Origin of the sequence: Brevundimonas terrae (assembly GCF_011761985.1) — a bacterium.
Lineage (GTDB): Bacteria > Pseudomonadota > Alphaproteobacteria > Caulobacterales > Caulobacteraceae > Brevundimonas > Brevundimonas terrae.
On the sequence record NZ_JAASQT010000002.1, the window covers coordinates 560415 to 616187 of the forward strand.

A 55773-nucleotide genomic window follows, 5' to 3' on the forward strand; every position below is an offset into this window, starting at 1 on the left:
GGTCAGGGCGTTGAAATACAGGCCGGTGCCGCCCACCAGAATGGCGTTCTTGCCGTCGGCATGGGCGCGGCAGATTTCATCCAGCGCCGCGCGGGACCATTTGCCGACCGACCAGGCTTCGCCCGCATCGGCCACGCCATAGAGGCGGTGAGGGGCCTTGGCTTCGTCTTCAGCGGGAGGGCGGGCGCTAAGGACATCCATATCGGCATAAAGCTGCTGGCTGTCGGCATTGATAATGACCGCGCCCGTTTCCATCGCCAAATCCAGCGCCAGCCGCGATTTGCCGGAGGCCGTCGGGCCACCGATCAGGGTAATGGAGGGCTGTGGATTCGAATTAGACAAGGGTGAGGCTCGCGGTTCTTGTCCGCAGGCGATAGAAGGCGCGGACCGATGCGGCAAGACCCGTCGGCAGGATTGGAGTTATCACCTTGATCGACCGCGCCACTGTCACCGCTGTTCTGGACACTGTTATCGACCCGAAATCCGGCAAGGGACTGGTTCAGGCTGGACTGGTTCAAGGACTGGTCGTGGAGAATGGCCGCGCGGGCTTTGTGGTCGAGGTGCCGTCAGCGGACACCGCCCTTTATGCGCCGGTGCGTGATCAGGCCGAGGCGGCGCTTAAGGCTATCGAGGGCATGGAGCGTGTCTCGGTGATCCTGACGGCAGAGACTGTGGTCAAACCCCAGCGCCGCACGGCCAGCCTGTCGCCGCAAGCCGTGGACCAGAACCGGCCCAAGGCACCTGTCCCGACCGACCGTCCGGCCCATGTGAAGCGCGTACTGGCGGTGGCCAGCGGCAAGGGCGGCGTGGGCAAGTCCACGGTTTCGGTTAATCTGGCGGTCGCTCTGGCTAAGCGCGGCCTGTCGGTCGGTATTCTGGATGCCGATGTCTATGGTCCGTCCATGCCGACCATGCTGGGGATTTCCGGCAAGCCTGCCTATGAAGACGGCCAGATGGTGCCGCACGAGGCGCATGGTCTGAAAGCTATGTCGGTCGGCCTGTTGACCGCTGGCAATGACGCCATGGTGTGGCGCGGGCCGATGGCCTCGCAGGCCATTACCCAGATGCTGACCCAGACCCGTTGGGGAACGGCGGAAAAGCCGCTGGATGTGCTGGTGGTGGACCTGCCGCCGGGTACGGGTGACGTGCAACTGACCCTGATCCAGAAAACGCCGCTGGATGGCGCTGTGATAGTCTCGACGCCGCAAGAAGTGGCGCTGGCCGATGCCCGACGCGCCCATACGCTGTTCGAGAAGGTGGGCGTTCCGACGCTGGGCCTGATCGAAAATATGAGCGGTGATGTCTTTGGCAGAGGTGGTGCAGAAGCCGAGGCAGCTCGTTTGGGCGTGGCCTATCTGGGCGATCTTCCGCTGTCGGCATCGGTGCGTGAGGGTGGCGATGCCGGTGTTCCGGTCACTGTGGCGGTGCCGTTCGGAGAGGCTGCCGAGCGTTTCGATGCCGTGGCTGCGGCTATGATCGAGGCGCTGTCCCTATAGGGCCGCGCGGCGCGCACTGTAACTTTTATTGAGCTTTACCGTTACAGTTGGGCCGAACCTTGCCACTTTTGGTTGTCACCATAGCTTCGTGCCCCCATCTCATCGGGGTGTAGAGTAGCGTTGGAGAAAACCGATGAGCGAGTTTGCGCCCGTACGGGGTTTTGCTTTGCGAGAGTCGCTGAAAGACAGCGGCGCGGCACCGAAAGTCAGGGGCGAGATACCTGAGCGCAATTTGCGTGATGATTTCGCCATGTCGGCACTGGATCACGCGACCACCATCTATTCCAAGATGGCGGTGGCTGAACTGGACCGTTTGATGGGCCGTAAGAACTATTCCAAGGACGAGGCTGTGGCGCGACTGGCCTATAATATGGCTGATGCGATGCTGGCCGCGCGCGAAATTTAGGCTGACAAAGTTTAAAATCGCAACGGACCCTTTAAACCCGCGTCAAGGTGAACCATCTTCGGAATAACCAAACTCCGGAGAATGCTGCGTGAGCCTTGATCTTCTTTTCCAGCCTTTCAAAATCAAGAACCTGACCCTGCCGAACAGGGTGGTTATGGCCCCGATGACGCGGATGTTCTCGCCGGGCGGTATTCCGACCGATGACGTCGCGGCCTATTACCGCCGTCGCGCCGAGGGCGAGGTGGGCTTGATCGTCACCGAAGGCACGACGATTGAACGCCCCGCAGCCCGTAATGACGCCAACATCCCCTATTTCTACGGCGATGCCATGCCGGCGTGGAAGAAGGTGGTGGACGAGGTTCACGCTGCCGGTGGCCTGATCGCGCCGCAAATCTGGCATGTGGGATCGGCGCGCGGGGCATCACCGGACTGGCAGCCGCTGGGCAAGGTGGATGCGCCGTCGGGTCTGGTGATGCCGGACAAGGCCAAATACGAGCCGATGACCGACGAGGACATTGCCGACACGATTGCTGGTTTCGAGGCCTCGGCCCGACATGCCCGCGAAGTCGGCTTTGATGCTGTCGAAATCCATGCCGCGCACGGCTATCTGATCGACCAGTTCTTCTGGGATGGTTTGAACCGCCGTGAAGACCAGTGGGGCGGACAAACCCTGGCCGAGCGCAGCAAGCTGGGCATCGAGATCATCAAGGCGGTCCGTCGCGGTATCGGTGAGGATATCCCGCTGATCATCCGCCTGTCACAGTGGAAGCAGCAGGATTACAGCGTCCAGATGGCGACTACGCCGGATGAAATGTCCGACTGGCTGCTGCCGATGGCTGAGGCGGGCGTGGATGTGTTCCACTGTTCGCAGCGCCGCTTCTGGGAGCCGGAATTTGAAGGCTCGGACCTGAACTTTGCCGGTTGGGCCAAGAAGCTGACGGGCAAGCCGACCATCACTGTGGGTTCGGTGGGCCTGAACGGCGAGTTTTTGGCCAGCCTGTCCAAGGGCGCGGGTGCCGATCGTGCAGATCTGAACGAGTTGCTGCGCCGTCTTGAGCGCGAAGAGTTTGATCTGGTTGGCGTCGGTCGTGCGCTTCTGTCGGACCCGAACTGGGTCAAGAAGGTCAAGGAAGGCCGGTCAGACGATATGGTCGATTTCGACCGCTCGCACATGATGCAGCTGACCTAAGAGAAAAGGCCGGAGCAGATCGCTCCGGTCTTTTTTATACGGGTTCGACCACCACGGCGGTGCCGTAACACAGGACCTCGGTGGTGCCGGGCATGATCTCGGTGGCGTCATAGCGCACAGCGATTACCGCATTGGCTCCGAGGCTCTGGGCGTGATTGATCAGTTCGCTATAGGCCTCTGCACGGCCCATCTCGGCCAGCTTTACATAGGCGGTGATACGCCCGCCGATCATGGCGTGGATGCCACCGACAAAGTCGGAAACGGCATTGCGGGACCGGACAGTCACGCCGCGCGCCATGCCCAGATGTTTGACGATGCGGTATCCGGCCAGATCATTTGTAGTCGCAACAAGCATTGGACTGGTTCCTGTTAGCGGCGTTCCAGAGTGCGGAACGTAAAGGCGTGGTCGTCTTTCTCGCCCGCAGGATGCGCTTCGTTCAGGGTTTCCGTCCAGTCCGCTTCGTTAAAGGCGGGGAACAGAACATCGCCGTCGGGGGCAGCGTCAACCTCGGTGATGTAGAGGCGCTTGGCGCGCGGCAGGGCGGCTTCGAAAATGGCGGCACCACCAATGACGCAGATTTCGTTCACGTCGTCGTCGGCGGCCTGTTCACGGGCCATGGACAGGGCTTCATCGAGGCTGGTGACAACCACACAGCCCTTGGCCTTTTCGCTCTCGTGATAGGATTCGTCCTTGGTCAGCACCAGATTCAGGCGACCGGGCAGGGGGCGAAGCGGCAGGCTTTCCCATGTCTTGCGGCCCATGATGCAGGGCTTGCCGATGGTGACGGCCTTGAAGCGTTGCAGGTCCGAGCGAATGCGCCACGGAAGATTACCGTCGCGTCCGATCACACCATTAGAGCCACGGGCGACGACAAGGGCGATCTGGGCGAGGGGCAAGGGCAGTCTCCGAAAGGGAATCGGGGGCAGCGGTGCCGCCCCCTTTGTCCCTAGGTTAGGCTTCCGGTTCCAGCAGTTTCAAGCGGAACAGGAGACCACCCAGCACAGCGCCGACCAGCGGGGCTACGATGAACACCCAAAGCTGTGACAGTGCTTGGCCACCGGCCAGAATGGCAGGGCCGAAGCTGCGGGCCGGATTGACCGACACGCCGGTCACCTGAATGCCGACAATGTGGATGACAGCCAACGTGATACCGATGGAAACACCGGCAAATGCGCCATGACCCTTGGCACCCGTCACGCCCAGAATGGCGATCACGAAGATGGCGGTGGCGACGATCTCGAAGATCAGAGCGGCGTGTAGGCCATAACCGCCGGGCGATCCGGCATCAAAGCCGTTCTGGCCCAGATGAGCAAAGCCGGTCTTGGCAATCGCACCAAGGATCATGGCCCCGATAACGGCACCGATGAACTGGGCGACCCAATAGACGACCATGTCCTTGGCGCTCATACGACCGGCGATAAAGGCACCGAGGCTGACCGCGGGATTAACATGACAGCCCGAAACCGGACCGATTCCATAGGCCATGGCGATAATGGCAAAACCGAAGGCCAGAGCGATGCCCAACTGGCCGACAACGTCAAAACCGGCCAGTACGGCGGCACCGCACCCAAAGAATACAAGAACAGCCGTGCCGATCAGTTCGGCCGCAAACTTCTTAATCATGGAAGTCCTCCCTCTCATTTTCGGGCCTGAAAGACTCAGGCTCTCGAGAAGGAGTGTGGCTTTAAAAACCGATGTTGTATGTAAATTTAGGTTTTCGGCTTAAGCCATTGAAGCCATTTGCGTTCCATGGCCGATTCAATGTCGATACCGGCACGCTCGCAATAGATCAGCAACATGCCCAGCACATCGGCGGCCTCGTCGGCCTGTGCCTGCGGATTGGCTTCGCCACGCGCACGGCCGCTGAGGTTCAGGTGTTCCTTGGTCAGTTCGCCAAGCTCTTCCTGAAGCTTCAGGAGCGCCCAGTCGCGGTCACGGTCGATATTATGCTCGGCCGCATAGATGTCCGAAATGCGCAGCACATCGGCTTGAAGATCTTTGAGATTCATTTGGGGGCTTTGGGAGTGGATCAGACCGAAACGGCGGCCTTGATGTGGGGCCATGCCTCATAGCCGGTGAGGGTGAAATCCTCGGGGGCAAAGGCGAACAGGTCGGTATGCGGCGCGATCTGCATTTGGGGGAAGGCCAGCGGCGTGCGGGTCAGTTGCTCGCGGGCCTGATCCAGATGGTTCAGATACAGGTGGGCATCACCAAACGAATGGACGAATTCGCCCGGTTCCAGTCCCACAACCTGTGCCACCATCATGGTCAGCAAGGCATAGGAAGCGATGTTGAACGGCACACCGAGGAAGACATCGGCCGAGCGTTGATACAGTTGGCAGCTCAGCTTTCCGTCGGCGACAAAGAACTGGAACAGGCAGTGGCAGGGCGGCAGCGCCATGTCATCGACATCGGCGGGGTTCCATGCCGAAACGATGTGGCGGCGGCTGTTCGGGTTGTTCTTCAGGCCATCAACCAGCTTTTCGATCTGGTCGATCACGCGGCCATCAGGGGCCGCCCACGAACGCCATTGCTTGCCGTAAACCGGACCAAGCTCGCCATCGGCATCGGCCCATTCATTCCAGATGCTGACCTTGTTTTCCTGAAGCCATGCGATGTTGGTTTCGCCACGCAGGAACCACAAAAGCTCGACGATGATCGAGCGGGTATGCAGCTTCTTGGTGGTCAGAAGCGGAAAGCCCTTGGACAGGTCAAAGCGCATCTGGCGGCCAAATACGCCCAGCGTGCCGGTGCCGGTGCGATCGCCGCGTTCGGAACCGTTTTCCAGAATATCGCGCAACAGGTTCAGGTACTGCCATTCGGGATGGTCAGCAGGGGCCGCGTGAATGCGGTTTTCCAGATCGGCGAGGGCAGCATGGGCGTTCATGAGCCACAGGATGCACTCGAATCACTGTGCTTGTCAGGACGGGTGGTGTCGCAAACTGTGGACCGGTTGTTCACAAAATAGTACGCCCGCCGGAGGTATCCGACGGGCGCTGAAACAAGCGTTTGTTTCCTATCAGGTTCCGGGCGCGAGGCGCTCGTTTTGGACCCAACCGATATTGTCGTTGTCGTCCATAACTTCCCACCATGCACCATCACGGTTGCCGGTCGGATACAGGCGCAGACCTGTCGGCAGGGCGCGAACAACGGAGCCGCCATTCGGGCTGGAACGCAGGGTCGAAGCTTGCTGGACCGTATAGGTCTGGATCGGTGCTTCGGCTGCAGCATTGCCGCTCAGGCCGCCCAGCTGGGTTACCAGATCCGTATAGGCCTGAATGAACGATGCAGCGACGATGCGGCCGATCTCGGTGTTTTCATAAGAACCGCCGCCCAGCGCACCGGCACCGAATCCTGCGGCACCGACGCCCCACGACATGTTGCTACGCGAGGCATAACCTTCGGTAACGGCACGCGTTTCCGAGGTGCGGACATCCGTCAGAGATAGAACCGTGTTGGCTTCCATATTGCGGGTGCGCAGGCCGCCGATCAGGGCACCGGCGCGGCCCCCCAGAGCGGCCCCTGCCAGACCGGCAAGGGCACTGCCGCCGGTGTTGTCGTTCTGGCTGGCGATTTCGCCGATCAGAACATAGTCCGCCGCGCGAACCTGACCGCCGCCAACGTTCGAACCGCGTTGCAGATCGCCGCCACGGGCGCGCTCGCGCTCGCGCTCGGCGATGTTCATGCCGGTGCCACGGTCAACGAGGGTGAAGCAACCGGAACGCTGAATCACAACGCGCAACAGGGATTGCGGCGGCGACAGTTGAAGCTCGCGCCAGTAGTCGGACTGGCCGTCTGCAATCGTGACGCTGCCGAGATTGGTCGTGCAGCGTGGAATATTCGCCATCTGTTGGTCTTGGGTACGTTGTGCACCCGAACGACGGTTTTGCGCTTCGGCCAGTCCGGGCATGGACAGGCTCAGGATTGTAGCGGCAACAGCCACGTTTCTCGGCGATAGTTTCACGACATATTCCTGTAGGCTTAGAGATTGGCCTTAAAACATTGGGTGGCTATATTTTGCCACGACTTAACCCAATAGATGACTTGATTGAGAAATCAAAACGCTGCCGAAACGTGTCCGGCAGCGTTTGTTTTTGTCTGTAGATTCAGCGTTAGCCGCCGACACGGTCTTCTTGTACCCAGCCAAGGCTGCCATCGGTCAGTTCGACTTCCAGCCACTGGCCCTGAGTACGGCCGGTGGCCAAAAGCTTGTCACCGGCACGAACGGCTTGCAGAGGCTCGCCGCTGGGGCTGTCACGCAGTACCGAGCTACGGCTGACCGTGATTTGCTTTACGGTCGAGGACGAACGCGAGGCCGTTTCAACAGTGTCGCTGCGGTCATTATCGCGGCGGTTTGCGATGCGCTCGTTTTCGGCGCGGTCTGCTTCGTAGCGGGCGCGCTCTTCGCGACGGATTTCATCGCGCATGCGATCTTCTTCGTCGCGGCGGCGTTGCTCGGCACGACTACGGTCGGCCTGTTCGGCGCGTTGTGCGCGGTTTTCTTCATTGCGGCGTTCGGTTTCGGCCGCAGCCACAGCTTCACGATTGGCGATGACAACCTCTGGCGTATCGGGGCCAGTTCCGCCCAGCGAGGTCACCAGATCGGCATAGGCGCGCACCATTGCCAGGGCGATAACCTTGCCTTCGTCTTTGTTTTCGTAGCCAGCGCCCACACGGCCACCGAAATGGTTGTCGCGGATACGCAGGCGGCGCAGTTCATTTTCATTGGCGATGGAACGGGTCGAGCCGACAGTCTCGGCCATAGGCACACTGGCGATGGACATGATGATCTGGGCGTCTTCCTTGCCCTTGCCGATGTCCTTCTTGAGGTCGTTCAGCGAATCTACGGTTCGGCGGTTGAGGGCCGGCGCTGCCTGTTGGCCTTGAAGCATGGAGGCTCCACGGCTCAGCATCTGGCCCATCTGGGCATCGTTCATGCCGCCGCCGCCGAAACCGGGGATGCCGCCTTCGCCCTGCGTCAGGGCGCTGACGCCCGCTTGTAGCAGCATACGTCCGCCCGTGGATGCCAGTGCACCCATGAGGCCGCGGCTGCGGTCTTCGCCATCGGCATCAATGGAGTTGCCCAGCTCTGCAATCAGAACAAAGTCGGCAGTACGAATACGACCCGCAGCACCCAGACCGCGCTCGCGTTCGATAACATCCATGCCGGGACCGCGCTCAATCAGGCGGAAACAACCGGATTCACGAATCAAATGGCGCAGAACTTCACTGGGCGCGCCCAGATCCATTTGGCTGAACAACTGGTTTTGAGTGTCCGCGATGGTGATGGTGCCCAGATTCTGGGTGCACCGGGGCACTTCGTTAATCGCAGTCTGAGAGCCCTGACGTCCACGACCGAAAAGCATCTGGGCTTCGGCGGGAACGGGTAGGGCCATAGCAAGCGCGACCGCAGCGACAGCGCTATAACGTGAGAATTGCATGAGGAAGCTCTGCTGTAATTGTTGGGCGTTTTATAGCAGAGCTTTGGATGAACTGGGGCTTAACGAACCATATTTTCTAACCTGAAAAACCGCCCTCTTTCAGGAAAGCGGATTCGTCAGCAGTCGTATCTCTACCCAAGGCTGCGTTTCGATGAGGAAAGCGACCAAAGCGAGCAATCACATCGCGATGGATCACTGCATAATCATAAGTGTTTTTGTGCGTATTCTCGTCGAGGAGATCGATAAGGTCATTTTGATCTTGAAGAATTTCCGAATGCATTAGCGGCATCAGGACAAAGGGTAACAGTTCACTGTCAACGTCGTGCTGATAGTTTCGGCTGATGGCCTGACGGGTGAAATGCAGGGCCAGAGGATCGGTCGCGAACATATGGCCGGTATTGCGGAAACAGTTGCGCGGGAGCTGGTCCAGCAGAATCAAAAGGGCCAGTGCACCGTCAGCGGTGTCCATCCAGAAATCCAGTTCGCGGCGCGCAGCGGCATAGTGCGCGTCCAGAAAACTGGACTTGAATTCGCGATCGAAAGAATCGTCTTTCGCGAACCACTTTTCGGGACCGGCCTTGATCCAGAAAGAAATGACGTCGGAGGGGTTGGGGAGGTGCGCTTGGGTCATGTGTGAAACATAGGCGCAAAAACAGAGAAGGCCACCCGTTGGGGTGGCCTCTGTAACTTCCAGATTTAACAGGAAGATGGTCGGAGTGATAGGATTCGAACCTACGACCCCCGCGTCCCGAACGCGGTGCTCTACCAGACTGAGCCACACTCCGACATTCGATCCGGTTGGCAACGTGTCCGTCCGGCGTCGAGGAGGCGGCTTATAACCAGCACATCATGGTGCTGCAAGTCAGAAAATGCACTTTTGAAAAAAGACGCTGATCGATGAAATTTTCTACAAAATCAGCAAGAAAGGCGTTGCGTTCCGGAAAAGCTTGGCATATCTAACCGACCTCGCCGGGGCGCAACGCTCTAGCGGGCCACCGAAGCGGTGGGGAATGGTGTAATGGTAACACTACGGTTTTTGGTACCGTCATTCTAGGTTCGAGTCCTAGTTCCCCAGCCATCGGATTTCAAAAGGCCACCCTAACAGGTGGCCTTTTTGCTTTGTGGTCTATGCGTGTGAAACCATGACAGTGCGAGCCGGTTTGGCCAAGTTTTGCGGGCTGGCACCGATAACGACCTGATGCCTCATTCGTCGCGCTGGAGAGGGCGTTACCGCCATTGTGAGGGTCAAGGGCAAACCATTGCCGGTTTCCATAGCCTGTGGCACCGGATTACAGCGACAGGGCCGATGAGAGGGCTTGGCGAGGCAAGAAAAAAGGCCGGTGGATTGCTCCACCGGCCTTTCTTGTCAGGCGAATAGCCCGATTAGAACTTGAAGCTGGCGCGCAGCAGCAGGGTATAGCGCACATAGTCTTTCAGCAGCTCGGCATCGCCCGTGACGGACAGCATGCCCAGCGCATTGCCGACATTCAGGCGGAAGCCGACGATCGGACCGCCACCTTCGATGCCCTGGCTCTTCAGCAGGAAGGAATCGCCACCCGAAGCAAAGCGGGCAATCGTGTCGCCGGTATCAACCGAGAAGTTGTGGCGATAGCCGACGCGGACCTCCGGACGAATCCAGCCGTCCTGACCGAAGCCGTAGCCGATGTTCACAGCGGCCACGCCCGAGAAGATGTGGCTGTCACGATCCTGGATTTCCAGATCGAATCCGTCGCCACCGCCCACTTCGGTACGGGCATCTTCGCTGAGCGAGAAGTACTCGGCATAGACTTCAGGACGGATGTTCAGGCGGCCGTAGTTCTTCTCGTAGGAAGCACCGGCAGCCGCCGACAGGGTAAAGCCGTTCCAGTCGGATTCGTTCTTCAGATTGATACCGTCAGCGACCAGACGACGGGTTGCGTCCATCCATGCATAGCCACCAGCCGCGCGGGCCCATGTGGTCCATGCCTGGCCCTGAGCGCGCCAATAGACGCCCAGTTCCAGCAGGTTGGCCGACAGGACTTCTTCAGCAGCCGATTCGGGATCTTCGATGTCCGAAGAGGTGAAGGCCACCGACATACCCAGTGCGCCAGCCTTGGTGCCGCGTTCAATACCGCCAGCGACGCCGAAGCCTTCGGAGCGGAAGCCGTAGGAATCGGTCTTGTCCTTGTCGGCGTAGAAGTTGATTTCCTGCACCCAGGCGCTGGTTTCACCCTGTGCGGCCGAGGCGTTGCGACCGGTCAGGGCGCGCGTAACGGCATCCACACCGGCAGCCAGAGACATCAGCGGGCCACCCGAATGGTCCGGCAGCATCTGCTCGTACAGATCGAAGAAGCCTTCACGCGAGGTTTGGCCCAGCAGGGCGTTACGGATCGCGTCGTTTTGCTCAAGGCCGTTATAGAGCACGTCATAGGCATCGGCCTCGACGGCAATCATGTTCATTTCGTCGGCGGACTTGCGACGCGCAGTGATGTCCAGCTTGCCGTTGGCGGCATTGCTGTCATCCAGATCGATTTCATAAACGTATGGCGAGTTTTCTTTGAGCGAAAGCTCGTCAACATTGCCGAGGTTCAGGTTGTCGGCATCAATGATGGTGAAGCTGGACGGTTCTTTGATCAGGCTGTCGAACCGCACACCGATACCGGCACCGTCGGCCAGGGTGGCATCGCCATTGACCTTGAAGCCGCCATTACCCGTGTTGGTGGGATCCAGAGTGACGATCAGGGTGCCTTCGGAGCCGACATTCAGCGAGGTCAGGTCCGTCACGCCGCTTTGACGTGCGTCCAGAGTGCCCTTGCTGATGTCGATCGACAGCAGGCCGTCGCCAGAATCGAGTTTGCCCGTCACCACAGCGCCGCCCGAGATCAGCAGGCTGTCTGCGCCGGTACCGAACGAGATGTCGCCATTCACGGTACCGTTGCGGATATCGATCGTATCGGCACCCGATCCCAGTTTGATGTCGCCGGTGAGCGACGGTTCCTTGGTATCGGGAACACCATCACCATCGGAATCGACTACGCCATCGACAACGCCGCCGACGATACCGTCCTGAATGAACGAGAAGCCGGTTGTGTTGTTGGAGGCATTGATCGCCGTCGCCGAACCGGTAACGGTATCTTTGCTGTCAGTCGGTGCGACAACGGCCAGAACGGTGCCGTTGTTCACAAAGCTGCTTAGAGTGCCGGACGCATCATTGATGGCCGTCACCGAGGCCTTGCCTCCGGTGACATCGGCGACAATCGAACCGGTGTTGGTGATGCTGCCCAGATTGGCACCGGCATCGATATTGATGGCCGTCAGTTGGCTGTTTGTATTGGAAACGCCGGTTGCGCGGATCGTGCCCGAGTTATTGATGGTCGGGGTATTGGCACCCGCGCCCATCTGGATAGCGGTTGCATTGCCATGCAGGCTGGTGGCGACAATCTCGCCGGAGTTGCGAATACCGCCCGCAATATTGACGGCATGGCCACCATCGACGCCAATCTTGAGCGCGGTCGAATGAACGCCGTCATAGACGCCGATGCCCGCAATCGATCCACGGTTGACGATGCCATAAGCATTGTCGCCGGTGCCGGTTACACCCAGATCAATGTCACGGGTGGCCGATCCGACTTGAACAGCAGGCGCGCCGCCATAGGAGGTGACCGACGCGCGACCCTCGTTGGCGTCGGTCAGGCCATCACCATCGCGGTCAGGGTCTTCGCGGTTCTTGATGCCGTCGCCGTCATCGTCTTCGTCGCCATTCTTGACGCCGTCGCCGTCCTCGTCACCGTCGATACCGCCGGCACCATAGGCCGGGCCGCTGTCCAGCAGCAGGCCCTGGGTCAGATTCGCAGAGACATTAAGCGCCGGACCGCCTTGCAGCAGGTCATCGGCATCGAGGTTCTCGTAATAGATGTAACCGTCGATACCACCGCTTTCAGGCTTGTTGCCCGGGCGGGTCGTGTAACGGTAGCCCGTCGAAATGACGGTGCCCTGTACGTTAAAACGTCCATCGACATCACCTTGGACGTCAATGCCCATTGCGCCTTCGCCGGTGGCCTTGATCGAGCCCAGCAGGTTCACATCACCTGTGGTGCTGCCACCAAGATGCACAGCGGTCGAACGATCACCGACAACATTGATGCTGCCATAGCTGGTCAGATTGCCAACGCGGTCGCTTTCAACCGAAATGCCGCGAGAATCATTACCTTCGACATTGATGACACTGGTCGATTCGATCAGCAGGTTGCCCGTGGATACACCCGGTCCTGCAAAGCGCAGACCCATGCGGTCGCTGCCTGCGGCCCACGGGCCATCCGGCACGCCGTCCTTGTTGTCATCCGGATAGGTTTCGATCGAATCCGTGATGTTGATAGTGCCGCCGATGGTGATGTTGCTGGTGTGACCGGGCTGTACAAGCACGCCAGTCGAACCGTCAGCAGACTTGTCCATCTTGATGGTCGAACCCGCATCCATCTTGAAATCGTGCGAGGAATCGATGGTGACAGCGTTGCCGCTAGCGACTGTGATCGAACCTTTACTGTCGATGCGGACGCTGTCCGGCCCTGTACCCGTAGCGGTCGAGGTCAGAATCGGGGTGGTACGGGCTGTGGAGACTACAGTCTCTGCAAAGGCGCCAGAAGCGACGACAAGAGGCGCAATCGCTGCTGCTGTGGCCAGTAGTGCACGCATTCGAAACAAATCCCTCAAGGCAATCAGTCGTCAGTGAAGCAAGCAGACCGTCTAGCAGGTCATTTGCCCGTTGACTCCAAGTTTCTCAGTTTTAAGGCGAATGCAAGGCTTTAGGCGCGGTTTGGCACCAATCAACCGCTGTCATATTACTACGGTGTAACTGTGCTGTGTGATTAGGCTTTGCGCGACGATGCCGGTTGATTCGTTTGTGTCCACACGCATCCCCGATGCGTTTGGGGCGTTGTGAAATTCCCTAGCGACGGATTTGAGAGATAGATGAGTCAGATCGATATCCAGGAAGCGGAATTCAGTCTTCTTCCCGCGCTAGACGAGCAGATTGGCAATACGCTCAGCCGCCTGAAAACCATGGCGCAGTCGGGCACCCAGTCAGGACGTCCGCGACTTGTCGATACGACCATGTTGTTTGCGCCGCGTTCCGGCGGGGTAAAGCGCTATCTACAGGCCAAGGGGGCGTGGCTGGCTGCGAACCGTCCGGGCGTTGACCATACACTCGTCGTGCCGGGAGCAAGGCATCACATTGATGCCGACGGGATCTTGCGAATCCGTTCGCCCAAACTGCCTTTCGGTGACGGCTACCGCTGGCCCAGTTCCGCCCGTAAATGGGGTGCCTGGGTTTCCGCACTGAATCCTGCGGTTATCGAGGCAGGTGACCCATATAGTGCGGGCCAAGGGGCGCTGGAGGCGGGGCAGAGAGTCGGTGCGCCCGTCGTCGGATTCTGTCACTCGGACCCTGCGGCGCTGGCGGCGCTGCATTTCGGTGAATGGGCCAAGAAGCCGGTTGAAAAACGCTGGGCCAAGGTGTTCTCGCAATTTGACCGCGTTGTTTCGCCCAGCCGCTTTATTGCGCGTCGTCTCGAAGAGGCGGGAATCGACAATATCGTCATCAGGCCTCTGGGGGTCGAGGTGGACACCTTCCATCCTGACCGGCGTGATCGTGACTGGCTGCTGAAGCGCACAGGACTGCCCAAGGATGCGCGTCTTCTTTGTTTTGCGGGGCGTCCTGCAAAAGAAAAGAATGTCGATATCCTGATTGATGCGGTCCAGAAGCTGGGCGACCCCTATCATCTGATACTGGTCGGGGCGGGGCAGGGTATGCCGGCCGAAGAGCGTGTTATTGCGCTCGACTATGAAAAAGATCCCAAGGCGGTGGCCCGTATTGTGGCCAGTGCCGATGCCTTTGTTCATGCCAATGATAAGGAGCCGTTCGGTCTGATCGTACTGGAGGCCATGGCCTGCGGGCGACCTGTGGTGGGCGTCAATTCGGGTGGCGTAGCCGAAACGGTCGATGACAGCGTGGGGCAGTTGGCGAGAAGCGCCAATGCCGATGACTATGCCGAGGCGATTGCGGCCCTATTCGAGCGCGATATCGAAGCCTTGGGAGCTGCCGCGCGTGTGAAGACCGTCGAGCAGTTTGCGTGGCCTCGCGTGTTCGAGGAACTGAGCATGCTTTATGGCGAGGTCAGCGGCTGTGCGGAATTCGCGATGCCTGCGCCAGACATGCGCCTGAACGGCTGAATCAGCGTGGCCGAGGTAAACGCTCGAAATGTTTGGAAAGGGAAAAGGGCGGCTGCGCCACTCTTGCTTCGATAAGATTATAAAGAAGAAGAGTGGCGCGAGTGACGGGGCTCGAACCCGCGACCTCCGGCGTGACAGGCCGGCACTCTAACCAACTGAGCTACACCCGCGTTTCCCGGCCGGAGCGACAGTGCGCTGCGGCGAGAGCGGTCGTTTATGCGGGGCTGAGCCCTGCGTCAAGCGACGGCCTGTGGATAAATGCGTTTTTGCGAAATTTATCGAAAATTTCCGCAACTTGCCCCGCTTTGGCAGGGGGATTGAGGATTCCAGACGATCGAGGTGCGGCATTTCGGCCCGCAATGCGCTTAAAGCAGGGGTAGGGCGCGGAACATAAATGTGGTTCAAGCGTCACCAATACAGTCGTTTTCTTGGCGTAACATAGGCCTCTGAAAACGCCAGTGTTTTGAGAACCATTCTCAATGTGCGCTTATTGGCCTCATGGGTTTGAACACTGGCGAAGTTGGGTCTAAGAAGCGCCGAATCCGCCCCCTCCAACTGGCGGGCGAGGCAGCTCGAATGAATGAATTTCTTCTAGATTACCTACCGATCGTCGTTTTCCTCGGGATCGCAATAGTTTTGGGTTGCGCCTTCATGCTCGCAGCATGGGTGCTGGCTCCCAAAAACCCGGACACTGAAAAGCTGTCGGCTTATGAGTGCGGCTTTAATGCCTTTGATGACGCACGGATGAAGTTCGACGTGCGTTTCTATCTGGTGTCGATCCTGTTCATTATCTTCGACCTCGAGATCGCATTCCTGTTCCCGTGGGCAGTGTCGCTGTTTGACCTGTCGCACAGTGAAATGGTGTTTGCGTTCTGGTCGATGATGGCCTTCCTCGGCGTCCTGACCGTGGGCTTCATCTACGAATGGAAGAAGGGAGCACTGGAATGGCAGTGATCACGCCTTCGTCGTCGGTTATTGCGCCGTCGTCGCCATTGGTGCCTGCTGGCACCGCCGCTCGTTCGACCGTCGAGGGATATGATCCCAAGGTCCACGACAAGTTTTTCGAGGCCGTGAACACCGAACTGGGTGAGCAGGGCTTCCTGACGACCTCGCTGGACGACGTCATCACCTGGGCCCGTACGGGTTCGCTGATGTGGATGTCGTTCGGTCTGGCCTGCTGCGCCGTGGAAATGATCCACCTGTCGATGCCGCGCTTCGACCTGGAGCGTTTCGGTACGGCACCGCGTGGTTCGCCGCGCCAGTCCGACCTGATGATCGTTGCCGGTACCCTGACCAACAAGATGGCTCCGGCTCTGCGCAAGGTCTATGACCAAATGCCCGAGCCGCGCTACGTCATCTCGATGGGCTCGTGCGCCAATGGCGGTGGCTATTACCACTACAGCTACAGCGTTGTTCGCGGTTGCGACCGTGTGGTTCCGGTTGATGTTTACGTCCCGGGCTGCCCGCCGACTGCCGAAGCCCTGCTGTACGGTATCCTGCAACTGCAGAAGAAGATCCGTCGTACCGGGAGCATTGAACGATGAGCGAACTCGTCCGCGTGGCCGAGCGTGAATCGGCCCTGACCCCTCTGGGTACGGAAATGGTCGCGGCACTGGGTGTCGAGGCTGTTGTTGCTTTTGGTGAACTGACCCTGATCGCCCCGCGCGAAAAGATTGTCGAAGTCATGCAGTCGCTGCGTGACACCTTTGGCTTCCAGCAACTGATGGATGTCTGTGGTGCCGACTATCCGGATCGCGAAGAGCGTTTCGAGGTTGTCTATCACCTGCTTTCGCTGACCCGCGCGGCGCGTCTGCGCGTCAAGGTCCAGACCGACGAAGTGAAGCCGGTTCCCAGCGTGGTTTCGGTTTATCCGTCGGCGGGCTGGTTCGAGCGTGAAGCGTTCGACATGTACGGCATGATCTTCTCGGATCACCCCGACATGCGCCGCATCCTGACCGACTACGGTTTCCAGGGGCACCCGTTGCGTAAAGACTTCCCGATGACGGGCTATGTCGAGGTTCGTTACGACGAAGAGCAGAAGCGTGTGGTCTATGAGCCGGTGAAACTGGCTCAGGAATACCGTTCGTTTGATTTCCTCTCGCCGTGGGAAGGTGCGGAATATCCGCTGCCCGGCGACGAGAAGGCAGGAGCCTGAGTCTATGGCTGACGGACACAACACCCCCGCGCGTCCTCTGGGCGTCACTGTCGATCCTTTCGAGGATTACGAAGACGGCCTGACCCCGCACGCCCGTGCGATGGACGATCGTAAATTCACCATCAACTTCGGTCCGCAACACCCGGCCGCGCACGGTGTGCTGCGTCTGGTGCTGGAGCTGGACGGCGAGTTGGTGACCCGCGTTGATCCGCATATCGGCCTGCTGCACCGCGGCACCGAAAAGCTGATGGAAGCGCGCACCTATCTGCAGAACATCCCGTATCTGGATCGTCTGGACTATGTGTCCCCGATGAACCAAGAGCACGCCTTCTGTCTGGCTATCGAGCGCCTTCTGGGCGTTGATGTGCCTTACCGTGGCCAGCTCATCCGTGTTCTGTATTCGGAAATCGGCCGCATCCTGAACCACCTGCTGAACTCGACCATGCAAGCCATGGACGTGGGCGCTCTGACCCCGCCGCTTTGGGGCCACGAAGAGCGTGAAAAGCTGATGGTGTTCTACGAGCGTGCCTGTGGTGCGCGTTTGCACGCCAACTATTTCCGTCCGGGTGGCGTCCATCAGGACCTGACGCCCGAGCTGATCGACGACATCGACCGTTGGTGCAAGGAATTCCCGCGCGCCCTCGACGACATCGAAAAGCTGGTTACGGAAAACCGTATCTTCAAACAGCGTAACGTCGACATCGGCGTGGTCTCGAAAGAGAACGCGCTGGCATGGGGCTTCTCGGGCGTCATGCTGCGCGGCTCGGACATTGCGTGGGATATCCGCAAGGCCCAGCCGTACGACTGCTACGAGGACATGGAATTCGACATCGTCGTCGGCAAGAACGGCGACTGCTGGGACCGTTACCTGTGCCGCGTCGAAGAGATGCGCCAGTCGGTCCGCATCATGGAACAGTGCGTACACAAGCTGCGTAACTGCCCGGGTGAGCCGGTTCTGGCCGAAGACAACAAAATCACCCCACCGCGTCGTGGCGAGATGAAGCGTTCGATGGAAGCGCTGATCCACCACTTCAAACTCTACACCGAAGGCTTCAAGACGCCTGAAGGTGAAGTGTATGCGGTTGTCGAAGCGCCGAAGGGCGAGTTCGGCGTGTATCTGGTGTCGGACGGCACCAACAAACCTTACCGCGTCAAGCTGTCTGCACCGGGCTTCCGCCACCTGCAGGCAATGGACTGGATGAACCGTGGCCACATGCTGGCCGACGTGTCCGCCATTCTCGGCTCGCTCGACATGGTGTTCGGAGAAGTTGACCGATGAGCGCTCGTCGTCTGGCCAAGGTCCAGCCGGCTTCCTTCGAGTTTTCGAAGGAAACCATGGAAAAGGCCCAGTGGTGGATCAAGAAGTATCCGGAATCGCGCCGCCAGTCGGCTGTGATCCCGGTCTTGTGGCTGGTGCAGAAGCAGGAAGGCTGGGTTTCCGAACCGGCTATCCGCGCAATCGCCGAGCTGTTGGGTATGGCCTATATCCGCGTTCTGGAAGTGGCCACCTTCTACACCATGTTCATGCTGGAGCCGGTCGGCAAGGTCGCCCTGATCCAGGTCTGCGGCACCACCCAGTGCATGCTACGCGGGTCGCAAGACCTGATGCGCGTCTGCAAGGAAAAGATCGGTCCCAAGGACAAGCTGTCCGCCGACGGTCGCTTCACATGGCAGGAAGTCGAGTGCATCGGGGCTTGCTCCAATGCGCCGGTCGCCCAGATCAACGACCTGTATTACGAAGACCTGACGCCGGAAAACATGGCCCAGATCATCGACGATTTTGCCGCTGGCAAGACGCCGAAGGCTGGCAGCTATTGCGGTCGCCACAATGCGGCACCGGTTGGCGGGGCCAAGGTGTTGCTCGATCCGGCACTGTATGACGGCTCGGCAGCCAAGAAGATCAAGAAGCTGCCGAACTCCGAACCGAAAAAGGCAGACGCCTGATGGCACGGCCGAACCTCGACACTCCAGAAGGCAGAACGGCCTATCGCGCTGAATTGAAGCGGGTAGGGTGGAAACTGCGCCTTGGCGGCTTTGTGCTGATCGTGGTCGCGGCCCTGCTTGTTGTATTCGCTCAGGAAGGCCGTTTTGGCCTAACCCAGGATGCGGTGAAGGTTGCGTACGGCATGCTATTTGCCGGTTGGGTCTTGGTCATTGCGGCCATTTTCCAACGCACCCGCCACCACAAACGCCGCATGGCGGAAGGACTTTAAGGAACCATGATCGGAATCCTCGAAGACAAGGATCGGATCTTCACCAACCTTTACGGTCTCCATGACTGGGGCCTTGAGGGCGCGAAGAAACGCGGCGCGTGGAACGCCACCAAGGACATGCTGGACCTTGGCCGCGACTGGATCATCGACAACGTGAAGGCCTCGGGCCTGCGCGGTCGTGGTGGTGCGGGTTTCTCGACCGGCCTGAAATGGTCGTTCATGCCCAAGGAAGTGACGGACCGTCCTCACTACCTCGTCATCAACGCCGATGAATCCGAGCCCGCGACCTGTAAAGACCGCGAGATCATGCGCCATGATCCGCAACTGCTGATCGAGGGTGCGCTGATCGCGTCCTTCGCCATGCAGGCCCATGCTTGCTATATTTATCTGCGCGGCGAGTACATTCTCGAGCGCGAGCGCATGGAAGCTGCCGTCAAGCAGGCTTATGAAGCCAAGCTGATCGGCGACAACAACGTCCATGGCTGGGACTTCCACGTCTATATCCACCACGGTGCCGGCGCTTATATCTGCGGCGAAGAAACCGCTCTGCTGGAATCGCTGGAAGGCAAGAAGGGCCAACCGCGCCTGAAGCCGCCGTTCCCGGCTGGCGCTGGCCTGTACGGCTGCCCGACGACCGTGAACAACGTGGAATCGATCGCTGTGGTCGGCACCATCCTGCGTCGTGGCGCAGACTGGTTCGCCAGCTTCGGTCGCCCGAACAACACCGGCACCAAGCTGATGTCGCTGGCCGGTCACGTGAACACGCCTTGCGTCGTCGAAGAAGCCATGTCGATCCCGCTGCGCCAACTGATCGAAGATCACGGCGGCGGCGTGCGTGGCGGCTGGGGCAACCTGAAAGCCATTATTCCGGGCGGTGCCTCGTGCCCCGTTATCACCCGTGAACAGGCCGAAGTCGCTCTGATGGACTTCGATTCCATGCGCGAGCATCGCTCGTCGCTGGGCACTGCCGGTGTGACCGTCATGGACGAAAGCACCGACATCGTTCGTGCGATTGCCCGCATCAGCTACTTCTTCAAGCACGAGAGCTGTGGCCAGTGCACGCCGTGCCGCGAAGGCACCGGCTGGATGTGGCGCGTGCTGGAACGTATGGCGATCGGCGATGCCGACCCGTCGGAAATCGACCTGTTGCTGGACGTTGCCGGTCAGGTTGAAGGCCACACCATCTGCGCTCTCGGCGACGCCGCGGCCTGGCCTGTTCAAGGCCTGATCCGCCACTTCCGTCACGAGATCGAAGACCGCATCAACACCTACCGTAATAGCCGTGCGAACTTCGCCGGCCATACGATCGCGGCGGAGTAATCGTAATGCCTATCGCCAAGGTAAATGGTGTCGAGGTTGAGTTCGAGCAGGGCATGACCGTGCTGCAGGTCGCGGAACGCGCCGGGCAGGAAATCCCGCGCTTCTGCTACCACGAACGCCTGTCCATCGCCGGCAACTGCCGTATGTGCCTCGTCGAGGTGAAGCCCGGACCGCCGAAGCCGCAAGCTTCGTGCGCCCTGCCTGCTGCTGCCGGTCAGGAAATCTTCACCGACACCCCGATGGTCAAAAAGGCCCGCGAAGGTGTGATGGAGTTCCTGCTGATCAACCACCCGCTGGATTGCCCGATCTGCGATCAGGGCGGCGAGTGCGATCTGCAAGACCAGGCCATGGGCTATGGCCGCGACGGCTCGCGTTACAGCGAGAACAAGCGCGCGGTTGAAGAAAAGAACATGGGCCCGACGGTCAAGACGTTCATGACGCGCTGCATCCAGTGCACGCGTTGCGTTCGCTTCATCACCGAAGTGGCCGGCGTTCCGGACATCGGCATGATCTCGCGCGGCGAAGGTGCCGAGATCACGACCTATCTGGAAAAGAACATCGACAGCGAACTGTCGGGCAACGTCAATGACCTGTGCCCTGTGGGCGCGCTGACGCACCGTCCGTGGCAGTACCACTATCGTCCGTGGGAACTGAAGAAGACCGAAACCATCGACGTGATGGACGCTCTGGGTTCCAACATCCGTGCCGACTACCGTGGTTCGGAAGTGATGCGTGTGCTGCCGCGTGTGAACGAGGGCATCAACGAAGAGTGGCTGGCCGACCGTTCGCGTTACGCGGTTGACGGTCTGCAAACCCGTCGCCTCGACCGTCCGTGGATCCGTGAAAACGGCAAGCTGCGCGCCGCATCGTGGGATGAGGCTCTGAACGCTGTCGCTGCCAAGCTGAAGTCGGCTTCGGCTGATCGCATCGGTGCTATCGCTGGCGACCTGCAAGACGCTGAATCGATGAAGGCTGTGCTGGACCTGTTCCGCGCGCTGGGTTCAAACAATACGGATTGCCGCCAAGACGGCGCGGCTCTGAGCGGCGATATCCGCGAGAGCTATCTGTTTAACTCTGGCCTTCAAGGCATTGAAAATGCAGACGCTATTTTGATCGTGGGTGCAAACCCGCGTACCGAAGCGCCGCTGCTCAATGCCCGTATTCGCAAGGCTTGGCTGAACGGTAAGGCCGAAGTGGCTGTCATCGGCCAACAAGCCGACCTGACCTATGACTACGCCTATCTGGGCGAAGGCTCGAAGCTGGTTGGCAAGCCGACCAAGGCTGTCACCGACTTCCTGTCCAAGGCTGAACGTCCGGCGATCATCGTCGGTATGGGCGCTCTGGTCGGTGAAACCGGTCCGGCTGTACTGAACGCTCTGGGCGCGCTGGCCAAGAAGACTGGCGTGGTTAAGGACGGCTGGAACGGCTTTAACGTACTGCACACCGCTGCATCGCGCGTTGCCGGTCTGGACATGGGCTTCCTGCCGCAAGACGGTGGCCTGTCGGTTGCTGACATGTTGAAGCCGGGCGCTCTGGACGTTCTGTTCCTGCTGGGTGCCGACGAAGTGAACGCTTCGGGTTCGGACGCCTTCCGCGTTTACCTCGGCTCGCATGGTGATCGTGGCGCTCATGGCGCTGACGTGATCCTGCCGGGTGCCGCATACACCGAGAAGTCGGGCCTGTATGTGAACACCGAAGGCCGCGTACAGATGGCAGAACGCGCTGTATTCCCGAAGGGCGAGGCCAAGGAAGACTGGGCCATCGTTCGCGCTCTGTCGGAACGCGTGGGTCAAACCCTGCCGTATGACAATCTGAACCAACTGCGCGCCAAGCTGATGGCCGATGTGCCGTCGTTCGGCCGTATCGACTATCTGGCACCGTCGGCTTCGTTCGACGTGGCATCGCTGGGTGTTAAAGGTGATGCGGGCGATATCGCCTTCGTCTCCACGATCACCGATCCTTATCTGACCAACCCGATTGCGCGCGCCAGCGAAACCATGGCCGAACTGTCCCGTGAACGGGTCGCGCCGGTCGCACTGGCGGCGGAGTAAGACATGGAAGCTGCGACTTCATTCTGGGCTACGCCGCTCGGCTGGACCCTCATCACTGTCGGCGGGATCCTGCTGGTTACCGTTGGTATCCTGATCTCGCTGGCCTTCCTGCTGCTGGCCGACCGTAAGGTCTGGGCAGGTGTTCAGCTGCGTAAAGGCCCGAACGTGGTTGGCCCGTTCGGCCTGCTGCAATCGTTTGCGGACTTCTTCAAATTCGTTCTGAAGGAGATCGTGATTCCGGCTGGTTCGGACAAGGTGGTCTTCATTCTGGCTCCGCTGATCAGCTTTGTGCTGGCCTTCGTGGCTTGGGCGGCCATTCCGTTCGCACCGGGCTGGGTCATTGCCGATCTGAACGTGGGTATCCTGTACATTCTGGCGATTTCGTCGCTGGGTGTTTACGGCATCATCATGGGCGGCTGGGCTTCGAACTCGAAGTATCCGTTCCTTGGCGCACTGCGTTCGGCGGCACAGATGGTGTCGTACGAAGTGTCGATGGGTCTGATCCTGATCACTGTGATCCTGATGTCGGGTTCGATGAACCTGACCAAGATCGTCACCGACCAGGCCGGTTTCTTCTGGAACTGGAACGTTTTCGGTGGCGGGGCAGGGACCTGGCCGCTGATCGTCATCATGCTGCCGATCACCATTGTCTTCTTCATTTCGGCACTGGCTGAAACTAACCGTCCGCCGTTCGACCTTCCGGAAGCGGAATCGGAACTGGTTGCCGGTTATCAGGTCGAATATTCGTCGACGCCGTATCTGCTGTTCATGATCGGTGAGTACGCGAACATCGTCTTCATGTGCGCCATGCTGACCCTGATGTTCACGGGCGGTTGGAACCCGGGCTTCCTGTCGGAAGACTTTATGGCCAGCCTGCCGGCATTTGTGGCTTACACCATCTATCTGCTGACCTTCATCGTGAAGACGGTGTTCTGGTTCTTCATGATTGCTTTGGTGAAGGCATTCGTCCCGCGTTACCGCTATGACCAACTGATGCGTCTGGGCTGGAAAATCTTCCTGCCGTTCTCGCTGGTTGCCGTTATCGCTGTGGCAGCGTGGCGCGTGTTCGCCGTCGGAGCCTGATGTAATGCGTCTGTCGCTCCCGCTATTGGCTGTTTTGCTCGGCATGACAGCCTGTAGTGCGCCCTATGAGGCCGACCCTGTGTCGGTTTATCAATGGGAAGAGCGGCAGAATGAAATCATGCGGCAGGGCGCTGAAAAACAGCGTCTCTGTCAGACTTTGGATAAGGATAGCGCACGCTATAAACGCGAGTGCGCTGGAGTGAGATCGTAATGCTGACCCGTATCGTTCAGGCGGCCAAGGGCGCGATGCTGACCGACGTGTTCGGCGCCGTCGGCCTGTCGATGAAGTACATGCTGAAGCCGAAAGCGACGGTGAACTATCCGTTCGAGCGCAACCCGCAATCGCCGCGTTTCCGTGGCGAGCACGCGCTGCGTCGCTATCCGAACGGTGAAGAACGCTGCATCGCCTGCAAACTCTGCGAGGCGATCTGTCCGGCTCAAGCCATCACCATCGAGGCAGAACCTCGTGCCGATGGCTCGCGTCGTACCACCCGTTATGACATCGATATGGTGAAGTGCATCTACTGCGGTCTGTGCCAAGAGGCCTGCCCGGTGGACGCGATCGTCGAAGGTCCGAACTCCGAGTTCGCGACCGAAACGCGTGAAGAACTGCTCTACGACAAGGAACGCCTGCTCGATAATGGCGACCGTTGGGAGCGTTTGATCGCAAAGAATCTGGAACTGGACGCGCCGTACCGTTAAACGGGGCGTCTATTTCTGTCGTACTGACCCCGTTCATCCGGATCGGGGCCACAATTCTGGAAGGGTTCGGACCGTCGTCTGAACCATTGGTTTTGAAGGGGGCGTCGTCCCGCACATGCTGCAAGGCCTGGCCTTCTATATTTTGGCAACGATTGCTGTGGTGTCCGGCCTGTTGGTCGTGACCGCGCGTAGTCCTGTCCATTCCGTTCTCTGGCTGATCCTGACCTTCTTCTCGGCAGCCGGTCTTTTTGTTCTGCTCGGTGCCGAATTCCTCGCCATGTTGTTGGTGGTGGTTTACGTCGGCGCGGTCGCGGTTCTGTTCCTGTTCGTCGTGATGATGCTGGATGTTGACTTCGTGCGCCTGCGCGAAGGCTATGCGCGCTATCTGCCTCTGGCCGGTATCGTGGCGATTATCCTGCTGGCCGAGATGATCATGGTTTCGCTGGCTGTTGTGCAGGGCGGCGCTGCCAGTGCTGCACTGGCTCCGGCGGCACTGCCGGAAGGCGTCAGCAACACCCAGAGCATCGGTCGTGTTCTGTACACCGACTACATCTATTTCTTCCAGGCTGCGGGTATCGTCCTGCTGGTGGCCATGATCGGCGCGATCGTTCTGACGCTGCGCAAGCGTGACGGTGTTCTGCGTCAGGATCTGGCTGCTCAGGCAAACCGTCGCCGCGTGGATGCCGTTGAAATCAAGTCGGCCACTACGGGTGCTGGCGTGAAACCCGAGGAGCTTCTGTGATGGAAATCGCTCTGGCGCACTATTTGGCCGTAGGAGCCATGCTGTTCACCATTGGCGTGTTCGGCATCTTCGTGAACCGCAAGAACATCATCGTCATCCTGATGTCGATCGAGATGATCCTGCTGGCCGTGAATATCAACTTCGTCGCTTTCTCGCGCTACCTCGGCAATGTCGAAGGTCAGCTGATGGCGATCTTTGTACTGACTGTTGCGGCTGCTGAAGCGGCTGTCGGTCTGGCTATTCTCGTGACCTTCTTCCGTAACCGCGGCGATATCGCTGTGGACGACGCCTCTGTGATGAAGGGTTGATTGGAACCGTGACTATCCAAACTCTCGTCACTATCGGTATTTTCGCCCCGCTGGTCGGCGCGGCGATTGCCGGCTTCTTCGGACGCCGGATCGGCGACATTGCCTCTCAGGCAGTGACGACCGGCCTGCTGTTCGTTTCGTGCATTATCTCGTGGATCGTGTTCAGCCAGTGGACGTGGGGCGGGCTGGAAGCCTTCACCATCAAGCTGCTGCCGTTCATCCATGTTGGTGACTTTGTTTCTAACTGGTCGATCCGTATCGATGCCATGTCGGCGACCATGCTGATCGTGGTGACCAGCGTCTCGGCGCTCGTTCACCTCTACAGCTGGGGCTATATGAAGGAGGACGACAGCCGTCCGCGCTTCTTTGCCTATCTGTCGCTGTTCACCTTCATGATGCTGTCTCTGGTGACGGCCGCTGACTTCCTGCAGATGTTCTTCGGCTGGGAAGGCGTGGGTCTGGCCTCGTATCTGCTGATCGGCTTCTGGTACAAGAAGGACACCGCATCGGCGGCCGCCATCAAGGCGTTCGTCGTCAACCGCGTGGGTGACTTCGGTTTCCTGCTCGGCATGATGACCGTCTTCTGGATGTTCGGCACGATCGAGTTTGCCAAATTCTTCCCGCTGATCGCGGACAAGGCTGGCACCGGTTGGGAATTCCTCGGCTATACGTGGTCGGCTCTGGACCTTGCGGGTCTGCTGCTGTTCATCGGCGCGATGGGCAAGTCGGCCCAGTTCTTCCTGCACACCTGGCTGCCGGACGCGATGGAAGGCCCGACCCCTGTGTCGGCTCTGATCCACGCGGCAACCATGGTGACCGCAGGCGTCTATATGGTCTGCCTGCTGTCGCCGCTCTATGAGCATGCTCCGGTTGCAAGCCAGTTCATCACTGTCATCGGTGGCATTACGGCGATCTTCGCTGCGACCGTCGGCATGATGCAGAACGACATCAAGCGCGTGATCGCGTACTCGACCTGCTCGCAGCTCGGCTACATGTTCTTCGCTGCTGGCGTCGGTGCCTATCAGTCGGCCATGTTCCACCTGTTCACGCACGCCTTCTTCAAGGCTCTGCTGTTCCTCGGTGCCGGTTCGGTCATCCACGGCATGCACCACGAGCAGGACATGCGTAAGATGGGCGGTCTGTGGAAGCTGCTTCCGGTGACCTATGCCACCATGATGATCGGCACGATTGCCATCACGGGTCTGGGCATTCCGGGTATCGGCGGCTTTGCGGGCTTCTACTCCAAGGACTCGATCCTCGAGAGCGCCTTCGCTTCGGCCTCTTCGGGCCACGCCGTCTTCGGTATGTTCGCCTTCGTGATCGGTCTGTCGGCCGCTCTGCTGACGGCCTACTATTCGTGGCGTCTGGTCTTCATGACCTTCCACAACAAAGCACAGTGGAAGGAAGAGGAGGGCGCTGCCCACCACGACGCCCACGCTCATGATGACCACGCTCACGACGACCACCACCACGGCCCGCTGCAACCGCACGAAAGCCCGTGGATCATGGTTGTGCCGCTGCTGCTGCTGTCGATTGGTGCTGTGTTTGCAGGTATGATCTTTGCGCCGCACTTCATCGGTCACCATGAAGCCGAGTTCTGGCGTGGTGCCATCTTCACCGCCGAGGCGAACCATGTGCTGCACGACAGCCACAGCGTTCCGACCTGGGTGAAGTGGGCTCCGCTGATCGTAACCCTGCTGGGTACGTTCATCGCCTACTGGCTGTATGTCGTGAAGGAAGGTGCCGCCAAGGAAATGGCTGCCAAGAAGGGGCCGCTGTACACCTTCCTCTACAACAAGTGGTACTGGGACGAACTTTACAATGTCACCTTCGTTAAGGGCACCAAGGCTCTGGGCGACTTCTTCTGGAAGATCGGTGACGTGAAGATCATCGACGGTCTGGGTCCGAACGGCGCGGCATGGGCCTCGCTTAAGTCGGCCGGTTGGCTGTCGCGCTTCCAGTCCGGTTTCGTTTACTTCTATGCATTCGTGATGCTGATTGGTGTGGCCGCGTTCCTCGCCTTCGCCATCTTCACGTGGGGAGCCTGAACCTCGTGCCTCACATTCTGAGCATCGTTACCTTCCTTCCGCTTCTCGGGGCTGCGGCGATTATCGCCGCCAGCCTGCTGATCAAGGGCGACAAGGAAGCCGCAGCACCCGCCGCACGCTGGATTGCCCTTGGCACCACGTTGGTGGTTCTGGCTGTATCCGTCCTGCTGACGGCCCAGTTCGACCCTTCGAACACGGCTTATCAGTTCGTTGAACACATGCCTTGGTTTGCGGGTGCCGCTTACCATCTGGGCGTGGATGGTGTGTCCATCCTGTTCGTGCTGCTGACCGCCTTCCTGATGCCGATCTGCGTGATCGCCAGCTGGAAATCGATCGAGCATCGCGTCGTGGAATACATGGTGGCGTTCCTTGTTCTGGAAACGCTGGTCATTGGCGTGTTCACCGCGCTGGACCTGTTCCTGTTCTACGTCTTCTTCGAAGGCACTCTGGTTCCGATGTTCCTCATCATCGGTATCTGGGGTGGTGCGAACCGTATCTACGCTTCGTACAAGTTCTTCCTCTACACCCTGCTGGGTTCGGTTCTGATGCTGCTGGCCATGCTGTGGATGGCGCACGAAACCGGCACCACCAGCATTCCTGATCTGAAGAACTACGAGTTTGGCGCACAGGCACAGACCCTGCTGTGGCTGGCCTTCTTCGCCTCGTTCGCGGTGAAGATGCCGATGTGGCCGGTCCACACCTGGTTGCCGGATGCCCACGTTCAGGCACCGACCGCCGGTTCGGTTATTCTGGCCGGTATCCTGCTGAAGCTGGGTGGCTACGGTTTCATCCTGTTCAACCTGCCGATGTTCCCGCTGGCTTCGGAAATGTTCACCCCGCTGGTGTTCGCCCTGTCGGTGATCGCCGTGGTTTACACCTCGCTGGTGGCGTTCCGTCAGACCGACATCAAGAAGCTGATCGCCTATTCGTCGGTCGCACACATGGGCTTCGTGACCATGGGCATCTTCGCCGGTAACGAAACCGGTGTTCAGGGTGCCGTGTTCCAGATGCTCAGCCACGGTCTGATCTCGGGCGCGCTCTTCCTCTGCGTTGGCGTTGTCTATGACCGCATGCACACCCGTGAAATCGCCTTCTACGGCGGTCTGACGGCGCGCATGCCTTGGTATGCTGCCATCTTCCTGATGTTCACCATGGCCAATGTCGGCTTGCCGGGCACTTCGGGCTTTGTTGGTGAAGTGCTGACCATGACTGGTGCCTATCAGGTCTCGACCTGGACGGCCCTGATTGCGGCCTCGGGTGTGATCTTCTCGGCTGTTTACGCCCTGACGCTGTTCCGCAACGTCATGTACGGCCCGATCACCAATCCGGCGCTGGAAAGCATCACCGATATCGACAAGCGCGAACTGCTTCTGTTCGTGCCGCTGATCATCGGCACCATCGGCCTCGGCCTCTATCCGAACGCCATTCTGGACATCACCGGCCCGTCCGTTGAAGCCCTGACCACCGCCTATCGCGCAGCAATCGGCGGGTGAGAGAACTATGACTGATCTGTCTTCAGCACTCCAACTGGCCGCCCCCGAGGTAACACTCGCGGTCGGCGGCCTGGTCCTCCTCATGATCGGCGCTTTCGCCGGCGAGAAGGCCACGCGTCTGGTTTCCGGCCTGTCGGTTCTGTTGCTTTTGGTCGCAACGGCACTGACGGTCACCGGCCCATTGGGTCTGGCTTTCGGCGGTACCTATATCGCCGATCCGCTGTCCGTTTATGGCAAGGCGCTTATCTTCCTGTCCTCGGCTGTGGCTATCATCCTCGGTGATGGCTGGATGCACCGTAACAAGATTGCCAAGTTCGAATATCCGGTTCTGATCGTACTGGCTTCGGTCGGTATGGGCATGATGGCGTCGTCGGGCGATCTGATCTCGCTCTATATCGGCATCGAGATGCACTCGCTGGCCCTGTACGTTCTGGCCGCCTATCGTCGTGACAGCCTTGTCGCCTCGGAAGCGGGCCTGAAGTATTTTGTGCTAGGCGCGCTGTCGTCGGGCATCCTGCTTTATGGTGCCAGCCTGATCTACGGTTTCGCCGGTTCGATGAAGTTCGACGAAATCGCCGCCTTTGCCTCGAACAATCCGGGTCCGGGCCTGATCTTCGGCATGGTCTTCCTGATCGCCGGTCTGGCGTTCAAGGTTTCGGCAGCGCCGTTCCACATGTGGACGCCTGACGTGTATCAGGGCGCTCCGACCCCGGTTGTGGCCCTGTTTGCCACGGCCCCGAAGGTCGCGGCCATGATCCTGATCGCTCGCGTTCTGATCGACGGCTTTAACCTTGCGCACTTCCAGTGGGCACAGGTCATCATCCTGATCTCGCTGATCTCGTTTGCCGTGGGTGCCTTCGGCGGCCTGATGCAAAAAGACATCCAGCGCCTGCTGGCCTATTCGTCGATCATCAATATCGGCTATGCCCTGCTGGGTGTTGCTGCGGGTACAGAGCTTGGCGTTCAAGCCATGCTGATGTTCATGACCCTGTATGTCATCGACCAGTTCGGCTTCTTTGCTGTCCTGCTGTCGCTGAGCCGCAATGGTCGTCCGATCCGCAACATCTCCGATCTGGCTGGTCTGAAGCAGGACCGTCCGGTTACGGCGATTGCCTTGACCATCCTGTCGCTGTCGGCAGTCGGCATTCCGCCGCTGTCGGGCTTCTGGGGCAAGTTCTACGTCTTCGGTGCGGCAGCTGATGCCGGTTACTGGATGGCTGGTGTTGCCGGTCTGGTGGCTTCGGTTGTGGCGGCCTTCTACTATCTGCGCCTCATCAAGATGATGTGGTTCGATGCTCCGGCAACGGAAGTGAAGACCGACAAAGCCCCGCTGGAAGCCCAGTGGATCGCTTGGGCTGCTGCAGCCTTTGCCTTCCCTGTCGTGATCGTCGCTCTCGCATGGCTGGAGCCGCTGACCAAGGCTGCGGCCGCTGGCGTAGGCGTAGGTTAAGGAGCCTTGGTGGCTCCGGTTCTGATCCTAAGGGAGACCGACTCGACCAATCTCGAAGCACGGAGACGTGCAGAGGAGGGCGAGTTCGGTCCCCTGTGGATTGCAGCCAAACACCAAACAGCCGGTCGCGCCCGCAGGGGGCGCGGCTGGGATCTGGATACGGGCAATCTGGCCCAGACCCTGCTTCTCAAGCTCGACAAGACGCCTTTCGAAGCCTCGCAGCTGACCTTTGTCGCCGCGCTGGCGGTGTACGATCTTGTCGCCCGCTATGTCCCGCCCAGCCTGCTTACGATCAAATGGCCCAATGACGTCCTGTTGGATGGCAAAAAGGTCAGCGGTATCCTGCTGGAAAGCGGATCTGCGCCCGAGGGTGGCTTGTGGCTGGCAGTCGGTATCGGCGTAAATCTTCAAGCGGCACCTACAGGCACAGAGCGTCCGGCCACATGCGTTGCCGATCATCTGGGCACCGGCCACATCTTTGCCCCTACGATTGAAGAAGCCGGTCAGGCACTGGCCGAAATCTTCGACCACTGGTTGGTCCTGTGGCAGACACAGGGCTTTGACGGTGTGCGTCAGGCATGGGTTTCACGCACGCCGGGCCTGTTTGGCCCCTGTATTGCCCGATTGCCGAATGAAACTCTGGAAGGTACCGCCAACGGTATCGAACCGGATGGTTCTTTGCGGTTGAAGCTGGCAGACGGAAGCGTGCGTATAATCTCGGCAGGCGATGTGTTTTTCGGAGAGAATGGCTGATGCTGCTGGCGATTGAACAGGGCAACACCAATACGCTGTTTGCGGTCCATGACGGTAACGAATGGATCGCCCAGTGGCGTACGGCGACCGAAGCCACGCGCACGGCAGACGAATATGCTGTCTGGCTGCATCAGTTGTTTGAACTGATGAGCGCCAAGACCGGCAATCGTCTGGCTATGACCGATATGGACGGCTGCATTATTTCGTCGGTCGTGCCCCAGTCGATCTTCAATCTGCGCAACCTGTCGCGCCGCTATCTTGAGGTCGAACCTCTGGTGATTGGCGAGAATGCCGAACTGGGTATAGAGGTGCGTATCCCCAAGCCGAGCGAGGCGGGCGCTGACCGTCTGGTGAATGCCATTGGCGCATTGACGGCCTATTCCGGCGACCTTCTGTTGATCGACAGCGGTACAGCCACCACATTCGATATCGTATCGGCCGGTGACACGCCGGGGGCGGGAGCCTTCGAGGGTGGTGTGATCGCGCCGGGGATAAATCTTTCCGTGCAGGCTCTGCACGAAGCGGCAGCGAAACTGCCGCGTATTGCCATTCAACGGCCCTCCGTCGTGATTGGGCGTGACACCGTAACCTCGATGCAATCGGGGGTTTTTTGGGGCTATGTCGGCCTCATTGACGGGCTTGTCACCAGGATCAAGGCAGAGTGGGGACGTCCGATGACCGTCGTAGGAACCGGCGGCGTCGCGTCTCTGTTCGAGGGGGCCAGTACCACTATCGACCGGTTTGATCCGGATCTGACCATCCGCGGCCTTTTGGAAATCTGGCGGCGGAACAACCTCCGTTAAGGACTGTATGACTAACGAAACTCAAAACGAACTCGTCTTCCTGCCGCTTGGCGGGTCGAACGAGGTCGGCATGAACCTCAATGCTTATGGCTTTGGTCCCGAGCACGACCGCAAATGGATCATCGTCGATGTCGGCGTAACCTTTGGCGATCAGTCCACGCCCGGCGTGGATGTGATTGTTCCCGATCCCTCCTTCCTCGAAGGCGAGGAAATCCTCGGTATCGTGCTGACCCACGCGCACGAGGACCATATCGGCGCTCTGGGCTGGCTGTTCGACCGCATCAAGGCTCCGCTTTATGCGACGCCGTTCACGGCCTTCCTGATCCGCGAAAAGCTGCGCGATCACAATCTGGCCGAAGAGGTCGAACTGAACGAGATCGCTCTGGGCGGTACGGTCAATCTTGACCCGTTCGAAGTGACCTATGTCACTATCACCCACTCGATTGCCGAACCGAATGGTCTGGCCATCAAGACCCCGCTGGGCACGGTGCTGCACACGGGTGACTGGAAGATCGACGACGAGCCGGTTGTCGGTGAAAAGACCGACGTGGCCGCCATCACCAAGCTGGGTGATGAAGGCGTGCTGGCCATGGTCTGTGATTCCACGAACGTATTCGTGGAAGGCACAGCCGGTTCCGAAGGTGATGTGGCCAAGCATCTGGCCGACCTGATCGTGCCCTTGAAGGGCCGCGTCGCTGTCGGCTGCTTTGCGTCCAACGTCGCCCGTATGGACAGCGTGATCCGCGCCGCCGAAGCCGCTGGCCGCCGCGTGGCACTGGCCGGTCGTTCGATGCACCGCATCACGGCCGCCGCCAAATCGGTGGGCATGTTGTCGGATGTGCAGCCGTTCCTGTCGGAAGAAGAGGCCAAGATCTGGCCCGCCGACAAGATCCTGTATCTGTGCACCGGCTCGCAAGGCGAGGCGCGTGCGGCTCTGTCACGCGTGGCCGAGGGTACGCACCCGTTCATCAAGCTGGGGCAGGGCGACCACTGCATCTTCTCGTCGCGCGTCATTCCGGGCAACGAATTGCCGATCGCCCGCTTGCAGGACAAGCTGGCCGACCGCGGCGTCAAAATCTACACCGAGCGCGGCTATCCGGGCATTCACGTCTCGGGTCACCCGTGCCGTGACGAACTGCGCCAGATGTATGCATGGGCGCGTCCGAAAATTGCTGTGCCGACCCACGGCCAGCGCCGTCACCTGATCGAGCATGGCCATCTGGCCAAGTCTATCGGCATCGAACAGGTGGTCACACCGCGCAATGGCGACATGGTGCGTCTGGCTCCCGGCTTTGCCGAAATCATCGACGAGGTGCCCGCAGGTCGTCTGTTCGTAGACGGCGGTATTCTGGTCGAGGAACAGGGCGAAGCCCTGCGCGAGCGCCGACATGCTGCCAGCAACGGTATGCTGATCGTGGCCTTTGCACTGGATCGCCGTGGCAAGATGGTCAGCGATATCGACATCCGTTCGGTGGGTCTGCCCGGTAATACAGACCGTCCGCTGGAAGAAGTGCTGGACCATCTGGCCGAGCGCGTCGAAGATACGGTTCGCGGTCTTAAGGGCGAGGCTCTGGAAGACGAAATCGTCATCGAGCAGGCTGTGGCCCGCACGCTGAAAAAGGCCTCGCAAAAGGTCTGGGGCCGTCGCCCCATCGTTGAAACTGTTGTTCTGAGGCTGTGATGGCGGACCGTCTTTATCTCTTGAACCCGGACTGGTTCGACGATCAGGGCGGTCCCTGGTACTGCCCGCCGGGCGCGGTGATCGAAGGGGTGCTGAACCTCTATCCGCGCCTGAAAGACGTGACAGAGGTGATCCGTGTGGATCACCCGCGTCCGCGTGCGGCTGTTGTGGCTGTGGTGGGGGAGGCTGACCAGTCCTGCCCTATGCTGGTGCTGGATGGCCAATTCGACTGGCCCGAGGCTCTGGTCAGTGCCGAAACAGGCGCACGCTATCTGAAAGACGAAGCCATCCTGCCATATTGGGCGGCCCGTTACGGTATCGGCCGCCCGCATCCGTAAATCTGGGGATTAGCCCAACACGTCTTTGCGATAGTTGGGCTTGTCCAGATTGCCGATCTCGACACTGATCTGGCGCGGGCCATCATATTGGATCAGATGTTTGAGCATGGCCTTCTGCACGGCATCGGCTAGAGCGGTCTTTTGCTCCTGAGTGCGCCCGCTGAGGATACGCAGGTCACAGTGGGCCATGGCCTGTTCGGGCGCGCCATCTGCAATAATCAGGTTTTCCACACGCACAACGCGTGTTTTGCAGGACTGAATCGTGGCACCTACGTGGGTGTCGCACAGCTGGTGGATTTCCAGAGCTAGGGCGCGGAAGTCTGTTGTGTCGAAATGGGTGGAGTGTTCCAGCGTAATCTGTGGCATGACGGTCCCTTGACTGAGGTGACCCGTCTTAGGCCCATGGCAGGGATGCGTCACCTGTAGTGATTGTCTATGAGGGATTAAGTCTATGCCGTTGGGTCCATTTACCCTTGTCGCTATCTATCTGACGGCATGGTGGATTGTGCTGTTTGTGATCCTGCCGCTGGGTATGAGCAGCCAGGTTGGCGCGCCGCCGACCGATGGCAGCCAGTGGGGCGCGCCCGCCAATCCGAACCTGAAGAAGAAATTCATCACGACGACCTGGGTCGCTGCCATTGTATGGGTGCTGATCGTCGGCGTGGTGTGGTCGGGTATCATCCCTGTGCCGCAGATTAATCCGGAACAACTTCCGGCTTTGTAATCGCTTCGAATGCCATTTTTCCGCCGGTGTGCGTTGTCATGCCAAAGGCCCAAGGGCTAATCACGCGGACTAGATTTAGGAAAGCCTACCCCATGCGTCTGTCGCGCTATTTTCTGCCGACCCTCAAGGAAGCCCCCTCCGACGCCCAGATCGTGTCGCATCAGCTGATGCTGCGCGCGGGCATGATCAAGCAGGAAGCCGCAGGCATCTATGCCTGGCTGCCGCTGGGTCTGCGCGTGCTGCGCAAGGTCGAGAACATCGTCCGCGAGGAACAAACCCGCGCCGGTGCCGTCGAGCTGTTGATGCCGACGCTGCAACTGGCCGATCTGTGGCGCGAGTCGGGCCGCTATGACGCCTATGGTCCGGAGATGCTGCGTATCACCGACCGTCATGAGCGCGAGCTGTTGTACGGACCGACCAACGAGGAAATGGTCACGGATATCTTCCGTGGCTATGTGAAATCCTACAAGTCGCTGCCGCTGAACCTGTTCCACATCCAGTGGAAGTTCCGCGACGAGCGCCGTCCGCGCTTTGGTGTGATGCGCGGCCGCGAGTTCCTGATGAAGGACGCCTATTCGTTCGACATCGACGAAGCCTCGGCCCGTATCGCCTATAAGCGCATGTTCGCGGCCTATCTGAACACCTTCTCGCGTCTGGGCCTCAAGGCTGTGCCGATGCGCGCCGACACCGGCCCGATCGGCGGCGACCTGTCGCACGAGTTCATCGTTCTGGCCGATACCGGCGAGAGCGAGGTCTTCTGCGACCGTAAACTGGTGGAAATGGCCCCTCCGGGTCACGATCTCAGTGTCGAGCAATTGGAAGGCGTGTTCAACGAGCGCACTGCCCTTTATGCCGCGACCGAAGAAATGCACGACGCGGCCCAGTTCGAAGCCACGACAGCCGAGAGCGACCGCCTGTCGGCGCGCGGTATCGAGGTTGGCCATATCTTCTATTTCGGCACCAAATATTCGGAGCCAATGAAGGCCAAGGTTGCCGGTCCCGATGGCAAGGACACCGAAGTCCACATGGGATCGTACGGCGTCGGCGTTTCGCGTCTTCTGGGCGCGATCATCGAAGCCAGCCATGACGACAGCGGCATCATCTGGCCGGATTCGGTCGCACCGTTCGACGTCTCGGTCATTTCGCTGCGCGCCAGTGACGAAGCCGTTTCGGTAGCGTGTGAAGAGGCGGTCAAGCGCCTCGAAGCCGCTGGCAAAGATGTGCTGTATGACGACACCGACGAGCGTCCGGGCGGCAAGTTCGCCACTGCCGACCTGATCGGTGTGCCGTGGCAACTGGTTATCGGCCCGAAAGGTCTGGCCGATGGCGTGGTTGAACTGAAACGACGTGCGACGGGCGAGAAGCAAACCCTGTCGCTGGATGCTGCTGTGGAGCTGCTGACGAAATGACCGAACAAGCGACCGGATCCGCTCCGTCGCCGGCCCCCGCCGCCGTTTCCGGCAAGCCGTCCGGCCCGTTTTCCTCTTGGGAGATCGGGCTGGCGCTGCGCTACCTCCGTGCCAAGCGCAAGGAGGGCGGGGTGGCCCTGATCGCCATTATCAGCTTCGTCGGCATCATGCTGGCGGTGGCTGTGCTGATTTCGGTCATGAGCATCATGGCCGGATTCCGAGGCACGCTGATGGACCGGATCCTGTCGTTTAACGGGCATATGTATGTGCAGGGGCCGGTTTTATGGGCCGCCGACCGTGACGCCACGGTCAAGCGCATGTCCGACCTGCCGGGCGTGGCGTCGGTCAGCCCCTATACCGAGAACGCGGCCATGTTCCGTGTGGCGGGTATGGCGACGGGCGGCATTGTGCGCGGCGTTCGCCCGCAGGAGCTCGCGGCCAGTAAATATATCTATGAAAGCCTGACCGAAGAGGCCAAGGCCAGCTTCGGCAAGGGCGAATGGGGCGGCGACAAGGTTCTGATCGGCAAGACGCTGGCCAATGAAATGGGCCTTGGCGTCGGTGACCCGATCTCGCTCTATTCCCCGACGGGGGCCGACAGTGCGTTCGGCAATCTGGGCGGTCTGGAGAAAACCTATATCGTTGGCGGCATCTATACGTCCGGCGCATCCGACTATGACCGCGCCTATGTCTTTATGCCGCTGGAACAGGCCCAACTGTTCTTTGGCAAGGACGGCGTCTGGGATGTGATCGAGCTTAAGGTCGATGAACCTGACAAGGTCGAGCAGATGGTCGGGCCGGTGGCCCAAATCGCCGGACCGGGGGCAGTCGTCACCGACTGGCGTAACCGTCAGGCGGCGATCTGGGGCGCACTCAAGGTCGAGCGTGTGGCCATGAGCATCATCCTTGGCATGGTTGTGGCGATTGCAGCGATGAACATCATCAGCGGCATCGTCATGCTGGTGAAGAACAAGACCCGCGACATCGCCATCCTGCGGACCATCGGTGCCAGCCAGTCGTCCATCCTGCGTATCTTCTTCATGTCGGGTGCCGCTATCGGCATCGGCGGCACGATTGCAGGTCTGACGCTGGGGCTGCTGTTCTGTCTGAATATTGGTTCGATCCAGCACTTCCTCGAAGCCTTGCTGGGCGTTCAGCTGTTCAATGCCGACGTCTATATGCTGGATTCCATTCCGGCCGATGTTGACCCGTGGGATGTCACCTGGGTGGCTGTTTTCTCCTTCTTTATGAGCTGCCTCGCCAGCTTGCCGCCGTCGTGGAATGCGTCGCGGATCGATCCGGTGGAGGCTCTTCGCTTTGAATAGGTTGCTGAAGAAAAAGATCGTATCGGCACCGGTGGCAGGGGCACCGACCCTGTCGCTGCGGGGCGTAACGCGGACCTACAAGACCGGACAGGGCGGCCTGACGGTGCTTAAGGGTGTCGATCTGGACATCATGCCGGGCGAGGTGGTTGGTTTGATCGGGCCGTCTGGTTCGGGCAAGTCGTCGCTGCTTCATGCCGCGGGCTTGCTGGAGCATCCGACCACGGGTCAGGTGATGATCGATGGCGAGAATGTCGGTTCGCTGGACGAGCGGGCGCGCACGCGTATCCGTCTGGAACGGATCGGCTTTGTGTACCAGTTCCATCATCTGCTGCCGGAGTTCGATGCCCGCGATAATGTGGCCTTGCCCATGCGTATTGCGGGTATGCGTGAGGCGGAGGCCCGCCAACGGGCTACCGACATGCTGTCGGCCCTCGGCCTTGGCGAGCGCGTCACCCATCAGCCTGCCCAGCTTTCGGGCGGCGAGCAACAACGTGTGGCCATTGCCCGCGCACTGGCCAACAGCCCGCGCTTGCTGCTGGCGGACGAGCCGACCGGCAATCTGGACCCTGTTACCAGCCAGACCGTGTTCGAGGCCCTGCGCCGTCTGGCCAAGGAGGAGGGCGTCGCGGCCCTTATTGCCACGCACAATATGGAACTGGCCGGTCATATGGATCGTGTCTTCGCTTTGAAGGACGGCCATTTGGTCGAACGCAAGGCAGAAAGCCACGCCTGGTAAAGAAGTGCGGTATTTTAATACCAAGTATCGGGTATTTTAATACCAATGCAAATTATTCTAATAAAATCAATATCTTGATGATTTTTCCACAATCCATCTGACATTGACCTTTGGCGCAAGGCACCTTATCAAGCCCGCCAATGTCCAGTCCTTCGGGATACGGACTGTTTTTTGTCTTTAGGACCCTCACAATGCTGAAGAGCACTACGGCTGCACAAAAGCCGGCTGAGGTCGAAAAGAAGTGGATCCATATCGACGCTGAAGGCGTCGTAGTGGGCCGCCTCGCGACCTTCATCGCAAACCGCCTGCGCGGTAAGCACCTGCCGACCTACACCCCGCACGTTGACATGGGCGACTACGTCGTCGTCACCAACGTGGACAAGGTGGTGTTCACCGGCAAGAAGAACACCGACAAGGTTTACTACCGTCACACCGGCCACCCGGGTGGCATCAAGTCGACGACTCCGGAAAAGGTCCTGAACGGCCGCTTCCCGGAACGCGTCCTTGAAAAGGCTGTTGAGCGCATGCTGCCGAAGGAGTCCCCGCTGGCTCGCGCGCAGATGACTCACCTGCGTCTGTTTGCGGGTTCGGAACACGATCACGCAGCCCAACAGCCGACCACCATCGACTTCGCGTCGATGTCGGCCAAGAACACCCGGAGCGCCTGATCATGACTGACGCGATTCAAGAAACCGCCGAAGGCTTTGACGCGCTGAAGGGCCTCGGCACTGTTGCTGAAGCTGTTATCGCCGAGCCGAAGATCGACGCACTGGGCCGTTCGTACTCGACCGGCAAGCGCAAGAACGCTATCGCCCGCGTTTGGGTCAAGCGCGGCACCGGCAAGATCACCGTCAACGGCAAAGAGCTGAACGCCTACTTCGCGCGTCCGGTTCTGCAAATGATGGTGGCTCAGCCGCTGACCGTTTCGGACCGCACCACCCAGTACGACGTCGTCTGCACCGTCACCGGTTCGGGCCTGTCGGGTCAAGCTGGTGCCATCCGTCACGGCCTGTCGCACGCTCTGACTCACTACGAGCCGGAACTGCGCAAGGTTCTGAAGCCGCACGGCTTCCTGACCCGCGACAGCCGCGTCGTTGAACGTAAGAAGTATGGCCGCGCGAAAGCACGCCGTAGCTTCCAGTTCTCGAAGCGCTAATCGCTTTACCGCGATCGGTATTCGGAAGGGGCGTCGCGGAGAAATCCGCGGCGCTCTTTTCTTTTGTGGCCCTTTTCCTTTTGCGAGCAGGGTCTGACAGGATTATTGAAACGCAGCCGGACGTTTCCGGCTTAGGGATCAGAGTGAATTGACACACAGCATCTACATTGACGGCGAGGCCGGTACGACCGGTCTGGAAATCCGCGAACGCCTCGAGGCGCGCAACGACCTGCAACTGATGTTGCTGGGTGATCGACGTCGTGATGTGGAAGCCCGACGCGAGGCGCTGAATAGCGCCGATGCCGTCATTCTGTGCCTGCCGGATGATGCGGCCCGCGAGGCGGTGTCGATGATCGAGAATTCGGCGGTAAAGGTGATCGACGCCTCGACCGCCTATCGCGTTGATCCGGACTGGGTTTATGGCTTTGCCGAGATGGGCGATGGCCAGCGCGAGGCGATTGCTGCTTCGACGCGCGTGTCCAACCCCGGCTGCTATCCGACCGGCTTTATTGCCTTGATGCGCCCGCTGGTGAAGGCCGGTATCGTGCCGGCCCATTATCCGGTCACGGTCAATGCGGTGTCGGGCTATTCCGGCGGTGGCAAGCAGATGATTGCCGAGTTCGAGGCCGAAGGAACGGCCAAGCCGTTCTGGTCATACGGCCTAAGCCTGAAGCACAAGCATGTGCCGGAAATGACCAAGCATACGGGACTGAATCTGCCGGTACTGTTTTCGCCTGCAGTGGGTAATTATCGTCAGGGCATGCTGGTCGAGGTGCCGCTGCATCTGTCGGCCCTGCCGGAAACCCCGTCGGTGGAGCGTATCCACGGCGCACTGGTCGAGGCCTATGCGGGCCAGCGTTTCGTCGAGGTTGCCGATCTGGAAGCGACCGAGGCCATGGGTGGTATCGAGCCTGAAGCTCTGAACGGCACCAATACGGTACGTCTGCATGTGTTTGGCGACCGTGGCGGCGAGCAGGTGCGTCTGGTGGCCATGCTGGACAATCTGGGCAAGGGTGCCTCGGGCGCTGCGGTCCAGAACCTCAACATCATGCTGGGACTGGACGAGGCCATCGGCCTGAAGTGATCTGATCCCGCGTACAAAAAGAAAGCCCCCGATCTGCTGATCGGGGGCTTTTTTGTATCGGACGGGAAGGGGCTTAGCCCACCTTCACGCGCATGGCGGCTTCGGGCAGGTCTTCACCAAAGGCCCGCTGATAGAACTCGGCAATCGTCGGGCGTTCCAGCTCGTCGCACTTGTTCAGGAAGGTCAGGCGGAAGGCCAGACCGATATCGCCGAAAATCTCGACGTTTTGCGCCCATGTGATGACCGTACGCGGCGACATGACGGTGGAGATGTCACCGTTCATGAAGGCGTTGCGGGTCATGTCGGCAACGCGAACCATGGCGGCGATCTTGCGACGGCCTTCTTCGTCCGCATATTGCGGCACCTTGGCAGCGACGATCTCGGTTTCCACGTCGTGATCCAGATAGTTCAACGTGGTGACGATGTTCCAGCGGTCGAGCTGGGCCTGGTTGATCTGTTGGGCACCGTGATAAAGGCCCGTCGTATCGCCGAGGCCGACCGTGTTGGCGGTGGCGAACAGGCGGAAATACGGATGCGGACGAATGACGCGGTTCTGGTCCAGAAGCGTCAGAGCGCCTTGGGCTTCAAGTACGCGCTGGATTACGAACATCACGTCGGGGCGACCCGCATCATATTCGTCGAATACCAGAGCGACGGGGCGTTGCAGCGCCCAAGGCAGGATGCCTTCGCGGAATTCGGTGATCTGTTTGCCGTCTTTCAGGACAATGGCGTCCTTGCCGATCAGGTCGATGCGGCTGACGTGGCTGTCGAGGTTGATGCGCACCAGTGGCCAGTTCAGACGCGCGGCGACCTGTTCGATATGGGTCGACTTGCCGGTACCGTGATAGCCCTGAACCATCACGCGGCGGTCAAAAGCAAAGCCCGCGCAGATCGCAATCGTGGTTTGCGGATCGAACTGGTAGGTGGGGTCGATCTCCGGAACGTGGCTGTCACGCTCGTCGAACATCGGCACTTCCATATCGGAATCGATGCCAAAGACCTCGCGCAGCGTCACCTTGCGGTGCGGGGCGAGGGTCAAAAGGGGATCGGTGGCAACAGCGAGCGGAGAGGTCATACTAGTCCCATAGGGCGGGGAAGGTCATGGCTCAATGGCCAAGACAATAACGGTTCAAATATCAGGCGTACCCAGCTTTTTTAAGCGTCTTATAGGCCTTGATAACGTGCTGTAGCTTGGTCTCGGTCGCACGGTCACCAGCGTTCAAATCGGGGTGGAAGCGTTTCAGCAGCTCGTGATAGCGCGCCTTGACGTCTGCCTTGGTGGCACCGGGTTCCAGACCCAGTTCGCCAATCGCCTGACGCTCCAGCTTGCCCATACGCGCCTCGGCTTCGGACATGACGGGACCGCTGGGCGCAGATTCGTTTACGCGGCGTCCAAATAGGCCATAGCTGTCTTGCCAAGAGCCAGCGGCGGCATGGGCCGCATTGGCGGCAGAACCCGCAGCCTCGCGCGTATTGCGGCTGACCTTCATGTCCCATGTGGGACGGCCACCCGTCATGGCTTCGTTTTCTTGCGCCGCACGAACTTCGCCTTCGGACATGCCGGCATAGAAGTTCCACGCCTTGTTGTACTGGGCCGCGTGGGCTTGGCAGAAATTGTAGAACAGGTTGATCTGCTCGCGCGATTTAGGCGCCTTGGCCGTGGCCGGACGCGAACAATCCGCCCACTCGCACGGTATCTCACCGGGCTTCAAACGCAGGACATCCTTGGCGGCCGCCTCCTCTTCAGGTTTGGGCGGCTTCACCCGGATATCGGTGAAACGGGGTTTGTATTCGAAAGAACCGGACATTGACGCTAGTCTAGGCCTGATTTGTGTTGCTTCAAGGACTTGACCTATGACTGACGGCCCGGTTGCCCGAATTATCCGCCAAAAACTGCAATCCGCGTTATCTCCGCAACGTTTGGAGCTGGAAGATGATAGCTGGCGCCATGCGGGGCACCATCATGAAGGCGGGATGGATGCCAAGCCAGGTGGAGAGACTCACTTCAATCTGGTGGTGGTGAGTGATGCATTTGAAGGCCAGTCGCGTGTAGCCCGACAGCGCATGGTGCAAAAACTGCTGGCTGAAGAATTGGCCGGGCCTGTGCACGCACTTTCAATTAAAGCGCGCACGCCTGCCGAGGCTACAATCTCCGGCTAACGGCGAAATTTCGGATTCACGGTGTCTTAGCGACTTGGCCGTAATGTTGCCACGAAGACATCGCCGTGGGGCAGGGGGCACCATAATATGGTGGGTAGTGGCAGTATCGGACGTGGCCTTGACGGGGATACGCCCGGCTCGGCAGCGCAAGCGCTGAGCGCGATTCTTGAAACACAGTATCTTCGGTACCTGATTATCCTCAGCTGGGGGCTGGCCATGTGCGCGGCTGTCGGCTGGAAGATGGGTCTGGGCTGGCTGGTTGTGACCCTGTTTGCCGGCTTTGTGCGTGGCGCGGCCGAGCGCCGTGCCAGCCGCCGCGAGAAAGAAGACTGGGGCACTGTCTTTCCTGTTGTCGCCACCCTGACCACGGCGGTCTGGGCAACCGCGCCGCTATTGTCGTGGTTCTCGGGAAAGTCATTCGGGCATGAAATGGCGGTGGCGCTGTTGGCGTCCGGCTATCTGCTGGTATTTGCCCAGCTTCGGAATTCGCCGCGTCAGGCCGTGCTGATTTCGTCGCCCTATGGTGGCGCAGCGGCCATTATCGCCATCAGTATGTGGGGAAAACCCGAATTCTGGGCCTTTCTGGCCATGGGGCCGCTCATGCTGGGCGGTTTGTTTGTGCTGGTTTTGATGACCATGCTGCGCGAAGAGCGCATCCATGCGTTTCAGGAACACCAGACCCATCTGATTTCCGAACTTGAAGCCGCGCGCGACAAGGCGGACGCGGCCAATACTGCCAAGTCGAACTTCCTCGGCGTCATATCGCATGAGCTGCGTACGCCTATGAATGGCGTCTTGGGGGCCGCGCAGCTGCTCAGCAGTTCACGTCTGGACCCGCAACAGCGGGAAATGCTGTCGATCATCCGCAATTCCGGCGACAGCCTGTTGTCCTTGCTGAACGATATTCTGGACCTGACCAAGATTGAAGCGGGCAAGATCGCCTTCGAGGTTATCGATATCGACTTGGAAAACCTGCATCAGCGCCTGTTGTCACCGTTTGAGGCACAGGCTCGCGCCAAGGGCTTGAAGGTGATCTCCGAGTTCACAGGGGACATGCCGGCCGTCGTGCGCGGCGACCCTCTGCGGGTGACACAGATATTGTCGAATCTGTTGTCCAATGCGGTGAAGTTCACTGAAAAGGGCGAGATTCGTTATAGCGGGCATGCGCGACGCATTTCCGATCAACGCGTGGCGTTTGAGTTTTCTGTCGGCGATACGGGCAGTGGCATTTCCGAAGACGACATCCAGCGCTTGTTCGAGCCGTTTACGCAGTTCGACAATTCCTCGACGCGCCGTTTTGGTGGCACAGGACTGGGCCTGACCATTTCGCGCCGTCTGGCCAATATCATGCACGGCGATATCCATGTGAAATCCGCCGTGGGACAGGGCTCTACCTTTACACTGGCCGTCGAGGCCGAGGTGGTGCAGTGGTCGCGTGAAATCGAGGAAGGGCCAGCCGCAGTCAGTATTGAAGATGTTTCGGGCCTGAAGGTGTTGGTGGTCGAGGATCACCCCGTAAACCGTATGATCCTCGAGGCATGGATGGGCAGTAATGGCCACGATGCCACCACAGCCGAACATGGGGCCATGGCCGTAGAGATCGCCGCCACGCAAGCTTTTGATCTGATTGTGATGGATGTGAACATGCCGGTGATGGATGGCCTTGAAGCCACGCGCGGTATCCGTACCGGCAGCACCGTCAATGAGGACACGCCTATTATTGTGTTGTCTGCCTCGGCACGGGCGGAGGACCATCAGGCGGGCTTTGCGGCGGGCGCGGATGCCTATCTGAACAAGCCGATTGATTTCCGGCAACTGTCTCAATTTATGAAACAGGCGGCATTGGGCCGGACGGCGTTGCAGTCTCTGACCTCTGCATCTGATCTGGCCTATGTGGCGGCCTGATAGGGCGAATGAAACTTTAGCTCTATCAGATGCTTCCATTCGGCGGCTGAAGCGTTAGCCTGATCCCATGCGTATTAATCTGCCCGCCGCTGAAACCCTTACACCGACCCTGCAAGCGATTGACGGGCGTTTGAGTGCCGATGCTGTCGTCATTGCCAAGGCAATGGACATGCTGGGGGATTTCGCCGTCAATCTGACGATCGCGGCGATTATCTTTGTTGTCACTCTGGTCGCTGCAAAATGGGCCAGCTCGGCGACGCGCAAGATATTGTCGCGGACACGATCGGTTCAGCGCGATCCAACGGTTCTGGGTTTTCTGGTCCAGATCGTTCGGGTGATCGTGATCTTGATCGGCATGATTGCCGTTCTGCAGCGCCTCGGGGTGCAAACAACATCGATCATTGCTGTTCTGGGTGGCGCATCTCTGGCCGTGGGCTTGGCCCTGCAAGGCACACTGTCAAACGTGGCGGCAGGGGTCATGCTGCTGATTTTGCGACCCTACCGCGTTGGCGATGTGATTGATCTGAACGGCGTGGTGGGTTCGGTGCAAAAGCTGACGCTGTTCACCACGGAAATGTCGAATGGTAATAATAACAAGATTATAGTGCCAAATTCTAAGGTTTTGGCCGATGTTATTATCAATCTGAGTGGCCAGCGTACCCGCCGTGTCGAAGTGAAGTTCACTGTGGGATATGGCGAAGACCTGAACCGCGTGCGTCAGGTTCTGGAAGACTGTGCCAAGGCCCATTTCCGCGTACTCAAAGACCCCGAGGTCTGGACGGGTGTGACAGCTCTGCTGGACAGTTCGGTTCAGGTGACCCTGCATTGCTGGGTCCGCTCCGAAGACCATTTCCAAACCACGGCCGACCTAACCCAATCCGGTAAGGAGGCGCTGGATAAGGCAGAGATCGAGATACCTTTCCCTCACCAAGTGTCTCTAAACTATGGGCAGGTAGGCGTCTTGCGTACTGATTCCGAAACCGCTGCTCCCCAGAAAGACTGAGTGCTGTGCGCTACGATTTTGCATCTGATAACACCGCCGGCATGGCTCCATCGGCGCTGAGGGGTTTGGTTGAGGCCAATAGCGGATTTGCGGCGGGCTATGGTGCGGACGAGTACAGCCGCAAGGCCGCAGATGAAATCCGCAAGCTTCTGGATGTGGATGCGGATATTCGGTTCATGTTTACCGGCACGGCGGCCAATTCGATTGCCCTGTCTATGCTGGCCAATCCCTATGAAGCTGTATTGGCGCATCACACGGCGCATGTTTGTACGGACGAAACCGGTGCGCCGGGCTTTTTCGGTCATGGCGTCGGTCTGATTGGCCTGCCGGGCTATTCGGGCAAGATTGACGACGAGAGCCTTTGTGCGGTTCTCGATGAGCCTGTGGTCGGTCATCGCCAGCCACCGGCGGCGCTGACCCTGACGCAGGCCACCGAATACGGCACGGTCTATTCGTTCGAGGAAATGGATCTGCTGATCCGATTGGCGAAAGGGCAGGGCCTGGGCGTGCATGTGGATGGTGCGCGTCTGGCCAATGCGGCAGCGGCCGGATTTGATCCGAAAGCCTTGGGCCGGATGGGCGTCGATATTCTTAGTCTAGGCGGCTGCAAGGCGGGCGCACATGGCGTCGAGGCCTTGGTTATCCTGAACAAGTCGCTTTCATCGCGTCTGGACAATCGTTTGAAACAGGCGGGGCAGACGGCATCCAAAGGACGCTTGCTGGCCGCCCCCATGGGCGAACTGATTGCCAGCGGTGAATGGTTGTCCGGTGCCCGGCACGCCAATGCGATGGCCCAGAAACTGGCCTCGGGTATCGAAGACGACACGCCGTTTGTTCTGGCCCATCCCGTAGAGTCGAACACGGTGTTTGTACGCATGCCGGACGAATCCCTTACCGCTTTGCGGGCGAAGGGGTTTGCGGCCTATGCATTTGATGATGGTTCAGTACGTTTTGTCTGCTCGTGGGCTACAAAGACTGAAGCGGTAGACGAGTTGATTACGGTCTTGGGCCAGCTTGGCTGAAACCCCGCATCCACGCCGAGATGGCGCGGTTAGCGGTTGGAAAGGTACGGACCATGCGTGGTGAAAGAGGCGGCTCGCGTCGCGGCGACGTTATGTCCAAGGCCCAACAGGCAGGGGCGGGCACTTCTGTATCAGAAGGACCGGGTACACTGCGCGCTCTGGCCGATCTGATTGGTCTGGTGGGCCGATCCAAAGCGCCGCAACTGGGTTTGCGCGTGACCGGTTCGGTCAGCTTGACCCTGATGGGCAAGGGGCTCGGCGTACTGGCACCGCTGATGCTGGGGGCCGCGGTCAACCATCTGGCCGAGGGTGAAAGCGTCGCCACAACGGTCGGGATCAGCTTTGCTGCCCTTGCTATCGGCTGGGCATTTATCCGTTTTCTGGCAGCGGCGACGCCGCAACTGTCCGATCTGGTCTTTGCGCCGGTCAGGGCCGCGGCCCAGAAACAAACTGCGTCCGATGCTTTTGCCCATGCGCTGGGCCTGTCACTGGATTTCCACCAAACCAAGCGTTCAGGGACGTTGTCGCGCGTCATGGATCGCGGGGCGCGGGCGGTGGATTTCCTGCTGCGTATCCTGATGTTCAACCTAGGTCCGACGTTGTTGGAGCTAATACTGGCGGCGGCGGTGCTGGGCGGGCGTTATGACTGGCGCTTTGCTGCGGTCGCGATCACGGTCGTTCTGGTCTATGCGACGGCCACCTTCATGATGGCCAACTGGCGTCTGGAACACCGCCGCACCATGAACGCGGCGGATGCCGAGGCGGCGGGCCTATCGGTTGATGCTCTGCTTAACTACGAAACGGTCAAGTCGTTCGGTGCGGAAGAGCGCACCTCGGGTGCCTATGAGCAATCCTTGTCGGCCTATGCCAGCGCATCGCTGAAGGCCAATGCCTCGCTGGCGACACTGAACCTGATCCAAGCGGCCATTATGAACCTCGGCCTCGGGGTTCTGGCTGTGCTGGCGGGCTTTGAGGCCGCGGCGGGACGCATGGGACCGGGCGATGTGACAGCGGCGGTCTTGATTATGACCTCACTCTATCAGCCTCTGAATATTCTGGGCTTTGCCTATCGTGAAATTCGACAATCTTTCATAGACATGGAAGAAATGTTGAAGGTCATGCGCGAGAAGCCCTTGGTGGCTGACAGCCCTAATGCGGTCGCCTTGCCACGTCCGGAAGAGACATGCGGCGCAGAGGTCGAGTTCGATCAGGTCAGCTTCCGTCACGATGCGCGATCCAGCGGGCTGGACGATGTCAGCTTCGTTATTCCGGCCCATACGACCACCGCACTGGTCGGCCCTTCTGGATCGGGTAAATCGACGATTGTGAAACTGGCCCTGCGCCTGCTCGACCCGCAGTCTGGCACGGTGTCGATTGCCGGTCATGATGTGCGTGAAATCAAACAGCAGTCGCTGCGACAGTCCGTAGCACTGGTGCCGCAGGATGTCGCCCTGTTCAACGATACCTTGGCGGCCAACATCACCTTTGCCCGTCCCGAAGCCACCGAGGCGGAAATCTGGGCGGCGGTCGAAGGGGCGGAACTGGCCGACTTCATCAAGTCATTGCCGGACGGACTGCAAACACGTGTCGGCGAGCGCGGTCTGAAGCTGTCGGGTGGCGAGCGCCAGCGCGTGGGGATTGCCCGTGCTCTGATTGCCGATCCATGCGTGCTTATTCTGGATGAAGCCACCAGCGCGCTGGATAGCCGGACAGAAGCCGCCATCCAGCAAACCCTGCGCCGTGCCCGCAACGGGCGTACCACGCTGGTTGTGGCGCACCGCCTGTCCACGATCATGGATGCCGAACAGATACTGGTTCTGAAACAGGGCCGCATCATCGAGCGCGGCACGCACCATGAACTGGTGGCCCGTCAGGGTGGCGAATATGCTGCGCTTTGGCGCAAGCAAACCCGCACCCGTAAAACGACGGCCTAGCTGCCCAGTTTGGACTTCAGCACGTCTTTGAGGCTGTCCAGAACCTGTTGACGGGTTGCCTTGTCCTCGAGGGGAAGGGCCAGCAACAGGCGGAAGCTTTGGGCATGGACGGTGATGATACGCCAGTCGAACGGCTGATCGGATGGTGAGCCATCCAGCAGGTCGCACAGGTTGGTCGCGGCCATGCACAGATCTTCGCGGGCAAATGGACCGGCGGCGTCAATAATGCCTGCCGACAGGGCATAGGCCTTGTTCAGCGCGCCTTCCAGATTCTCGATGCCGTCAGGCGCGGGCAGGGCGGCCAGTTGCTGGATCGTCTGCTCGACCAGTTTCAGGCTTTGCTCTTCCAGCGAAGACAGGTTCTGGGCAGCCTGTTTCAAGGCGATGCCGGTGCTGATGCCGCCCGGTTGGTCGATCAGGCTGGAGAGCCGCGAGCGGCGACGGTTATGGGTGATGACAGTGGTCATTACAGTCCTGCCTTCCTGCGGAGTTCATCAGCGCGACGCTCGGGGCCATCATAATCGCCCACACGGAAGCGACGGTCGGGGCCGAGATAGTCGCCCACTTCGAGGAAGGGACGGTTATCGCGCGACACCCAGACAATACGTTCCAGCAGGGTCAAAGAGCTGAACGGCTTGGTAATCAGGAAGTTCGCACCACAGTCACGGGCTTCTTGCACCTTGGACTGGCGGACGTGGGCGGCGGTCATGATGACGGGCGCAAAAGCATTCGGCTCCAGCTTGGAGCGGCGCAGCCAGCGCACAAATTCAAAGCCCGACATGCCCGGCATGTCCGAATCGACAAGGATCAGATCGACAGCGTTTTCCTTGAGGATGGGAATAGCTTCGGCGGCGGAACTACAGGCATGGCGCGTCGAAAGGCCGAAACCTTTGAGCGCACGGATGGTCAGTTCTTGCGCGAAGCTGGAATCGTCGATGACCATGGTCACCGCGCCTTCGAAATTGAAGACGGCACTTTCGCGCAGGGTTTCGCCGATACCCGGTGAACGCGCAGTCATCAAAGTCACGCTAATCCTCTTGCAGGCAATAGAGCCAGCTTTGCCATAGACCCTACGAGGGTCAATGCCCTCTATCTATGGCAAAGCGGCTGTTTCAGGCCGGATTAGCCGAAGCGACCGATGGCATAGAAGCGATCGGCACGCTGGGCGCGGATTTGATCGGGGCTGAGCGCCGAAAGGGTTTTCAGCTCGTCCTCGATGGCATCGCCAACGGCATTGATGGCGGCTTCGGGGGCGGTATGAGCACCGCCCAGAGGTTCACCGATCACGCGATCGACGATTTTCAGCTCCAGCAGGTCGGGGCCGGTGATTCGCATGGCCATGGCCGCATCCTTGGCACGGCTGCCGTCACGCCACAGGATACCTGCGGCACCTTCCGGCGAGATGACCGAATAGATCGAGTGTTCCAGCATCATCACGCGGTTGGCGGCAGCGATAGCGATCGCACCACCCGAACCGCCTTCACCGGTGACGGTGGCGATATAGGGCACGCCCAGTGTCAGGCCGCGCTCGGTCGAGCGGGCAATGGCCTCGGCCTGACCGCGCTCTTCGGCACCAAGGCCCGGATAGGCACCGGCGGTGTCGACAAAGCTGAGGACCGGCAAACCGAAACGCTCGGCCATGTCCATCAGGCGCACAGCCTTGCGATAGCCTTCGGGACGGGCCATGCCGAAATTGTGCTTCAGGCGGGTCTGGGTGTCATGGCCTTTTTCGTGGCCCATAATGACAACGCCCTGACCACGGAAACGCGCCACGCCACCGAGGATGGCCTGATCGTCGCCGAACTGGCGGTCGCCGTGCAGCTCTTCGAAATCGGTGAAGAGGCCGTCGATATAGTTGATGAAGTGCGGACGCTGCGGGTGGCGGGCCACCTGTGTACGCATCCAAGGATCGAGATTGTCATAGGTCTCGACGCGCAGGGCTGACGCCTTGGCTTTGAGAGTGTCGATCTCTGCCTCGAAGTCACCGCTGGAGGGGGCGAGCTGGGAAAGCTCGGCGATCTTCGCCTCAAGCTCAGCGATAGGTTTTTCGAATTCGAGATAATGCGTGGCCATAAAGCGCCCGTGTAACGACCGCGCCATCCTGGCGCTACGGAAAGTCGCGGACCCTAAAACTCGTCGGGCCTCGCGGCAAGACTGAACCCTATCAGTTTTTACGCGCCAGGGGATGCGACTTGTGTACGACCTGCGCTAATCGGTCCGTCGCGACATGGGTATAGATCTGGGTCGTCGAGATATCCGAATGGCCCAACAGGGTTTGAACCACCCGCAAATCGGCACCGCCTTCCAGCAGATGGGTGGCAAAGGCATGGCGCAAAACGTGGGGGCTGATGCGCGACGGGTCGATACCGGCGGCGGCAGCGGCACTGTCCAATAGCTGGGCGAACCGGCGCGGCGTCAGGTGGCCCGAACGTCCATGCGACGGGAACAGCCATGGGCTTTCGACAGGTTTGGGTGCCGCCTTGGTCTTGGCAGCGGGTTTTTCCCTGACCTCAAGCCATGCCTTGACCGCTTCCCGAGCCGAGGTGTTCAGGGGCACTAGCCGCTCTTTATCGCCCTTGCCGGTAATGATCAGATAGGCGGGGTCGCGCCGGACCGCCGCCAGTTTCAGGCCCAGAACTTCTGAAACCCGCATCCCCGAGGCATAGGTCAGCTCGACAAGGGTCAGCAAACGCAAGGCTGCAGCTCCGTCCTGTGCCGACAGGGTGTTCAGGAGGTTGTCGATTTCATCACGCGACAGGCTTTTGGGCAGGGGGCGGCCCTGTTTCGGCGCATCCAGACGGCGTGACGGGTCATCGTTTCGCCAGCCTTCGCCCATGGCAAAGCGATAGAATTGGCGCACCGAAGCGCGGCGTCTGGCAGCGGTCGAGGCGGATAACCCCCGCACGGCCAAACCGGAAAACCAGCCCTCTATATCCTCCTGACCGGCTCTCAAAAGCCCGCCCTTATCCTGCAGGATATGCTCTGCATCTGCCAGATCACGACCATATGCCGCCAGCGTATGGGGGGAGGCATCCCGCTCTACGGCCATCATTTCCAGAAAGGCTTCGATTTGTGGCGTCATGGGTGTCTGTGAGGGGTGTGGAGAATGGTCATCCGTGTATAGAAGAGGACGTTAAGAACATGAACTGTGACGCCTCATCTGATTCTCCGATTCTAAAGTTGAACCGCACCATTGCACTGGTGGGGCTGATGGGTGTCGGCAAATCCACAGTGGGGCGCCGTCTGGCTACGCGTCTGGGTCTGCCGTTTGCCGATGGTGATCACGAGATCGAATCCGCAGCCGGTATGAGTGTTAGCGAGATTTTCGCGACCCGGGGCGAGGCGGATTTTCGGGCAGGCGAAGTGCGTGTCATGAAGCGTCTGCTGGAAGGGCCGCCGATTGTGCTGGCCACCGGCGGCGGCGCGATGATGAATGATGAAACCCGCGCCATGCTGAAACAGAACGCCGTAACGGTCTGGATGCGCGCGGACCTGCATGTGATTGCCGAACGTGTCGCGCGTCGTGATACGCGGCCTCTGCTGCGCGGGCGCGACACGATCAAGGTGCTGACCGAGTTGTCCGAGAAACGTTATCCTGTCTATGCCGAGGCGGATGTGACGGTGGATGTGGGCGGCGGATCGCATGGTGTGGCGCTGGAGGCCATGCTGACGGAACTGGAAAAATACGCGCGGGAGCAGGGTGTCCGATGACCACTTCGATCAGGGTAGAGGGCGGTGACTTCCGCGCCTATGACGTTGTGGTCGGTGCGGGATTGCTGGCCTCGCTTGGCGAACGCGCCAAGGCATTGAAGCCGACCCGTGTGGTGGTTGTGACCGACAGCACGGTCGGCCCGTTACATGCCGATGCGGCCCTGGCTTCGCTGAAGACGGCGGGTATCCAAGCCGAACAGATAACCGTTCCGGCGGGTGAAGCTTCCAAGAGCTTTGGCGAACTGGAAACCGTGCTGGACCGGATGATGGCGGCTGGTATGGACCGTCGTAGTCTGGTGGTGGCGCTTGGCGGCGGTGTGATCGGTGATCTGGCCGGATTGTCGGCGGCGCTGTTCATGCGCGGCATCGACTTCATTCAGGTGCCAACCACGGTGTTGGCGCAGGTGGATTCATCTGTTGGCGGCAAGACCGCCATCGACACGGCGCGTGGCAAGAACCTGATCGGGGCTTTTCACCAGCCACGTCTGGTGCTGGCCGATATTGATATTCTGAAGACGCTGCCGGTGCGTCAGGTACGCTCTGGCTGGGCCGAAATCTTGAAGCACGGCCTGATTTGCGATGCGGCCTATTTCGACTGGCTGTCGGGCGAAGGCGCTGTGGGTGCCGAAGGCGATGCCGAGGCTTTGGCCAAGGCGGTCATCCGCTCTGTCGAGATCAAGGCGCAGGTTGTCGGCGAAGACGAAAAAGAAGCGGGCCGCCGTGCCTTGCTGAACCTTGGCCACACCTTTGGCCATGCGCTGGAAGTCGAGGTCGGGTTTGACGATACCCTGACCCATGGCGAGGCCGTGGCTGTGGGTTGTGCCATGGCGTTCCGCTATTCGGCGCGTCTGGGCCTTTGTGAAGCGGCCCAAGCCGAACGGGCAGAGCAGGGGATCAGAGCGGCGGGCCTGCCTACGCGACTGGCCGATATTGCCCACGCTTTTGATGCCGCTGCGCTGCTGGAGCGGATGCAGGGTGACAAGAAGGCCGAGGGCGGGCGACTGACGCTTATTCTCGCGCATGGCATCGGGCAGGCCTTTGTGACCAAGGATGTCGATGCGGTCGATGTCCTGTCCTTCCTGAAAGAAGAAGGCGCGGCTTGATGTTGCCCGTAACGGTTCTGGAAAATGCCTTTGTAAGGCTGGAACCGTTTGAAGAGGCCAACAAAGAGGCTGTCCGTGCCGCGCTGGACCATGATCCGGCGGCATGGGATGGCATGGTGAGCGCAGCCTACGGCCCCCATTTCGAAGCCTGGTGGGATGCCGCCATCGGGGCCATGCAGTCGCAGACGCGTATTGCCTATGCGGTCCGTCGCAAAAGCGATGATGTGATTGTCGGCACGTCCAGCCTTTATGAAATCCGCATCGAGCATTTGCGATGCGAGCTAGGCTCGACCTTTTATCGGCCGGATGCGCGTGGCGGGGTGGTCAATCCGGCGACAAAGCTGCTGTTACTGGATCATGCCTTTGGGCATGGCATGGTGCGGGTCGAGATCATCACTGACGCCTTGAACATGGCCAGCCAGTCGGCGATCAGAAAACTGGGTGCGGCCTATGAAGGCCGCCTCAGGAAGCACAAGCGCACATGGACGGGCCGTATGCGCGATACCGAACAGTTTGCCATCATAGACGAGGACTGGCCCGCTGTGCGTGCGGGACTGGAATCGCGTTTGCGATAGGGGTTCAAATCATGAGTCTAAAGACTTGATTTCACTCACTTCGCATACTGTATCTTCGATATTGGGCGAGCGCCATTTGGCTGTCTTGCCACTGCCGCTCAGGGCGACGCCTGTGGCTGCGTAGAGATATCCGTCTGACGTTCCCTTGCGGGTCAGATCAAAGGCCAGACCATCAAAGCGTCGCACCGTGGCCATCTGGCGCGGGTGGTCAAAGGTGACGATCAAGCGCTGGCCGTTCTGGCAGTTGAATATCCATTCGGCAGCCGTATCGGGAGAAATATCATCGGGTATTTCGGCTCGCAGATGCTCGTCGATGGGATGCGAGCCAATGGTGTCGTGATCCTGACATGCGGACAGTACGATGCCTGTCGTCAATATTGCCGCGAGTTTCTGCATCCACCACCCGATCGGCCATGTTGGTGACGGGGGTCACACCTTGGCCAACAGGGTTAACTCGGTTCAGGCTTGGCGGTTCCCTTTTTACGACGCGAGCGAAAGAAGTCTTTCAACTGTGCCGAGACCTGTTCGGCATAGAGGCCGCTGTCGGTTTTGGGGCGCCAGTGACATGTAGGCTGTTCAAAGAATTTCGGGCCGTTTTTTACGGCTCCGCCCTTAACATCGTCCGCGCCCCAGACCACTCTGCCGATGCGCGAATGACTGATGGCACCGGCGCACATGGCGCATGGTTCAAGCGTGACATATAAAGTCAGGTCAGTAAGACGATAATTCTCTAAGGTCGTGGCTGCGTCGCGCAGCGCTACGATTTCGGCGTGAGCCGTCGGATCATGGCTTGTGATTGGACGGTTTTGCCCCTTACCTATCACTTCACCGGTTAATTCGTTCACAACCACCGCGCCGACAGGCACCTCGCCAGCTTTCGCTGCCGCTTGCGCCAAGTCCAGCGCCATGCTCATGAACCGCTCATCATGGATCGCCATCCCCGAGACAACGACAAGAAGCCCCGCCCGCGTCAAGACGACGCCTCGCGTGGACCCCGTAAATTCGCCGATAAGGGCCCGAAATTCGGCTCAGGCGACAAGAAGGACCGCAATTTTGACGATCGCGGCCCTCGTTCGCGTGACGATGACCGTCCGCGCAGCGAAGGTCGATTCGAGAATCGTGGCTCCAAAGGAGGCCAGAAAGGCGACAGGCCGGCTGCGAAGCCCGCAACGCCCGAACGTACCGAACGCATTGCCAAGGCTTTGGCGCGCGCCGGGATCGCTTCGCGTCGTGAAGTCGAGCGCCTGATCGGCCTCGGCAAGGTCGCTGTGAACGGCCGCATCCTCGACACGCCGGCTGTGCTGGTTAAGCGGGACGATGTGATCACCGTTGACGGCAAGCCTGTTGGAGCCGCCGAAGCCACCCGCGTCTGGCGCTACCACAAGCCCGCCGGTCTGATTACCAGCCACAACGACCCTGCCGGTCGTCCGACGGTCTGGGACGCGCTTCCGGCTGATCTGCCGCGCGTGATCTCGGTGGGCCGCCTCGACTTGGCCACCGAAGGTCTGCTTCTGCTGACCAATGATGGTGAGCTGAGCCGTGCGCTGGAACTGCCGGATACCGCATTGGTGCGTCAGTACCGCGCACGTGCCCGTGGCCGCATCACCCAGGACCGTCTGGATACCCTGAAAGACGGCTGTGTCGTTGACGGTATCCGCTATGGTCCGGTCGATGCCAAAATCGACAAGGCCAAGGAAAAAGAAGAGGACGGTCAGCCCAGCTCGGCCAACCTCTGGATCAGCGTCTCGATCACCGAAGGCAAGAATCGTGAAGTCCGCAAGGTTCTCGAAAGCCTCGGTCTTCAGGTCAATCGCCTGATCCGTCTGGCCTATGGTCCGTTCAACCTCGGCACCCTGCCGGTCAACTCGGTCGAGGAAATCGGCCCGCGCGTGATCCGCGAGATGCTGGGCGAGTATATCCGTCCGGAAAACCTGCCGACCGGTAACACGGTCAGCACGCCTGCGCCGATCCCCGGTCGCCGCCCTGCCGGTGCGATCATCAAGGGCCGTTCGGGCTCGGCCATGTCCGACCCGTCGCGCAAGCCTA

The 55773-nt window shown here is 59.7% G+C and carries 58 protein-coding genes and 3 tRNA genes (2 of these 61 running past the window's edge); 40 read left to right on the forward strand and 21 right to left on the reverse strand.

The window, feature by feature from the left end:
* Positions 1–342, reverse strand: partial view of a tRNA (adenosine(37)-N6)-dimethylallyltransferase MiaA gene (gene miaA, locus FHS64_RS07395; protein WP_167177282.1) — the beginning only. The gene continues 543 nt to the left of window position 1, outside the view; the window shows 342 of its 885 coding nt (coding positions 1–342); its start codon is at positions 340–342; its stop codon lies off the left edge, out of view.
* 86 nt (positions 343–428) lie between these two features.
* On the opposite strand from miaA, the gene FHS64_RS07400 reads away from it, so the two are divergent.
* The 3 genes from FHS64_RS07400 (at position 429) to FHS64_RS07410 (ending at position 3091) form a co-directional block, all read left to right on the forward strand.
* A complete protein-coding gene (locus tag FHS64_RS07400) occupies positions 429–1496 on the forward strand; it encodes an Mrp/NBP35 family ATP-binding protein (protein WP_167177284.1) in 1068 nt (355 codons plus the stop codon).
* 133 nt (positions 1497–1629) lie between these two features.
* A complete protein-coding gene (locus FHS64_RS07405; protein WP_167177286.1) occupies positions 1630–1902 on the forward strand; it encodes a hypothetical protein in 273 nt (90 codons plus the stop codon).
* Between the two features lie 88 nt (positions 1903–1990).
* On the forward strand, positions 1991–3091 hold the full coding sequence (locus FHS64_RS07410; RefSeq protein ID WP_167177287.1) for an oxidoreductase: 1101 nt from the start codon (positions 1991–1993) through the stop codon (positions 3089–3091).
* Positions 3092–3125: 34 nt separating this feature from the next.
* Here FHS64_RS07410 and FHS64_RS07415 read toward each other — a convergent pair whose 3' ends face one another.
* The 9 genes from FHS64_RS07415 to FHS64_RS07455 all read right to left on the reverse strand — a co-directional run bounded on the left by FHS64_RS07415 (position 3126) and on the right by FHS64_RS07455 (position 9318).
* Complete coding sequence (locus FHS64_RS07415; RefSeq protein WP_167177289.1) at positions 3126–3446, reverse strand: YbjQ family protein; 321 nt, start codon at positions 3444–3446, stop codon at positions 3126–3128.
* A 14-nt stretch (positions 3447–3460) separates the two neighbouring features.
* Positions 3461–3988, reverse strand: coding sequence for a dihydrofolate reductase (locus tag FHS64_RS07420; RefSeq protein WP_167177291.1), 528 nt, complete (start codon positions 3986–3988; stop codon positions 3461–3463).
* Positions 3989–4043: 55 nt separating this feature from the next.
* Entirely contained in the window at positions 4044–4715 is a 672-nt protein-coding gene (locus FHS64_RS07425) for an aquaporin (protein WP_208380685.1), read from the reverse strand.
* A gap of 86 nt (positions 4716–4801) precedes the next feature.
* Positions 4802–5101: a nucleoside triphosphate pyrophosphohydrolase family protein gene (locus FHS64_RS07430; protein ID WP_167177293.1), complete on the reverse strand. Its 300-nt coding sequence runs from the start codon at positions 5099–5101 to the stop codon at positions 4802–4804.
* A 20-nt stretch (positions 5102–5121) separates the two neighbouring features.
* Complete coding sequence (locus FHS64_RS07435; RefSeq protein WP_167177295.1) at positions 5122–5979, reverse strand: thymidylate synthase; 858 nt, start codon at positions 5977–5979, stop codon at positions 5122–5124.
* A gap of 132 nt (positions 5980–6111) precedes the next feature.
* A complete protein-coding gene (locus tag FHS64_RS07440) occupies positions 6112–7056 on the reverse strand; it encodes a CsgG/HfaB family protein (protein ID WP_341771107.1) in 945 nt (314 codons plus the stop codon).
* Between the two features lie 148 nt (positions 7057–7204).
* A complete protein-coding gene (locus tag FHS64_RS07445; RefSeq protein WP_167177297.1) occupies positions 7205–8533 on the reverse strand; it encodes an SH3 domain-containing protein in 1329 nt (442 codons plus the stop codon).
* 76 nt (positions 8534–8609) lie between these two features.
* The gene (locus tag FHS64_RS07450) at positions 8610–9164 is read right to left on the reverse strand and encodes a DUF924 family protein (RefSeq protein WP_167177299.1); all 555 of its coding nucleotides are present in this window, start codon (positions 9162–9164) and stop codon (positions 8610–8612) included.
* Between the two features lie 77 nt (positions 9165–9241).
* Positions 9242–9318, reverse strand: a tRNA-Pro gene (locus FHS64_RS07455).
* A 219-nt stretch (positions 9319–9537) separates the two neighbouring features.
* On the opposite strand from FHS64_RS07455, the gene FHS64_RS07460 reads away from it, so the two are divergent.
* Positions 9538–9611 (forward strand) — tRNA-Gln (locus FHS64_RS07460).
* Positions 9612–9916: 305 nt separating this feature from the next.
* On the opposite strand, the gene FHS64_RS07465 is transcribed toward FHS64_RS07460, so the two are convergent.
* Positions 9917–13204, reverse strand: a complete 3288-nt coding sequence (locus FHS64_RS07465; protein WP_167177301.1) for an autotransporter outer membrane beta-barrel domain-containing protein — start codon at positions 13202–13204, stop codon at positions 9917–9919.
* A gap of 276 nt (positions 13205–13480) precedes the next feature.
* Here FHS64_RS07465 and FHS64_RS07470 point away from each other — a divergent pair, with 276 nt between their 5' ends.
* Positions 13481–14740, forward strand: a complete 1260-nt coding sequence (locus tag FHS64_RS07470) for a glycosyltransferase (RefSeq protein ID WP_167177303.1) — start codon at positions 13481–13483, stop codon at positions 14738–14740.
* Between the two features lie 93 nt (positions 14741–14833).
* Here FHS64_RS07470 and FHS64_RS07475 read toward each other — a convergent pair.
* Positions 14834–14910, reverse strand: a tRNA-Asp gene (locus tag FHS64_RS07475).
* 406 nt (positions 14911–15316) lie between these two features.
* On the opposite strand from FHS64_RS07475, the gene FHS64_RS07480 reads away from it, so the two are divergent.
* The 19 genes from FHS64_RS07480 (at position 15317) to FHS64_RS07570 (ending at position 33880) form a co-directional block, all read left to right on the forward strand.
* The gene (locus FHS64_RS07480; RefSeq protein WP_167177305.1) at positions 15317–15694 is read left to right on the forward strand and encodes an NADH-quinone oxidoreductase subunit A; all 378 of its coding nucleotides are present in this window, start codon (positions 15317–15319) and stop codon (positions 15692–15694) included.
* On the forward strand, positions 15664–16284 hold the full coding sequence (locus FHS64_RS07485) for a NuoB/complex I 20 kDa subunit family protein (RefSeq protein ID WP_167177307.1): 621 nt from the start codon (positions 15664–15666) through the stop codon (positions 16282–16284). Before FHS64_RS07480 ends, FHS64_RS07485 begins: the two co-directional genes overlap by 31 nt.
* Complete coding sequence (locus FHS64_RS07490; RefSeq protein WP_167177310.1) at positions 16281–16895, forward strand: NADH-quinone oxidoreductase subunit C; 615 nt, start codon at positions 16281–16283, stop codon at positions 16893–16895. The genes FHS64_RS07485 and FHS64_RS07490 overlap by 4 nt, the downstream gene beginning before the upstream one ends.
* Before the next feature lie 100 nt (positions 16896–16995).
* Positions 16996–18174 (forward strand): NADH-quinone oxidoreductase subunit D, encoded by a 1179-nt coding sequence (locus FHS64_RS07495; RefSeq protein WP_167177760.1) that lies wholly within the window; start codon positions 16996–16998, stop codon positions 18172–18174.
* Complete coding sequence (gene nuoE, locus FHS64_RS07500; RefSeq protein WP_167177312.1) at positions 18171–18839, forward strand: NADH-quinone oxidoreductase subunit NuoE; 669 nt, start codon at positions 18171–18173, stop codon at positions 18837–18839. Before FHS64_RS07495 ends, nuoE begins: the two co-directional genes overlap by 4 nt.
* Positions 18839–19108 (forward strand): hypothetical protein, encoded by a 270-nt coding sequence (locus FHS64_RS07505; protein ID WP_167177314.1) that lies wholly within the window; start codon positions 18839–18841, stop codon positions 19106–19108. The genes nuoE and FHS64_RS07505 overlap by 1 nt, the downstream gene beginning before the upstream one ends.
* 6 nt (positions 19109–19114) lie before the next feature.
* Positions 19115–20428, forward strand: coding sequence for an NADH-quinone oxidoreductase subunit NuoF (gene nuoF / locus FHS64_RS07510; RefSeq protein ID WP_167177316.1), 1314 nt, complete (start codon positions 19115–19117; stop codon positions 20426–20428).
* Positions 20429–20433: 5 nt separating this feature from the next.
* The gene (nuoG, locus tag FHS64_RS07515) at positions 20434–22479 is read left to right on the forward strand and encodes an NADH-quinone oxidoreductase subunit NuoG (protein WP_167177318.1); all 2046 of its coding nucleotides are present in this window, start codon (positions 20434–20436) and stop codon (positions 22477–22479) included.
* Positions 22480–22482: 3 nt separating this feature from the next.
* On the forward strand, positions 22483–23562 hold the full coding sequence (gene nuoH, locus FHS64_RS07520; protein WP_167177320.1) for an NADH-quinone oxidoreductase subunit NuoH: 1080 nt from the start codon (positions 22483–22485) through the stop codon (positions 23560–23562).
* A 210-nt stretch (positions 23563–23772) separates the two neighbouring features.
* Positions 23773–24264, forward strand: coding sequence for an NADH-quinone oxidoreductase subunit NuoI (nuoI, locus tag FHS64_RS07525; protein ID WP_167177321.1), 492 nt, complete (start codon positions 23773–23775; stop codon positions 24262–24264).
* 115 nt (positions 24265–24379) lie between these two features.
* On the forward strand, positions 24380–25006 hold the full coding sequence (locus FHS64_RS07530) for an NADH-quinone oxidoreductase subunit J (protein WP_167177324.1): 627 nt from the start codon (positions 24380–24382) through the stop codon (positions 25004–25006).
* Entirely contained in the window at positions 25006–25314 is a 309-nt protein-coding gene (nuoK, locus tag FHS64_RS07535) for an NADH-quinone oxidoreductase subunit NuoK (RefSeq protein WP_167177326.1), read from the forward strand. Before FHS64_RS07530 ends, nuoK begins: the two co-directional genes overlap by 1 nt.
* A 14-nt stretch (positions 25315–25328) precedes the next feature.
* Positions 25329–27362 carry an NADH-quinone oxidoreductase subunit L gene (gene nuoL, locus FHS64_RS07540; RefSeq protein WP_341771126.1) on the forward strand — a complete coding sequence of 678 codons (2034 nt, stop codon included), beginning with the start codon at positions 25329–25331 and terminating at the stop codon, positions 27360–27362.
* Positions 27363–27367: 5 nt separating this feature from the next.
* On the forward strand, positions 27368–28855 hold the full coding sequence (locus FHS64_RS07545; protein ID WP_167177330.1) for an NADH-quinone oxidoreductase subunit M: 1488 nt from the start codon (positions 27368–27370) through the stop codon (positions 28853–28855).
* 7 nt (positions 28856–28862) lie between these two features.
* Positions 28863–30305: an NADH-quinone oxidoreductase subunit NuoN gene (nuoN, locus tag FHS64_RS07550; RefSeq protein WP_167177332.1), complete on the forward strand. Its 1443-nt coding sequence runs from the start codon at positions 28863–28865 to the stop codon at positions 30303–30305.
* A gap of 9 nt (positions 30306–30314) precedes the next feature.
* The gene (locus FHS64_RS07555) at positions 30315–31058 is read left to right on the forward strand and encodes a biotin--[acetyl-CoA-carboxylase] ligase (RefSeq protein ID WP_167177334.1); all 744 of its coding nucleotides are present in this window, start codon (positions 30315–30317) and stop codon (positions 31056–31058) included.
* Positions 31055–31861, forward strand: a complete 807-nt coding sequence (locus tag FHS64_RS07560; RefSeq protein ID WP_167177761.1) for a type III pantothenate kinase — start codon at positions 31055–31057, stop codon at positions 31859–31861. The genes FHS64_RS07555 and FHS64_RS07560 overlap by 4 nt, the downstream gene beginning before the upstream one ends.
* Before the next feature lie 7 nt (positions 31862–31868).
* Positions 31869–33542 carry a ribonuclease J gene (locus tag FHS64_RS07565; protein WP_167177336.1) on the forward strand — a complete coding sequence of 558 codons (1674 nt, stop codon included), beginning with the start codon at positions 31869–31871 and terminating at the stop codon, positions 33540–33542.
* Positions 33542–33880: a DUF3088 family protein gene (locus FHS64_RS07570; RefSeq protein ID WP_167177338.1), complete on the forward strand. Its 339-nt coding sequence runs from the start codon at positions 33542–33544 to the stop codon at positions 33878–33880. Before FHS64_RS07565 ends, FHS64_RS07570 begins: the two co-directional genes overlap by 1 nt.
* Before the next feature lie 9 nt (positions 33881–33889).
* On the opposite strand, the gene FHS64_RS07575 is transcribed toward FHS64_RS07570, so the two are convergent.
* Positions 33890–34246 carry a 5-carboxymethyl-2-hydroxymuconate Delta-isomerase gene (locus tag FHS64_RS07575; RefSeq protein ID WP_167177340.1) on the reverse strand — a complete coding sequence of 119 codons (357 nt, stop codon included), beginning with the start codon at positions 34244–34246 and terminating at the stop codon, positions 33890–33892.
* Between the two features lie 85 nt (positions 34247–34331).
* Here FHS64_RS07575 and FHS64_RS07580 point away from each other — a divergent pair, with 85 nt between their 5' ends.
* The 7 genes from FHS64_RS07580 (at position 34332) to argC (ending at position 40314) form a co-directional block, all read left to right on the forward strand.
* Positions 34332–34604 (forward strand): DUF1467 family protein, encoded by a 273-nt coding sequence (locus tag FHS64_RS07580; RefSeq protein WP_167177342.1) that lies wholly within the window; start codon positions 34332–34334, stop codon positions 34602–34604.
* Between the two features lie 92 nt (positions 34605–34696).
* Entirely contained in the window at positions 34697–36013 is a 1317-nt protein-coding gene (gene proS, locus FHS64_RS07585; protein ID WP_167177344.1) for a proline--tRNA ligase, read from the forward strand.
* A complete protein-coding gene (locus tag FHS64_RS07590; protein WP_167177345.1) occupies positions 36010–37338 on the forward strand; it encodes a lipoprotein-releasing ABC transporter permease subunit in 1329 nt (442 codons plus the stop codon). The genes proS and FHS64_RS07590 overlap by 4 nt, the downstream gene beginning before the upstream one ends.
* On the forward strand, positions 37331–38074 hold the full coding sequence (locus tag FHS64_RS07595; protein ID WP_243862853.1) for an ABC transporter ATP-binding protein: 744 nt from the start codon (positions 37331–37333) through the stop codon (positions 38072–38074). Before FHS64_RS07590 ends, FHS64_RS07595 begins: the two co-directional genes overlap by 8 nt.
* Before the next feature lie 191 nt (positions 38075–38265).
* Positions 38266–38742: a 50S ribosomal protein L13 gene (rplM, locus tag FHS64_RS07600; RefSeq protein WP_167177349.1), complete on the forward strand. Its 477-nt coding sequence runs from the start codon at positions 38266–38268 to the stop codon at positions 38740–38742.
* A 2-nt stretch (positions 38743–38744) separates the two neighbouring features.
* Positions 38745–39230, forward strand: coding sequence for a 30S ribosomal protein S9 (gene rpsI, locus FHS64_RS07605; protein WP_167177351.1), 486 nt, complete (start codon positions 38745–38747; stop codon positions 39228–39230).
* Positions 39231–39378: 148 nt separating this feature from the next.
* Positions 39379–40314, forward strand: coding sequence for an N-acetyl-gamma-glutamyl-phosphate reductase (gene argC, locus FHS64_RS07610; RefSeq protein ID WP_167177353.1), 936 nt, complete (start codon positions 39379–39381; stop codon positions 40312–40314).
* A 73-nt stretch (positions 40315–40387) separates the two neighbouring features.
* On the opposite strand, the gene cobS is transcribed toward argC, so the two are convergent.
* A complete protein-coding gene (gene cobS / locus FHS64_RS07615) occupies positions 40388–41389 on the reverse strand; it encodes a cobaltochelatase subunit CobS (RefSeq protein ID WP_167177355.1) in 1002 nt (333 codons plus the stop codon).
* Between the two features lie 61 nt (positions 41390–41450).
* On the reverse strand, positions 41451–42122 hold the full coding sequence (locus tag FHS64_RS07620; RefSeq protein ID WP_167177357.1) for a J domain-containing protein: 672 nt from the start codon (positions 42120–42122) through the stop codon (positions 41451–41453).
* Positions 42123–42168: 46 nt separating this feature from the next.
* On the opposite strand from FHS64_RS07620, the gene FHS64_RS07625 reads away from it, so the two are divergent.
* The 5 genes from FHS64_RS07625 to FHS64_RS07645 all read left to right on the forward strand — a co-directional run bounded on the left by FHS64_RS07625 (position 42169) and on the right by FHS64_RS07645 (position 48338).
* Entirely contained in the window at positions 42169–42474 is a 306-nt protein-coding gene (locus FHS64_RS07625; protein ID WP_167177359.1) for a BolA family protein, read from the forward strand.
* A gap of 87 nt (positions 42475–42561) precedes the next feature.
* Entirely contained in the window at positions 42562–44379 is a 1818-nt protein-coding gene (locus tag FHS64_RS07630) for an ATP-binding protein (protein WP_167177361.1), read from the forward strand.
* Positions 44380–44446: 67 nt separating this feature from the next.
* Positions 44447–45382, forward strand: a complete 936-nt coding sequence (locus FHS64_RS07635) for a mechanosensitive ion channel family protein (protein WP_167177363.1) — start codon at positions 44447–44449, stop codon at positions 45380–45382.
* A 5-nt stretch (positions 45383–45387) separates the two neighbouring features.
* A complete protein-coding gene (locus FHS64_RS07640) occupies positions 45388–46404 on the forward strand; it encodes a beta-eliminating lyase-related protein (RefSeq protein ID WP_167177365.1) in 1017 nt (338 codons plus the stop codon).
* Positions 46405–46457: 53 nt separating this feature from the next.
* Positions 46458–48338, forward strand: a complete 1881-nt coding sequence (locus FHS64_RS07645; protein WP_167177367.1) for an ABCB family ABC transporter ATP-binding protein/permease — start codon at positions 46458–46460, stop codon at positions 48336–48338.
* Here the strand turns inward: FHS64_RS07645 and FHS64_RS07650 are convergent.
* The 4 genes from FHS64_RS07650 to FHS64_RS07665 form a co-directional block, all read right to left on the reverse strand.
* Positions 48335–48805, reverse strand: coding sequence for a chemotaxis protein CheE (locus FHS64_RS07650; protein WP_167177368.1), 471 nt, complete (start codon positions 48803–48805; stop codon positions 48335–48337). The genes FHS64_RS07645 and FHS64_RS07650 overlap by 4 nt on opposite strands.
* Positions 48805–49356, reverse strand: coding sequence for a response regulator (locus FHS64_RS07655; protein ID WP_167177762.1), 552 nt, complete (start codon positions 49354–49356; stop codon positions 48805–48807). Before FHS64_RS07655 ends, FHS64_RS07650 begins: the two co-directional genes overlap by 1 nt.
* A 104-nt stretch (positions 49357–49460) precedes the next feature.
* Positions 49461–50411: an acetyl-CoA carboxylase carboxyltransferase subunit alpha gene (locus FHS64_RS07660; RefSeq protein WP_167177370.1), complete on the reverse strand. Its 951-nt coding sequence runs from the start codon at positions 50409–50411 to the stop codon at positions 49461–49463.
* A 91-nt stretch (positions 50412–50502) separates the two neighbouring features.
* Positions 50503–51420 (reverse strand): site-specific tyrosine recombinase XerD, encoded by a 918-nt coding sequence (locus FHS64_RS07665; RefSeq protein WP_167177372.1) that lies wholly within the window; start codon positions 51418–51420, stop codon positions 50503–50505.
* 59 nt (positions 51421–51479) lie between these two features.
* Between FHS64_RS07665 and FHS64_RS07670 the strand changes: the two genes are divergently transcribed.
* From FHS64_RS07670 to FHS64_RS07680, 3 genes are read left to right on the forward strand one after another with little or no spacing between them, the layout of a single operon-like run.
* Positions 51480–52049 carry a shikimate kinase gene (locus FHS64_RS07670; RefSeq protein WP_167177374.1) on the forward strand — a complete coding sequence of 190 codons (570 nt, stop codon included), beginning with the start codon at positions 51480–51482 and terminating at the stop codon, positions 52047–52049.
* Positions 52046–53152, forward strand: coding sequence for a 3-dehydroquinate synthase (gene aroB / locus FHS64_RS07675; protein WP_167177376.1), 1107 nt, complete (start codon positions 52046–52048; stop codon positions 53150–53152). The genes FHS64_RS07670 and aroB overlap by 4 nt, the downstream gene beginning before the upstream one ends.
* Positions 53152–53727, forward strand: a complete 576-nt coding sequence (locus FHS64_RS07680) for a GNAT family N-acetyltransferase (RefSeq protein WP_167177763.1) — start codon at positions 53152–53154, stop codon at positions 53725–53727. The genes aroB and FHS64_RS07680 overlap by 1 nt, the downstream gene beginning before the upstream one ends.
* Before the next feature lie 9 nt (positions 53728–53736).
* Here FHS64_RS07680 and FHS64_RS07685 read toward each other — a convergent pair whose 3' ends face one another.
* Entirely contained in the window at positions 53737–54123 is a 387-nt protein-coding gene (locus FHS64_RS07685; protein WP_167177378.1) for a lysozyme inhibitor, read from the reverse strand.
* A 53-nt stretch (positions 54124–54176) separates the two neighbouring features.
* Positions 54177–54641, reverse strand: a complete 465-nt coding sequence (gene tadA / locus FHS64_RS07690; RefSeq protein ID WP_243862856.1) for a tRNA adenosine(34) deaminase TadA — start codon at positions 54639–54641, stop codon at positions 54177–54179.
* A 12-nt stretch (positions 54642–54653) separates the two neighbouring features.
* On the opposite strand from tadA, the gene FHS64_RS07695 reads away from it, so the two are divergent.
* A protein-coding gene (locus tag FHS64_RS07695; RefSeq protein WP_167177382.1) for a pseudouridine synthase crosses the window boundary here: on the forward strand, positions 54654–55773 show its 5' portion. 845 nt of this gene lie beyond the right edge of the window; 1120 of the gene's 1965 nt are visible here — the first part of the coding sequence; its start codon is at positions 54654–54656; the stop codon falls past the right edge of the window.

Excerpts from the sequence above, each read along its gene's own strand:
- FHS64_RS07405 (WP_167177286.1), top strand. The coding sequence starts at position 1,630 with ATGAGCGAGTTTGCGCCCGTACGGGGTTTTGCTTTGCGAGAGTCGCTG.
- FHS64_RS07415 (WP_167177289.1), bottom strand. The coding sequence starts at position 3,446 with ATGCTTGTTGCGACTACAAATGATCTGGCCGGATACCGCATCGTCAAA.
- FHS64_RS07425 (WP_208380685.1), bottom strand. The coding sequence starts at position 4,715 with ATGATTAAGAAGTTTGCGGCCGAACTGATCGGCACGGCTGTTCTTGTA.
- FHS64_RS07430 (WP_167177293.1), bottom strand. The coding sequence starts at position 5,101 with ATGAATCTCAAAGATCTTCAAGCCGATGTGCTGCGCATTTCGGACATC.
- FHS64_RS07435 (WP_167177295.1), bottom strand. The coding sequence starts at position 5,979 with ATGAACGCCCATGCTGCCCTCGCCGATCTGGAAAACCGCATTCACGCG.
- FHS64_RS07445 (WP_167177297.1), bottom strand. The coding sequence starts at position 8,533 with ATGCAATTCTCACGTTATAGCGCTGTCGCTGCGGTCGCGCTTGCTATG.
- FHS64_RS07450 (WP_167177299.1), bottom strand. The coding sequence starts at position 9,164 with ATGACCCAAGCGCACCTCCCCAACCCCTCCGACGTCATTTCTTTCTGG.
- FHS64_RS07465 (WP_167177301.1), bottom strand. The coding sequence starts at position 13,204 with ATGCGTGCACTACTGGCCACAGCAGCAGCGATTGCGCCTCTTGTCGTC.
- FHS64_RS07470 (WP_167177303.1), top strand. The coding sequence starts at position 13,481 with ATGAGTCAGATCGATATCCAGGAAGCGGAATTCAGTCTTCTTCCCGCG.
- FHS64_RS07480 (WP_167177305.1), top strand. The coding sequence starts at position 15,317 with ATGAATGAATTTCTTCTAGATTACCTACCGATCGTCGTTTTCCTCGGG.
- FHS64_RS07485 (WP_167177307.1), top strand. The coding sequence starts at position 15,664 with ATGGAAGAAGGGAGCACTGGAATGGCAGTGATCACGCCTTCGTCGTCG.
- FHS64_RS07490 (WP_167177310.1), top strand. The coding sequence starts at position 16,281 with ATGAGCGAACTCGTCCGCGTGGCCGAGCGTGAATCGGCCCTGACCCCT.
- FHS64_RS07495 (WP_167177760.1), top strand. The coding sequence starts at position 16,996 with ATGGACGATCGTAAATTCACCATCAACTTCGGTCCGCAACACCCGGCC.
- nuoE (WP_167177312.1), top strand. The coding sequence starts at position 18,171 with ATGAGCGCTCGTCGTCTGGCCAAGGTCCAGCCGGCTTCCTTCGAGTTT.
- FHS64_RS07505 (WP_167177314.1), top strand. The coding sequence starts at position 18,839 with ATGGCACGGCCGAACCTCGACACTCCAGAAGGCAGAACGGCCTATCGC.
- nuoF (WP_167177316.1), top strand. The coding sequence starts at position 19,115 with ATGATCGGAATCCTCGAAGACAAGGATCGGATCTTCACCAACCTTTAC.
- nuoG (WP_167177318.1), top strand. The coding sequence starts at position 20,434 with ATGCCTATCGCCAAGGTAAATGGTGTCGAGGTTGAGTTCGAGCAGGGC.
- nuoH (WP_167177320.1), top strand. The coding sequence starts at position 22,483 with ATGGAAGCTGCGACTTCATTCTGGGCTACGCCGCTCGGCTGGACCCTC.
- nuoI (WP_167177321.1), top strand. The coding sequence starts at position 23,773 with ATGCTGACCCGTATCGTTCAGGCGGCCAAGGGCGCGATGCTGACCGAC.
- FHS64_RS07530 (WP_167177324.1), top strand. The coding sequence starts at position 24,380 with ATGCTGCAAGGCCTGGCCTTCTATATTTTGGCAACGATTGCTGTGGTG.
- nuoK (WP_167177326.1), top strand. The coding sequence starts at position 25,006 with ATGGAAATCGCTCTGGCGCACTATTTGGCCGTAGGAGCCATGCTGTTC.
- nuoN (WP_167177332.1), top strand. The coding sequence starts at position 28,863 with ATGACTGATCTGTCTTCAGCACTCCAACTGGCCGCCCCCGAGGTAACA.
- FHS64_RS07565 (WP_167177336.1), top strand. The coding sequence starts at position 31,869 with ATGACTAACGAAACTCAAAACGAACTCGTCTTCCTGCCGCTTGGCGGG.
- FHS64_RS07570 (WP_167177338.1), top strand. The coding sequence starts at position 33,542 with ATGGCGGACCGTCTTTATCTCTTGAACCCGGACTGGTTCGACGATCAG.
- FHS64_RS07575 (WP_167177340.1), bottom strand. The coding sequence starts at position 34,246 with ATGCCACAGATTACGCTGGAACACTCCACCCATTTCGACACAACAGAC.
- FHS64_RS07580 (WP_167177342.1), top strand. The coding sequence starts at position 34,332 with ATGCCGTTGGGTCCATTTACCCTTGTCGCTATCTATCTGACGGCATGG.
- proS (WP_167177344.1), top strand. The coding sequence starts at position 34,697 with ATGCGTCTGTCGCGCTATTTTCTGCCGACCCTCAAGGAAGCCCCCTCC.
- FHS64_RS07590 (WP_167177345.1), top strand. The coding sequence starts at position 36,010 with ATGACCGAACAAGCGACCGGATCCGCTCCGTCGCCGGCCCCCGCCGCC.
- rplM (WP_167177349.1), top strand. The coding sequence starts at position 38,266 with ATGCTGAAGAGCACTACGGCTGCACAAAAGCCGGCTGAGGTCGAAAAG.
- rpsI (WP_167177351.1), top strand. The coding sequence starts at position 38,745 with ATGACTGACGCGATTCAAGAAACCGCCGAAGGCTTTGACGCGCTGAAG.
- cobS (WP_167177355.1), bottom strand. The coding sequence starts at position 41,389 with ATGACCTCTCCGCTCGCTGTTGCCACCGATCCCCTTTTGACCCTCGCC.
- FHS64_RS07620 (WP_167177357.1), bottom strand. The coding sequence starts at position 42,122 with ATGTCCGGTTCTTTCGAATACAAACCCCGTTTCACCGATATCCGGGTG.
- FHS64_RS07625 (WP_167177359.1), top strand. The coding sequence starts at position 42,169 with ATGACTGACGGCCCGGTTGCCCGAATTATCCGCCAAAAACTGCAATCC.
- FHS64_RS07630 (WP_167177361.1), top strand. The coding sequence starts at position 42,562 with ATGGTGGGTAGTGGCAGTATCGGACGTGGCCTTGACGGGGATACGCCC.
- FHS64_RS07635 (WP_167177363.1), top strand. The coding sequence starts at position 44,447 with ATGCGTATTAATCTGCCCGCCGCTGAAACCCTTACACCGACCCTGCAA.
- FHS64_RS07645 (WP_167177367.1), top strand. The coding sequence starts at position 46,458 with ATGCGTGGTGAAAGAGGCGGCTCGCGTCGCGGCGACGTTATGTCCAAG.
- FHS64_RS07650 (WP_167177368.1), bottom strand. The coding sequence starts at position 48,805 with ATGACCACTGTCATCACCCATAACCGTCGCCGCTCGCGGCTCTCCAGC.
- FHS64_RS07655 (WP_167177762.1), bottom strand. The coding sequence starts at position 49,356 with ATGACTGCGCGTTCACCGGGTATCGGCGAAACCCTGCGCGAAAGTGCC.
- FHS64_RS07660 (WP_167177370.1), bottom strand. The coding sequence starts at position 50,411 with ATGGCCACGCATTATCTCGAATTCGAAAAACCTATCGCTGAGCTTGAG.
- FHS64_RS07665 (WP_167177372.1), bottom strand. The coding sequence starts at position 51,420 with ATGACGCCACAAATCGAAGCCTTTCTGGAAATGATGGCCGTAGAGCGG.
- FHS64_RS07670 (WP_167177374.1), top strand. The coding sequence starts at position 51,480 with ATGAACTGTGACGCCTCATCTGATTCTCCGATTCTAAAGTTGAACCGC.
- aroB (WP_167177376.1), top strand. The coding sequence starts at position 52,046 with ATGACCACTTCGATCAGGGTAGAGGGCGGTGACTTCCGCGCCTATGAC.
- FHS64_RS07680 (WP_167177763.1), top strand. The coding sequence starts at position 53,152 with ATGTTGCCCGTAACGGTTCTGGAAAATGCCTTTGTAAGGCTGGAACCG.
- FHS64_RS07685 (WP_167177378.1), bottom strand. The coding sequence starts at position 54,123 with ATGCAGAAACTCGCGGCAATATTGACGACAGGCATCGTACTGTCCGCA.
- tadA (WP_243862856.1), bottom strand. The coding sequence starts at position 54,641 with ATGAGCATGGCGCTGGACTTGGCGCAAGCGGCAGCGAAAGCTGGCGAG.